This is a genomic window from Rhizobium metallidurans (assembly GCF_014196505.1).
Lineage (GTDB): Bacteria > Pseudomonadota > Alphaproteobacteria > Rhizobiales > Rhizobiaceae > Rhizobium > Rhizobium metallidurans.
The window spans coordinates 1-53854 of the sequence record NZ_JACIDW010000010.1; the positions used below are offsets into that span (position 1 = coordinate 1).

Genomic DNA, 53854 nt, shown 5'->3' on the forward strand with positions numbered 1-53854 from the left:
GCTGAGAAGGTGACGATCCGACAACCAGCTGCCGGGCGGGTGGCCACCCGCCCGGCAGAAACAACTATCTCATATTTTGATCATCCAAGAAGGTGCCCGAAGGGCGGATGAGGGGGCTCCGGCTGCTGAGGCTGGCCGCATTTGCGGATCACCTGCGTACGATGTCGGCTTCCGGCCGCTTAGCGGCCGACTCTTGAGGTCGGCCACCGGCCCTTTGCGGCCATTGAGGTCTGCTGATACAAAAGCAATTGCGACCACGATAACGAGACTTTCATGGACCTAGTCATCGAACTTAAGGCTGTCCTGGAGCTGCCGCCCGACATCGAGGTTCTTCGGATCGAGGCCTCCAGGGCGGGTTTCCGTTTTATGGACAAACTTGTCAACGAGTGGGAGTCGCAGGCAAACCGGTTTGACAAACACGGAGAGAGGCTGATGTGTGCCTTTCACAATGCACAGCTCGTAGCTGTCGGCGGCTTGAACATCGATCCTTACGTAGATGACCCAAGTATTGCTCGCCTGCGCCATCTCTACGTACTACAACGCATCCGCCGACAAGGGGTCGCCTCTCGCGTTGCTCGCCATTTACTGGACACAGCGCGAACCTCATTCTCCGGCGTTCGGCTGTTTACTGATACGGCGGAAGCCGCGGCTCTCTATGAGAAGCTTGGTTTTGCGCCCGCGAACTCCGTAAATGCCACTCACATCATTAGATTCAGATGACTGTTTTTGGCCGAAGCCGCCGTCGCATCACGAAAAGCCTCCGGCAATGCGCGATACCCCCGATAACCGAGGCAGCAGGGGTATCGCTGAACTCCGTCAAAACGTGACGCAAAGGCGTGGCCGTGTTCGTCTCTCGTTACGCGACGTCTCTACCGCGCCTCCGCGATCCGCTCGAACGCCGACGGTCGGGGTATCCCGAGGTCCAGCGTCTGCCGGATGATCTCGGCGCATTCAAGCGGCGTCAGAAGCGATGTATCCACTTCCAGATCGTAGATCCCCGGCTGATGCACGTGGTCCTGCCAGCGCTGCACGGAATCGGGGATCGGGTCTTGCGCGCTTGCCTGCTCGTACAATCCCTCGCGGCCCGGCATGCGGATGTCGCGGCGGCGCATGATCGTGTCGAGCGGACAATGCACGCCGACGAAGAGAACCGGAAAACCTTCCAGTCTGCGGGCGCAGTCCGTCAGGATGCCGAGCGGCTGCGAATAGAAGTCGTGGTGCCCGAGATCGGCGACGACGTTGAGGCCGAGGCCGACATGGATGGCGATGGTCTCGTAGAGTGCGGCGTAGAAGAACGGCACCATCTCCTCGAGATCGGGCCGCTCGCCACCGGGACGCAGCCCGATGCCCGGCAGATAGCGTTCCGGCGTCATGCCGTTATAGGCATCGACGCCGAGGTTCATCCACGGGCCGTCGAACTCGTCCTGGATCGCCTTGGCGATCGATGATTTTCCGCTGCGTGGTGCACCGTTCAGAATGACGATCTGAGCGGCGGGGTTTTCCTCGGACATGTGTTTTCTTCTTTTGTTTGGCGCGAATCAGTGAGGCGAAATCGCGCAGGCATTTCACTTCGCATTTCGATTACATTATGGGTGACTTTATGGCGGTGACTCACCGCATCGGGAGGATAGCATGAACGAGGACGGCGCGCATTTTCCGCCTGTGGACCCCTTGAAGACCGGTCTGCGCGGCTGCTGCCCGCGCTGTGGCAATGGCAAGCTTTTCAATGGCTTGCTGACGCTGAAGCCGCGCTGCGCCGCCTGTGGTCTCGATTATGCCTTTGCCGACGCCGGCGATGGTCCGGCCGTCTTCGTCATATTGATCGTAGGCTTCGTCGTCATCGGCTCGGTGCTGTGGCTGGAAGTGAACTATTCACCGCCGATCTGGCTGCATATCCTTCTCTTCGCGCCGCTGACGATCATCCTCTCGCTTCTGGCATTGCGCTGGTGCAAGGGCATCCTGATCGCCATGCAGTGTCGCCACAATGCCCGTGAAGGACGTCTCTCCCGTGACTGATGCCAAAGCCGCACCCCGCCGCGCGCCATCCGTTTTCACCGCCGCGGCGGTGCTCGTCGCGCTCGCCATCCTCGTCTCGCTCGGCACCTGGCAGGTCGAGCGCCTGCGCTGGAAGGAAGGCCTGCTCGCCGATATCGCCGCCCGTCTCGCCGCCCCCGCCGTGCCCCTGGCCGAGATCGAAGCGATGGCCGCGAAGGGCGAGGATATCGAGTATCGCCGCGTCGCCGCGTCGGGCGTCTACGACAACAGCCGCGAACGCCATTTCTTCGCCACCTGGCGCGGCCTGACCGGCTACTACGTCTACACGCCGCTCAGGCTTGCCGACGGCCGTGATCTCTTCGTCAACCGCGGCTTCGTTCCCTACGACAACAAGGAGCCGGAGACGCGCATGCAGGGCCAGCTGACGGGCGAACGGACCGTCAACGGTCTCGCCCGCGCCCGGTTGCCGGGCAAGCCCTCCTGGGCCGTGCCCGACAACGACGTCGCCAAGAACATCTTCTACTGGAAGGATCTCGACGTCATGGCCTCGAGCGCCGGGCTCGACAAGGCTGCTGTCGTGCCGCTCTTCGTCGATGCCGACGACACGCCCAATCCCAAGGGCCTGCCGGTCGGCGGCGTCACCGACGTCAACCTGCCAAACAGCCACCTGCAATATGCCGTCACCTGGTACGGCCTGGCCGCCACCCTCGTCGCCATCGTCGCGGTCGCATGGTTTCGCAGGCGCGGCGATCCGCCCGCGCAATAGTATCGCTTCAATTCGTGCCTATATTGGGCTAGAGGTCGTTCAGTTCGCAGCGAACGCGATAGCCGTTGGCGGGGAGTTCTTCTCCCTCATTCCTGTGCTCGTCACAGGAATCCAGCCACGGCGCGTCGGCGCCGTGAACAGAGTCTTTTGCGCTCAATGACTTGAGCGCGCTGGATTCCTGTGCCAAGCACAGGAATGAGGGAATATAACTCGGAAAAGACATGAATATTGCCGTTTCAAAACCTCCACTGACGATCAGGCTCTGCGGGCCGCGCGGCTTCTGCGCCGGCGTCGACCGGGCGATCCAGATCGTCGTTCTGGCGCTGAAATCCTATGGCGCGCCCGTCTATGTCAGGCACGAGATCGTTCATAACCGCTATGTCGTCGAAGGACTGGAAGCCAAGGGCGCCGTCTTCGTCGAGGAGCTGAACGAGATCCCCGAAGAGCATCGCGCCCAGCCGGTCGTCTTCTCGGCCCACGGCGTGCCGAAATCGGTGCCGGAGGATGCGACCACACGCAACCTCTTCTATCTCGACGCCACATGCCCGCTGGTCTCCAAGGTCCACAAGCAGGCCATGCGCCACAACAAGCTCGGCCGCCACGTCGTCTTGATCGGCCATGCCGGCCATCCCGAGGTGATCGGCACCATGGGGCAGCTTCCCGAAGGCGCCGTCTCGCTGGTCGAAACCATCGCCGATGTCGACGTCTACGAGCCCGCCGATCCCGATAATCTCGGCTATGTCACGCAGACCACGCTGTCGGTGGACGACACCGCCGGTGTCATCGCCCGCCTGCGGGAGCGTTTCCCGAATTTGACCGCGCCGGCGGCCGATTCGATCTGCTACGCCACGACCAATCGCCAGGAAGTCGTCAAGCAAGCCGCCCCCGGCTGCGATCTCTTCATCATCGTCGGCGCGCCCAATTCGTCCAACTCCAAGCGCCTCGTCGAAGTGGCGCTGAGGGCAGGGGCGAAGAAGTCGATCCTGGTGCAGCGCGCCTCCGAGCTCGACTGGGACGATATCGGCCATGTCGGCACGCTCGGCCTGTCGGCCGGCGCCTCGGCGCCAGAGGTCATCGTCAACGAGATCATCGAGGCCTTCCGCGCCCGGTTCGATGCCCGCGTCGAGCTCGCCGAGACCGTCCAGGAAAACGAGCACTTCCTCGTCAACCGCGAACTGCGCGACATCGAGCTGACGACGGCGGACATGGCGTTCGTGAACGGGTAGTTGGTGGTCGGAGGGTGGGCCACCCCCTCTGTCCTGCCGGACATCTCCCCCACAAGGGGGGAGAGGACAAGTGGCTTGCTACCCGGTCTGCCGCAACGATAATTGGTTGGGGAAGAGCGTGCGTCCAGCTGTTCTCCCCCCTTGTGGGGGAGATGCCCGGCAGGGCAGAGGGGGTATTATCTTTCCACGCAGCGTGATTTTCCAACTTAGAACGAGAGCCCGCCTTGGCAGTCTACACCGATATCTCCGAAGACGATCTGAAGTGGTTCCTGACGGAATATGACGCCGGCACGCTGTTGTCCTACAAGGGCATCGCCGAGGGCGTCGAAAACAGCAACTTCCTGCTGCACACCTCGAAGGACCCGCTGATCCTGACGCTCTATGAAAAGCGCGTCGAGAAAAACGACCTGCCGTTCTTCCTCGGTCTCATGCAGCATCTTTCCGCCCGTGGCCTGTCCTGCCCGCTGCCGCTGCCGCGCAAGGATGGCGCGCTGCTCGGCCAGTTGTCGGACCGGCCCGCCGCCCTCATCTCCTTCCTCGAAGGCATGTGGCTGCGCAAGCCCGAGGCCAAACATTGCCGCGAAGTCGGAAGAGCGCTGGCCCGCATGCACATCGCCGGCGAAGGTTTCGACCTCAAGCGCCCGAACGCGCTCTCCGTCGATGGCTGGCAGGTGCTGTGGGACAAGTCTGAAGCCCGCGCCGACGAGGTCGAGAAGGGCCTGCAGGCGGAAATCCGCAGCGAACTTGATTATCTCGCCGCGCACTGGCCGAAGGATCTCCCCTCCGGCGTCATCCACGCCGATCTCTTCCCCGACAACGTCTTCTTCCTCGGCGACGACCTCTCGGGCCTGATCGATTTCTACTTCGCCTGCAACGACCTGCTCGCCTACGATGTCTCGATCATCCTCAATGCCTGGTGCTTCGAAAAGGACGGCGCCTATAACATCACCAAGGGCATGGCGATGCTCGAGGGCTATACCAGCGTTCGGCCGCTCAGCGCCGCCGAACTGGCAGCACTTCCAACCCTCGCGCGCGGCTCGGCGCTGCGCTTCTTCCTGACCCGCCTCTACGACTGGCTGATGACGCCCGAGGGCGCGCTGGTGACGAAGAAGGACCCGCTCGAATACCTGCGCAAGCTGCGCTTCCACCGCCAGATCAAATCCGCCGCCGAATACGGGCTGACCGCATGAAGCACGTCGATATCTATACCGACGGCGCCTGCTCCGGAAACCCCGGCCCCGGCGGCTGGGGCGCGGTGCTGCGCTATGGCGAGGTCGAGAAGGAGCTCTGCGGCGGCGAGGCGGAAACCACCAACAACCGCATGGAACTCTTGGCCGCCATCTCGGCGCTGACGGCGCTGAAGACCCCCTGCGAGGTCGATCTCCACACCGACAGCAAATACGTCATGGACGGCATCTCCAAGTGGATCTTCGGCTGGAAGAAGAACGGCTGGAAGACCGCAGACAAGAAGCCGGTGAAGAACGGCGAACTCTGGCAGGCGCTCGACGCCGCCAACCAGCGCCACAAGGTCAAGTGGCACTGGGTCAAGGGCCACGCCGGCCACCCGGAAAACGAACGCGCCGACGAGTTGGCGCGCAAGGGCATGGAGCCGTTCAAGAAGCGGTAGGCTTGCTTTTCGGTCTGCGAGAGAGCGAGCGCCCGCCACGAGTCCCTTCTCCCCGCGGGGGAGAAGAGACACGTGGCGTGCCTCTTGCTACCCTAGTCGGCATCGTCGCTTCGCTTTCCAAATCGGTTGCGCCGAGGGCGATTGGCCTCTGATTTGGTTGGTCCATATTTAGGCTCATCCAATGGACCAACCGACAGCTTTCGTTTTCCGCCAATGAACCAGTAGATGTAGCCAAAAGCGTAAACTGAGATGATCCAGACGGATGTCGGGAGTACAAAAACGCCGATGATGCTCAGGTAAAAAATGAGCGCGTAAAGCGAGCCTGAAAGGAAATTCAAACCTTCGGGCTTAACGAACATCATAACGGCAAAACAAAATCCAAACAGAATGGTTGCCCATATCGATTTTTCGAGGAGCCATGTCTTCAGCGTTTGGTGCTCTATGGCGTCGCGAACAGGAATGCCCAAAAACATCGCGAGGGCTCCGAGCAAGAAAATGACAACAACCATCGTCTTCGCTTTCTCCTTTTCGGATTTAACAATGGCACGCTTCTGCTGAGAATAGCGTTAAGTGTTTCGCTGAATTTGGAAATCTGAAAATCATTTCCGCTTAGGCCGGCGGTCATCAACAGGCGATCACGTCATTGGCGACGCTTGCCGGCCGCATATATACTCGCGCGCGGACCATCGCTGCTCATCTCACCCCACACCTCACAATATCAACCACTTACACGACGCATTTTCCCCACACCCACCGCCTGCGCCAAACTCACCCCGTCCCGTCTTCGGATACACCGGTTGCGTTACCGGCGAGGCGGAACCGGCGCTTTCGGGAAACCCCTGACGCAGGGTGAAACGAGGGGCGTCGCGGAATGGTCCCGCCAGCGAAGAGCTGGTGTGCGGGTGCATAGGTCGGTTCGCCGATACCACGCGCCTATGCACATGAGGGACGGCGACTGGCCGACCGTTATGCCTCAAAAGGGTTTTGCGGAACGGCGCCGGGGTGCCGCGGGCGACAGGTCCGTGGAGGCCCTCTCGGCGTCGATCAAGACGGCCCTTCGGGATGCCCGGGGAGCGAAAGCCTCAAGAACAAGAACAATCCCGCGAGCATATCTCTGAAAAGATGCCGATCACCCGGTAAAGGAACCAGGACACGATAGCAGACCGCCGAACGGGGCGCCGGAAGGTGTCAACAAAACTAAACTATTTACGAGGCAGCTTTTGGCGCCCCGTCCGATCAGGTGCCGTATCAACCGGGGGTAAAGCCTGCCGGGGTAGAAGCATGTGTCGGGGGTAAAAATTGGCTAACGTCAGCGCCAGCGGCCCCTCATCCGCCCTTCGGGCACCTTCTCCCCGTGGGGGAGAAGGGAAGATGGAGCAAGCGGCCCGCCACGAGTCCCTTCTCCCCAGCGGGGAGAAGATGCCGGCAGGCAGATGAGGGGGCCACCGGCACAACACCAGCCCACCCCTCCATCCACTCAGTCTAAGCCCTCAAGCCGCCTTCGCCACATCCCCATGCGGGTCGAGCACGAATTTCGTCGCCGCCCCGTGGTCGAAGCTCTCGTAGCCCTGAACGGCCTCTTCGAGCGGGATCACCTTGGCGTTGACGATATCGGCGATCGGCAGGCGGTCGTGGAGGATCGCCTGCATCAGCTGCCGGTTATACTTCAGCACCGGAGTCTGGCCGGTGTGGAAGGATTGCGCCTTGGCCCAGCCGAGCCCGAAGCGCAGCGACAGGTTGCCGGTCTTGGCCGCGCTGTCGACGGCGCCGGGGTCCTCGGTCACGTAGAGGCCGGGAATGCCGATCGAGCCGGCGGCGCGGGTGATGTCCATCATCTGGTTGAGCACGATCGCCGGCTGCTCGCCGCCCGAATGGCCGCGCGCCTCGAAGCCGACGGCGTCGATGGCGCTGTCGACCTCGTTGCTTCCGGTCACCTGCGCGATCATGTCGCCCAGGCGGTCGCTCTTCGACAGGTCGATCGGCTCGAAGCCCACCTTGGCGGCATGCGCCAGGCGATCCTTGTTGAAGTCGCCGATCATCACCACGGCGGCACCGAGGATGCGGGCGGAAGCGGCCGCCGCGAGGCCGACCGGGCCGGCGCCCGCGACATAAACCGTCGAGCCGACGCCGACGCCGGCGCGCACCGCGCCATGGAAGCCTGTTGGCAGGATGTCGGAGAGCATGGTGAGGTCGCGGATCTTCTCCATCGCCCGGTCGCGATCCGGAATCTTCAGGAGGTTGAAGTCGGCATAGGGTATGGTCACGTAGCGCGCCTGTCCGCCGATCCAGCCGCCCATGTCGACATAGCCATAGGCGCCGCCGGCGCGCGACGGGTTGACGGTGAGGCAGACGCCGGTGTCCTGCGACTTGCAGCAGCGGCAGCGTCCGCAGGCGACGTTGAACGGCACGGAGACGATGTCGCCGACCTCGAGCATCTCGACGTCGATGCCCTTTTCGATGATCTGGCCGGTGATCTCGTGGCCGAGAACCAGCCCCGGCATCGCCGTGGTGCGGCCGCGCACCATATGCTGGTCCGATCCGCAGATATTGGTCGAGATCACTTTCAGGATCACGCCATGCTCGATGCGGCGTCCATCGGGTGCCTCGAGCTTGGGATCGTCGATGTCATGGATTTCGACAACGCCGGGCCGCATGTAGACGACGCCACGGTTCTTGCTCATTTTCATCTCCTCCGTTGAAAATGCTGCGGTCCGCGCGGGCTCCTCTCCCGTGCGGTCATCATCGCAGCTTAGAGGAGAATGCCGGCCACGTCGTCCCGTTTACGACGGTTTCTTCGTCCGAAACGGTCGTAAACGGAGAAGTGAGGAGAGGGGCTCGAAGACCGGGGAGGGCCAATCTTTGCATCTTGCCCACGGGCGCATTCCCACTATGCTCTGCTGATAACAATAGTTTGGGAGGCGACATATGATCCTGCACTCGGTGCTGATGCGGCTGAAATCGGCCATCACGGGCGAAGAAAAGCAGTCCCTGTTCGAACAGATCGTCGCGCTGAAGCAGGTCATTCCGGGCATTCTGGATATCAAATACGGCCCCAACGTCTCGCCCGAGGGCCTGCATGCCGGTTTCGTCGATGGCTTTGCCGTCACCTTCGAAAGCCCCGAGGCGCGCGACGCCTATCTCGTCCATCCCGAACATGTCGCCGTCGGCGAGCGCATCGTCTCGTCGCTGGATGGCGGCCTTGGCGGCCTGATCGTCTTCGACCTGCAGGTCTGATCCCGCAGGTCGGAGATAGCGTTCGCGACCGTCAGCTCGCGTTCGCCGAGGTCGTGGGGATCGGTCCGATCCCCACCGAGGTCAAGGGCTCGCTCAGAGCTGCTCGATCATCGTCGCGGCGCTGGAAACCGTCGCCTGGCCCGGATTCTCCTCGACGTTGAGCGACTTGACGACGCCGTCCTCGACCAGCATCGAGTAGCGCTTCGAGCGCACGCCGAGACCACCGCCCGAAAGGTCGGCGTCGAGGCCGAGCGCCTTGGTGAAGGAAGCGTCCCAGTCGGCGAGGAAGTGGATTTTGCCCATGCCGCCCGAGGATTGCGCCCAGGCGCCCATCACGTGCCAGTCGTTGACCGCGACGACTGCGATGTCGTCGACGCCCTTGTTGAGAATGGTGTCGCGGTTTTCGAGATAGCCCGGCAGGTGGTTGAGCGAGCAGGTCGGGGTAAACGCGCCGGGCACGGCAAACAGCACGACGCGCCTGCCCTTGAACAGCGCCTCGGTCGTGGTCTCGACCGGGCCGTCGGCCGTCTTTTCCTTGAATGTCGCCGAAGGCAGGGTATCGCCGATCGCAATGGTCATGAATGTCTCCTCATGGTGGGTTGGCGGGCGGCGCGTGGGCCGCGGGATTTCAATCGAAGGCAAGCGGGCTTTCGATGGCGCGCGCCCCGTCGATGACGAGCGCGCTCCAGCTCTTGCCCGATATGTCGTAGTTCCTGGGCAGCTTGCCGATCGCGACCGTGGTCGTCAGCGCCGTGCCGTCGCGCTTGCTCATCAGCTGCTTGGTGAACACATAGCCGCTGGGGCCGGCAACGATGACGTCGGGTGTCGTGTCGCCGATGTCGGGCAGGGTGATGTCGAGCTTCAGCTCCGTCCGGTCGGGCGAAAGCGTATGCTCCGTCACCTTGAACTCGGAGGAAGACGCTTCCGGCAGCCGCGCCTCGGCGGCATCAAGAATGGCCTCTTCCTGCGGCTGCGATTGTCCCGCCGCCGGAAGCGCGACCGTAAGGTCGGCCTGGAAGGGCACGCAGATATCCTTGCAGATGCCGATGAAAGCCTGCGCCTTGATCTCGGTAACACCGCTCTTGGCCGACAGGGTGAGCGGCAGCGTCACCGGCGCGTCGTAACCGACATCGTCGATCTCGTCGCTCTTGATATGCTTGGGAATGGGGTAGCTGATCTTGTCGAGCGTCACCCCCGTCCCGGGCGCGATGACGATCTGTGGCGGGATGCCCGTGTTGCCGGGTTCGCGCCAGTAGGTGATCCATCCGGCATTCGGTTCGATCTGCAGCCCGGCGCGGATCTTGCCGTTGTCGTCCGGCGAAAGCGCCACCAGCCGCATCCGTCCGCCGGCGTTCTCGGCCCAGGCGCTGGTCGCGGCCTGCGCCGGGGAAAGCGCCGGCAGGGAGAAGCCAAGGCCAAGAGGCATGGCGACTGCGAGGGTAAGGGCGAGGCGTTGTGTGTGCGATGCGAAGGTCATGCGACAATGGTTATTCAAATCCGGCGTCCTTCGCCAGCGGCCTTGGTCGATTAAATTTTCATTTTCAGTTGATTGAAACAGGACATTGGCCCATGTTTCTCTTGTCGGGGCCTCGGGCGGTCTGGCATCAGGAGGTATCATGTCCCTGTCGACCCTGAAAAACAGACGAGAACGCGGCTTCTTCGACGGTCAGTTCCTGATCGCCATGCCCGGCGTATCGGATAGCAACTTCGCCCGCACGGTCATTTACGTCTGCGCCCATTCCGATGCCGGCGCCATGGGTTTCATCATCAACCGGTCGCAGGAACTCTCGTTTACCGACGTGCTCATGCATCTCGACATGATCAAGACCGACGAGGCGATCCTCATGCCGACCGCCACGCGCGATCTGTCGATCCAGACGGGCGGACCGGTCGAAAGTGGCCGCGGCTTCGTCCTGCATTCCGACGATTATCTCTGCGATTCCAGCATTCCCGTCAGCGACGATATCTGCATGACGGCGACGCTCGACATCATCCGCGCCATCGCCAAGGGCGAGGGCCCGAAGCGCGCCACCATGCTGCTCGGCTATGCCGGTTGGGGCGCCGGCCAGCTCGAAGCCGAGATCGCCGCGAACGGCTGGCTTAACTGCGCGGCCAACGACGCCCTCATCTTCGATCCCAATCTCGATGACAAGTACGAGCGCGCATTGGCTGGCATGGGCATCTCTGCGGCCATGCTTTCCACCGAAGCCGGCCACGCCTGAAGACCAGAAAATTCGCGGAACGAATAGCTGCAAGCGACGTTCTCTTTTCGCACCGGGCACGAGGCCCGTTCCAAAAGGAGACATCAGATGGGTAGCACCACCGACAAGATTTCCGGCAAGGCAAACGAGATCGCCGGCAAGACCAAGCAGGCGGTCGGCAAGGCGACCGGCGACAATGCGACCCGCGCCAAGGGCGCCGTTCAGGAAGCCAAGGGCAAGTCGCAGACCGCCAAGGGTAACGCCAAGGACAAGCTGAAGGATGCCGTCGATCGCATGTGATCGACAGCATTCCGGCAATGACCCGTCGCGCATCCGCGCTGCGGGTCGTTTTGTATCAATACCGCTTGATGGGGCGTTCCATGCGGCTTTTTGCCTGCGACAGTTGCGATCAGGTCGTGCATTTCGACAATCGCCAATGCGTTCGCTGCAACCATCGCCTCGGCTTTTTGCCCGACGATCTCTCGATGCGCGCTCTCGAGCCGCTTGACGAAACGCTGTGGCGGATGGCGTCGGAGCCCGCGCGCGCCGTGCGCTTCTGCGCCAATGCCGGCCTCGATATCTGCAACTGGCTGGTCAATGCGGATGACGAACACCCCTTCTGCATCGCCTGCCGCTACAACCGCCTGGTGCCCAACACCCATACGCAGCAGGGCATCGATCGCTGGCGCCGCATCAGCCAGGCGCAGCGCCATCTCTTCTATTCGCTGCTGCGCTGGCGCCTGCCACCGCCCGATCGCATCGAGGATCCGCAAGGCGGCCTGGTCTTCGACTTTCTCGAGGACGAGGTGCAGGTCGATGGAAACGTCATCCCGGCCATGACAGGTCACGACGAAGGCGTCATCGCCATCCGCGCCGCCGAAGCCGACGATGTCACCCGCGAACTTGCCCGCGCCTCGATGAACGAACCCTATCGCACGCTTCTCGGCCATTTCCGCCACGAGATCGGGCACTTCGTCTGGAACCGTCTGGTCCGCGACCGGAACGCCTTCGATGGCTTTCGCGCCGTCTTCGGCGACGAGCGGCAGGATTATGGTCAGGCGCTGCGGAACCATTATCAGAACGGCGCGCCACTGGATTGGCAGCAGGGCTACATCAGCGCCTACGCGACGTCTCATCCCTGGGAGGACTTCGCCGAATGCTTCGCGCACTATCTCCACATCGTCGATACGCTGGAGACAGCCCGCGGCTTCGGCATCGCGATCGATCCGCGCGGCCATGAGGAAATGGCGTCCGAGGTGGATTTCAACCCCTACCGCGCCGCCAGCGCCGAGCAGCTGGTTAGCGCCTGGGTGCCGCTATCGGTGGCGATCAACGCCATCCAGCGCAGCATGGGGCAGCCGGATTCCTACCCCTTCGTGCTCTCGAACGCCGTCGTCGCAAAGCTCGAATACCTTCACCGGCTGATCCAGGATCGCGTCGCCGAGCCCCGCCAGCACGCCGCCTGACCTTTCGCGGCCCGGGAGACCTCAGGCCCGTTTGGTCAGCGGAAACCGCTCCTTCAGCAGCCGCAGAACCGATTCCGTCGCCATCGGCGGACCGAAGAGATAGCTCTGGCCGTAGGTGCAGCCCATCTTCGCCAGCTCGATCGCATCCTCGTTGGACTCGATCCCCTCGGCCACGACCTTCATATCGAGTTCCCGCGCCATCGAGATCACCGAGCGCAGCACCGTCGACTTCCGGTCGCTGGCGCCGCAGACCAGCGTCTTGTCGAGCTTGATCGTGTCGAACGGGAAGCGCGTGAGGTAGGAGAGGGAGGAATAGCCGGTGCCGAAATCGTCGAGCGCCAGGCCAAGCCCGACCTCGCGCAGTTTCTCCAGCACCAGCCGCGCCTGCTCCGGGTTCTCCATCACCATCGTCTCGGTCAGTTCCAGCTTCAGCCGGGTCGGATCGCAATGGGTCTTGGCGAGCACCGAGCGCACATCGTCGTAGAGATCGTTGTTCAGCAACTGCGCGCTGGAGAGATTGATCGACACGAAGATCGGCAGCTCGCCGGTCTGGCTCTCCCAGGCCATCAGGTCGTTGGTCGCCTGTTCGAGGGCGAAGACGCCGAGCATGTTGATGATGTCGGAAGCCTCGGCGATCGGAATGAATTCCGACGGCGGGATGTTGCCGCGCTTCGGATGCTCCCAGCGCATCAGCGCCTCGAAACCGGCGATCTCCACGTCTTCAAGGCCGGCGATCGGCTGGTAGACCATCGACAGTTCCTTGCGCTCAAGCGCACGGCGGAGATCCGATTCGAGCTGCAGCCGGTCGGCGCCGAAATCGCGGAAGGCGGGCTGGAACGGCTCGACGCGATTGCCGCCGGCGCGCTTGGCCCGGTACATGGCAAGCTCGGAATCGCTGAGCATCCCCGTGGCGTTCTCCTGCTGGTCGACGAAGGAAGCAAGCCCGATCGACGCCGTCAGGATGATCTCGCGGTTGGCGAAGTTGATCGGCACCATGATCGCCTTGCTGATCGCGTCCGCGAAGTCGGCGATCTTGGCCGGATCGCGCTCGGAAACCAGGATGAGGCCGAACTGGTCGCCGGAGAGGCGCGCCAGCGTGTCCTGCGGCTTCAGCAGTCGGCGGAGACGGCGCGTCAGCGCGATCAGGATATTGTCGCCGGCCGCAACGCCAAGCGCGTCGTTGACCAGCTTGTAGCGGTCGATATCGATCACCATCACCGTCGGGCGCAGCGTATCGCTGCCCGGCGCCAGCGCCAGCACGCCCTGCAGGCGGTCGAGGAACAGCTGGCGGTTGGGAAGACCGGTCAGGTTGTCGTGCAGCGCGTCCTGCAGCAAACGGTCGACCGAGTTCTTCTGCTCGGTGACGTCGATCACCGTGCCGACGCAGCGGATCACCTCGCCGTTGGAATCGAGCACCGGCCGGGCGCGGATCAGAAGCCAGTGGAAATGCCCGTCCTCGGCGCGAATGCGGAATTCGTGGTTCAGCCGGCCGCGGCGATGTTCGAGCAGAACGTCCAGCGTGGCGCGGAAGCGGTCGCGATCGTCTGGGTGCAGGCGCGGCAGCCAGTTGCGGGCGGCGCCATGCATCGTGCCGGGCGAAAGGCCGAGCTTGACGGAGACGTCGGGGATGGTGACGACACGGTCGCGCGCCACGTCCCAGTCCCACACCATGTCGCCGGAGCCGGTCAGCGCCAGCGATTGCCGCTCGAGATCCGAGAACAGGCCCTGCTGGAACGTTCCCCCCGCGAAGGCGTGCTGCATGACCGTGAAGCCGATCAGCAGCACGATCAGCACCAGGCCGCCGCCGAGCGCCGGCTGGATGATGTCGTTGTCGAGCTGGCCGGTGATCGTCAGCCAGGCGCCGAAGATCCACACCAGGATCAGCGCCCAGGCCGGCACCAGCAGGATGGCGCGGTCGTAGCGGTTGATGCCGAGATAGACGATGAGCAGCAACCCCATCGTCGCCGTCAGCGCGAAGGAGAGGCGGGCGATGCCGGCGGCGATCGCCGGGTCGTAGATGGCGACGCCGAAGAGCAGGGCCAGGCCCAGCACCCAGGCGAGCGTCACATAGCCCAGATGCGTGTGCCACCGGTTGAGGTTGAGATAGGTGAACAGGAAGATGACGAAACTCGATGCCAGCGCCACTTCCGCGCAGGCCCGCCATATTCGCTGGTCCGCCGAGGCGATGCTGACGAGCTTTCCGAGAAAGCCGAAATCCACGCAGATATAGCCGAGCACCGCCCAGGCGAGCGCGGCCGTCGCCGGCAGCATCGAGGTGCCCTTGACGACGAACAGGATGGTGAGGAACACCGCCAGCAGGCCGGCGATGCCGAGCACGATGCCGCGATAGAGCGTGAACGCGTTGATCGTATCCTTGTAGGCGTTGGGCTCCCACAGATAGATCTGCGGCAATTCGGGCGTCGAAAGCTCGGCGACGAAGGTGATGACGGCGCCCGGATTGAGCGTGATGCGGAAGACGTCGGCCTCGTCGCTCGGCTGCCGGTCGAGCGCGAAGCCTTCGCTCGGCGTGATCGCGGTGATGCGCTGCGAGCCGAGATCCGGCCAGAACAGCTTGGAGTTCGCCAGCCGGAAATGCGGAGCGACGATGACGCGCTCCAGCTGTTCGTCGGACACGTTGGCGAGCGCGAAGACCGCCCAGTCGCCCTGGTAGTTGCCGGAACTCGAGCGCACCTCGATGCGGCGACGGATGCCGTCGGCGCCGGCCGCGGTCGAAACCTGGAAGGCTTCGCCCTGATTGGTGTAGATTTCGGTGGTCTTGGTCAGATCGAGCGCGGTGTCGTCCCGGGAAATCTTGACCGGCTCGGCGGCCTGCGCGGCCCCTGACATCAGCGCGAAGGCGGACAGGAAAAGCGCTGCGATCACCGCGACGAAACGTCCTGATGGTGACGAGTGCAGCATGCGTTTTTTGGTCATCGGCTGTCGGTTATCCTGCCTTTATCCGTATCGGTGGCAAGCAGTGAAAACATCACGTGATCATGCCACTGACCGTTGATCTTCAAGTATCCGCGCAGATAGCCTTCCCGCTGAAACCCGGCTTTTTCAAGCAGGCGGATGCTCCGAGCGTTGTCTGGAATACAGGCTGCTTCGATACGGTGCAACTCAAGGCCTGCGAAGATGTAGGGTATAACCAATTGAAGTGCGGCGAACATATGGCCTTGGCCGGCATGCGCCTCGCCCATCCAGTAGCCGATCATGCAGCTTTGCGCGGCCCCGCGCCTGATGTAGCCGATGGTGATGCCGCCAAGCAGCGTCATGTTGTCCCGGTGGAAAAGCAGCAGCGGAACCGCCTGTCCGGAGGCGTATTCCTGCTTGCCGCGAATGACGCGGGCCCGGTAGGAGCCCTCCGTCAGTTCGTCGCGGCGCCATGTCGGCTCCCAGCGCTCGAGAAAGCCGCGGCTTGCCGAGCGCAGCTTGTGCCACTGGTTGAAATCCTGGTAGCGCGGCAGCCGCAGCACATAATTGGCGTCTTCGATTTCAACTGCTTCCGGCTGCCGAGACAGGAACCGAAACACCGATTTTGGCATCGATCACTCCCGGAGCCGCGAATGCAGGTTCAAACGACGGCTTGCTTGCCCTGCGGGGCAGGCGAGATGAGCGACGCGGCGATGTCTTCCATCGGCGCAAGATGCTCGAGCGGGCCGATCGCCGACAGTGTCGGCACCGTGTCGAAGAACAGCCGGCCGGCAAGGTCGGTCAGCCTTTCGATGGTGATGCCTTCCAGTCGCTCCATCATTTCAGAATTGGAGATCGGTCGCCCGTAGAGCATCATCTGCCGCGCCACCTGGCCGGCGCGCGCCGCCGGGCTTTCCTGGCCCATCAGAAGCTGGGCGCGGATCTGGGCGCGGGCGCGCTCGATTTCCTTTTGGTCGATCGAGGTGGCCGACTTATGCAGTTCGTCGATGATGACGGGAACCAGCTCCGGCAGGTTCTCGCCGCCGGTCGCGGCATGGATGCCGAAGATGCCGGTATCGGAAAAGCCCCAGTGGAAGGCGTAGATCGAATAGCAGAGCCCGCGGATTTCGCGCACTTCCTGGAACAGCCGCGAAGACATGCCGCCGCCGAGGATGTTGGCGAGGATCTGCGAACAGTAGAAGTCGCGGGCGTGATAGGCCTTGCCCTCGAAGCCGAGCAGGATCTGGGCGTCCATCAGGTCGCGGGTTTCGCGGATATTGCCGCCGATATATTTGGCGGGGTCCATGACCGGCGTGGCGCTCGGCGCCGTCGGCAGCGAGGAAAACCGGTCCTCGACCATGCGCACGAACTCGTCGTGCTGCACGGCACCGGCCGCGACCACGAACATGCGGTCGGTCGTGTAGTTGCGGCTGAGATAGCCGCGAATCTGCTGCGGGGTGAAAGAGACCACCGTCTGCGGGGTGCCGAGAATGGCGCGGCCGAGCGTCTGGTCGCGATAGGCGACTTCCGAAAACCGGTCGAACACCACGTCGTCGGGCGTATCGTTGGCGGCGTTGATCTCCTGCAGGATGACCTGCTTCTCACGCTCCAGCTCTTCCTCTTCGAAGGCGGATTCGGTGAGGATATCGGCCAGGATATCGACGGCGAGCGGCACGTGGTCTTTCAGGACGCGCGCATAGTAGGAGGTCGTTTCGGTCGAGGTGGCGGCGTTTACCTCGCCGCCGACATCCTCGATCTGCTCGGCGATCTCGCGGGCGCTGCGGCGCGCGGTTCCCTTGAAGGCCATGTGTTCGAGCAGGTGCGCGATGCCGTGCTCGTCTGTCGTTTCATTGCGCGAACCTGATTTGATCCAGACTCCGAGTGCTGCACTTTCGAGATGCGGCATGTTCTGTGTGACTACTGTCAGCCCGGATTTGAGCCGGGTGCACTCAACTGTCATTGGCTATCTTTCTGCGCCTTCCGCTGATTAGGCCCGGGAATGCTGGTCGATAAACGTCTCTACCTCTTTGAGCTCGGGCTTAACGATCTGAAAGCGCTCCTCCTTGTCCATCAAATCAGCAAGCCACGTCGGAAGCGCGGGGTCAATACCGGATGCGGATTTTACGGCGGCGGGGAACTTGGCCGGATGCGCGGTGGCAAGCGTCACCATAGGCGAATTGGCCTTTTCGTGCTTCTCGGCCACGAAAACGCCGATCGCCGAATGCGGATCGAGCAGGTAGCCGGTCTTTTCGAGCGTGGTCCTGATCGTCTCGGCCACCTGCTTTTCGCTGGCGCGGCCGGCACGGAAATCCTTCTTGATGAAGGACATGGCATCGGCCGAAATGTCGAAGCCGTTCGACTGCTTCAGGCTGTCCATGGCGGCGCGGACCTTCGAGGCGTCGCGTCCATAGGCCTCGAACAGCAGCCGTTCGAAGTTCGACGAGATCTGGATGTCCATCGACGGCGAGGTCGTCGCCTTGACGTCCTTCATCTCGTAGCGGCCGGTCTTGATCGTGCGCGCCATGATGTCGTTTTCGTTGGTGGCGACGACCAGCTTGCCGATCGGCAGGCCCATGCGCTTGGCGCAGTAACCGGCGAAAATATCGCCGAAATTGCCCGTCGGCACGGTGAACGAAACCTTCCGGTCCGGCGCGCCGAGCGTGATCGCCGTCGTGAAATAATAGACGATCTGCGCCATGATGCGCGCCCAGTTGATCGAGTTGACGCCCGAGAGCTTCACCTTGTCGCGGAACGCGCCGTCGTTGAACATCGCCTTCACCAGATTCTGGCAATCGTCGAAATTGCCCTCGACGGCGAGCGCATGCACGTTGGACGCCGTCGATGTCGTCATCTGCCGCTGCTGCACCGGCGAAACCTTGCCGTGCGGGAAGAGGATGAAGATGTCGGTGCGCTCGCGTCCGGCGAATGCGTCGATCGCGGCCCCGCCCGTGTCGCCCGAGGTGGCGCCGACGATGGTGGCGCGCTCGCCGCGCTTCTCCAGCGCATAGTCCATCAGCCGCGCCAGCAGCTGCATCGCCACATCCTTGAACGCCAGTGTCGTGCCGTGGAAGAGCTCCATCACGAAGCTGTTCGGGCCGGTCTGCACCAAAGGCGCGATCGCCGGATGGCGGAAGGTGCCGTAGGCTTCGTCGATCATCGCCCGAAACGTGTCGGCGGGGATTTCGCCGTTGGTGAACGGCGACAGGATGGTGAAGGCGATGTCCTGGTAGCTCTTGCCGCGCAGCGCCCGGATTTCCTTCTTGGAGAATTGCGGCCATTCGCGCGGCACATAGAGGCCGCCGTCACGCGCCAGGCCGGCCAGCAATGCATCGCAGAAACCGAGGGCAGGGGCTTTGCCGCGGGTCGAGATATAGTCCACTGTCGTCATCCTTGATGTGCCGGGCCTGAAGAAAATCCGGATTGAAGAGAAAACCTGTGTCCCGCCGTCTCTAAGCCGCAGCTTTGGCCTTCGCCGGCTGCAATCCCGAAATGTGCATCAAAACAGTGCTTACCCAATCGATTTTTGTTTGCGCCGCTGATATAGACCATCGCAAACTGTCACGAAAGGCCCTGTTTTCACTGAACGGGCCCGGCAAAAAACTTTGTGAAGAGGGTGCAATAATCGTGTTCGGCAAGGTCTCTCGTCTTATCGCTTCCGCATCCGTCGCGGCTGTTCTGGTCGGTTGCAACTCGCTCGGGATGGGCGGTGGAGACAGCAAGACATCGGCGTCGGCGCCCTCCGGCGGCAGCGCGCAGGTGATGCCGATGGCCCCGGCCAATCCGTCGTCCAACGATCCGTCGATCGGCACGGCGACCACCGCGTCCGGCAACACGGCGCCTGTCGTTCAGGGCGCTTGCCCAACCATCTACATGAAGGACGCCGAGGCGATCTATTACCGCTACGCCGGCGGCGCCAAGACCGGCGCGCCCGACAAGCTCGCCTTCCAGGCCTCGATCGGCAACTACACCCGCCAGTGCACGCTGAACGAACAGAATCTCGTGATGACCGTCGTGGCGCAGCTGCGCATCGTCGCCGGACCGGTCGGCGCCTCGGGCAACGTCACGCTGCCGATCCGCATCTCCGTCTATGACGGCGAGGACGCGCTCTATTCGGAAGTCACCAACTTCGCTACCCAGATCGACCCGAACGGCGCCACCCAGGTCCTGTTCCGCAAGGACGGCATCAGGCTGCCCGTCGGCTCCGGCTCGCTCGTCCGCGTCAACGTCGGCTTCGACCAGGGCGCGCCCGCCAAGGGCAAGGGCAAGAAGAAGTCCAGCTAAGGTTTTTGGGGTAGGGCGGCTATAGCCGCGTTGTGGGATTAAAGGGTGAGGGGGCCTTACGGCACAGCGCCTAAGCCCATTCCCTCAAACCCTCAAAAACTCAGGCCACGCCTTCCCATTCCGCCAGCGCCGCGACCACGCCCGGCAGATCCACCATCCGCGAGATCACCGTCTCGGCGCCCGCATCCGTCAGCCGGTCGGCATGCGAGGGATAGGTGTGCGAGGCGCCGGTGAAGCCGATCACCCGCATGCCGGCGGCGCGCGCCGCGTGGACGCCGTGCACGGAATCCTCGACCACCACGCAGCGCGATGGCGAAGCGCCCATCTGCGTGGCGCCGTGCAGGAAGATATCTGGCTTCGGCTTGACGCGGTCGGCGCCGAGATCCTTGGCCGAGAAGATGTTGGGCGCGAAGAACTGGCTGAGCCCGACCTTGGACAGCATCATGGCGAGCCGCGCGCTCGACGAGTTCGAGCAGATGCAGCGCTTGAGGTCGATGCGCTTGAGCACCGCCTCGACACCCGCGATCGCCTGCACCTCGGACGCCAGCCGCATGTCGAGGAGCTTCTCGGACTTGTCGAGCAGGGAGGCCGAGAGCGGAATGCTCGCTTCGCGCTCGATCTGCAGCAGGATATTCTGCCAGGTCATGCCGGCGAACCGCTCGCCCATTTCCTCGATGCTAATAGGGTAGCCCGCTTCCGTCAGAAGCCTGGACTCGACGTCCGCCGCGATGATTTCGGAATCGACCAGAACACCGTCGCAGTCGAAAAGAATGAGGTCGAAGCCGTTCATGTAAGTCTCAAGCCTTCGTTGGGGATGAGCGGGCTTTACACGATGCCTCGGCCGATCTCAACCGGCCGTGCGTCATGGCTGGCCTGCGGTCGTCGGATGGCTAGGGTTACGCGCTATCGAATTGCCTGCGGATGCGGGGCCTTGTCGCCTCGACAAGCCATGGTTCGCCCTCTAATGGAAGGGTATGGCCAAGGAACCGGAAGACACAATCGCAAGCCGCATCAGCCGCGTGCTCGCCGACCGCATCGTTCGCGGCGAATTGCCGGCCGGCTTGCGTCTGCGCCAGGATCATATCGCCGAGGAGTTCGGCGCCAGCCACGTGCCCGTGCGCGAAGCCTTCCGTCGCCTGGAGGCGCAGGGGCTGGCGATCAGCGAGCCGCGTCGCGGGGTGCGCGTCGCCTCCTTCGACATCAAGGAGGTGCGCGAGGTGGCCGAGATGCGCGCCGCGCTCGAGGTTCTGGCGCTGCGCCACGCCGCCAAGCACCTGACGCCTGCGATCCTCGACGCCGCCGAGGAGGCGACCCGCGAGGGTGATGCGGCGGCCGACGTTCACGCCTGGGAGGAAGCCAACCGCCGCTTCCATCGCCTCATCCTGACGCCCTGCAACATGAGCCGTCTGCTCGCCTCGATCGACGATCTCCACGCCGCCAGCGCCCGCTTCCTGTTCTCCGCCTGGCGTTCGGGATGGGAAAAGCGCACCGACCACGACCACCGCGCCATCCTCTTGGCCCTGCGCCAGGGCAGGGCGGAAGAGGCGGCCGGCATCCTCGAGCGCCACGTCCAGTGGATCGGCCGCGCGCCGAAATCCACCAGCAAGGGTGGCGAAAACGGCGAAGCCTTCGCCATCGTCGGCTGAATTCTCAAAATTATAGATAATTTATTCTCGGCGTGAATTCCCTGGAATTTCGCGCTTTTCGGCCGCTTTCGCTGTCGGTACGGCGCGCGATCGCGTTTGTTCGCTGCGCAATCGCATCTCGGCCGCTTGCCATCGCGAAAAATCTCTCTCATAAAATAGATGGGAATCAAAAATTATCTATAATTTGAGAAGGAGAGTTTATGTCCCTGTTCGATCAATCCCAGGAGTTCCGTTTCGACCCGTTGCGTCTCGCCGCCCGGCCGACCGCCATCAAGGCCGTCTTCGTGCTGGCGGGCACGCTTATTTTGGCGCTCGCCTCGCAGATCTCGGTGCCGATGGTGCCGGTGCCGATCACCATGCAGACTTTCGCGGTGACGATGATCGGCGCGCTCTATGGCTGGCGTCTCGGCGCGGCGACGGTGCTGGCCTGGCTTGCGGAAGCGGCCATCGGCTTCCCGGTTCTGGCTGGCGGCGCCGGTGGTCTGGCACCGTTCGCGGGCCCGACGGCGGGCTATCTCGCCTCCTTCCCCGTTGTCGCGGCCCTTGCCGGCTGGCTCGCCGCGCGCGGCTGGACCGGCGACGCCGTGATCCGCAGCTTCGCCGCCCACTTCGTCGCCAACATCCTGTGCCTGGCGATCGGCGGCCTGTGGCTCGCAAACCTGCTCGGCATCGAGAAGGCCTGGCTGCTCGGTGTGGCACCCTTCATCCTCGGCGCGGTGCTGAAGTCGGCGCTGGCGGCAGCCGTGCTGAAGGGCGTCAGGATCTACACCGGCCGCTGAGGTGACCGTTCATCTGCGCGCCCACCACCTGCTCTGCATGCTGACCTTCGTCGGTGAAGGCTACACGCCCGCCTTCACCGAGAATTACATCCGCGTCGCCCGGCGCCTGTCGTCGGGCGAGGAGATCGAGGTGGTCGATGGCCCCGACGATATCTGCGCGCCGCTGCTCTCGGGAGCGGCGGCGCATTGCCGCAACGAAAGCGTCGTGGCGCGGGACAGGGCGGCGGCGCAAGCCGTCGGCCGTCTGTTGGGGATCGCGGTCGGGAAGGGCACCCGCATCTATCCCGACGCGGCGCTGCTGAAGCGTCTGCGCCGCAACTTCGCCCTCGGCACGATCCGCAAAGCCTGCGACGAGTGTGAGTGGAGCGAGCTCTGCGGCCATGTCGCCGAGCGCGGCTTCGCCGATGTGCTGGTCGCGCCGGACTGACGCATGTCTGCCGAAAGCGGTTCGCGGTTTCGGGATAACCACATGCGCGAAAACAAGCGCCTGAAGCGTGCCGCGCTTCAGGCCGCGACCGGCGTCTCCACCGGAAACAGCGCCACGAACTGCCGCTCTCCCTCGGGCGAAAAGATCACCGAGCGGCTTCCCGCCGTGCGCCGCGCCCAGCCCTTGTCGAAGAAACTCGTGAGCAACGCCTTGCCGAGGCTGCCGGCCAGATGCGCGCGCCGCTCGCTCCAATCGAGGCACGAGCGGCAGAGAGGCCGCCGCGATGCCTTGAGGTCGGCGACATCGATGCCGATGCACTGAAACGTCTCCTCGCCCTTGGCGGTCAGCGCCAGCCCGTCGCCGACGGCGTCGATCGCGCCTTTGGCGACGAGGCTATCCAGCATCCGCACCCCGTAATCGCCGGCCAGGTGGTCGTAGCAGATCCGCGCCTTGCGCAGCGCCGGCTCCTTCGGCCCCGGCTGGTGGCGCAGATGCCCGCGACTGGCCGCGAAACCCATCATGCTTTCGATCAGCCGCGCGACCGCCTCGTCGGCAAGGCTGAAATAGCGATGCCGCCCCTGCTTTCGGGGGAGGAGCAATCCGCCGGCCTCGAGCTTGGCAAGATGCGCGCTTGCCGTCTGCAGCGTGATGCCGCCGACCGCGGCGAGTTCGGTCGCGGTCAGCGCCTTGCCACCCGTCAGCGCGGCCAGCATGTTCGCGCGAGCGGGGTCGCCGATCAGCGCGCCGATCTGCGCGATATCAGGTCCTTCCTTCACGGCTCACCTCCTGCGGCTGTCATCTTCCATACTTCGACCGTAGCCGAAGCATCTCCGTCCCGCAACATGGCAAAACCATCCTGCAACCAAGGAGAAAGAGTGATGATCACCTGCTTCATCCGCTACGAAATCGACCCGTTGAAGAAGGATGCCTTCGCCGAATATGCGCGCAACTGGGGCCAGGCCATCCCGCGCAACGGCGCCGATCTCATCGGTTATTTCGCCCCGCACGAGGGCTCGGCGACCACGGCCTACGGCGTCTACAACATCGAAAGCCTCGCCGCCTACGAAGCCTACCGCTCCCGCCTTGCCGCCGATCCGCTCGGCCGCGAGAACTATGAATTCGCTCGCCGCGAGCGCTTCATCCTCAAGGAAGACCGCATCTTCCTGAAGAACGTCTCACTTCCCCACGCCGCAAGGGTGCTGCCATGATCGCTGTCATCTTCGAAGTCCTGCCCTATATGGGCGAGCGCCATCGATATCTCGATCTCGCCGGCGAACTGCGCGCCGAATTGGAGAAGATGGACGGCTTCATCTCCATCGAGCGCTTCGAAAGCCTGACCCTGCGCGGCAAGCTGCTGTCGCTCTCCTTCTGGCGCGACGAGGAAGCAGTCAAACGCTGGCGCAACCTCGAACACCACCGCGCCGCCCAGGCCGCCGGCCGAGGTGGCATCTTCGCGGATTATCGTTTGCGCATCGGCCATGTGGTGCGCGACTACGGGATGAACGAGCGGGCGGAGGCGCCGGCCGATAGCCGGGCTGTGCATGATGTGGTGGGTTAGCTTTCAGAAAACCCGCATCGCCGAGGATTCGATCCGCGCTCTCAAGCGCGGGTGCAGGCCGTCGCGGGTGGTAATGTCGACAGGGCTTCCGAGCTTATCTTCGAGCATCAGCTTGATGCCGATAAGGTCGAAAGCGTTGAAGCGGCTATTGGGGTCGTAATCCACGAAAAGATCGATGTCGCTTGCCTGTTTCGCCTCGTCGCGGGCAACCGAGCCGAACAGGTAAAGCGAGGTCGCGCCCAGCGCGCGCACCGCCTCGGCATTGCTCTTCAGACGTTCGAGCGCTTCGCTTTTCCTCATGCCGCAAGCCTACCGTATACGGATGCACTTTGCCATCGGCCTGAATTTTTTCCCGAAATCGTACCCCGGTTCAGGCTTTGGTAACCAAGATGAGTAACCATAACAGACAGTAAAGAGCGTAATGTGTATGAGCGAGTTAAAAGATGGCGTCTGTATTTCCGCTTGCCGATCTCAAGGCCTCCGCAAAGCCGGGCTCCTGGATCGACACGATCATCAAGGGCGATTGTGTTGCCGCTCTTGAAGCCCTCCCGACCCATTCCGTAGACGTCATTTTCGCCGATCCGCCCTACAACCTGCAGCTCGGCGGCAACCTGCATCGTCCCGATCAGTCGCTCGTCGATGCGGTCGACGACGAGTGGGACCAGTTCGCCTCCTTCGAAGCCTATGATGCCTTCACCCGCGCCTGGCTGCTCGCCTGCCGCCGCGTACTGAAGCCGACGGGCACGCTCTGGGTCATCGGCTCCTATCACAATATCTTCCGCGTTGGGGCCACGCTGCAGGATCTGAACTTCTGGATCTTGAACGACATCGTCTGGCGCAAGACCAACCCGATGCCGAACTTCAAGGGCCGCCGCTTCCAGAACGCCCATGAGACGATGATCTGGGCGAGCCCGAACGCCAAGGCCAAGGGCTACACCTTCAATTACGATGCCATGAAGGCGTCCAATGACGACGTGCAGATGCGCTCCGACTGGCTGTTTCCGATCTGCAATGGCCATGAGCGCCTGAAGGGCGAGGACGGCAAGAAGGTGCATCCGACGCAGAAGCCGGAAGCGCTGCTCGCCCGCGTCATCATGGCCTCTTCGAAGCCCGGCGACGTCATCCTCGATCCGTTCTTCGGTTCGGGCACGACCGGCGCCGTCGCCAAGCGCCTCGGCCGCCACTTCGTCGGCATCGAGCGCGAACAGGATTATATCGACGCGGCGTCCGCCCGCATCGAGGCGGTCGAGCCGCTCGGCAAGGCGGAATTGACCGTCATGACCGGCAAGAAACAGGAGGTCCGCGTGGCCTTCAACACGCTGGTCGAAAGCGGCCTCATCAAGCCCGGCCAGGTGCTGACCGACGCCAAGCGCCGCTATAGCGCGATCGTGCGCGCCGACGGCACGGTTACGGCTGGCGGCGAGGCGGGTTCGATCCACAGGATGGGCGCCAAGGTCCAGGGTTTCGACGCATGCAACGGATGGACATTCTGGCACTTCGACGATGGGCAATCCCTGCGCCCGATCGACGATCTCAGGGCCGTCATCCGCAGTGATCTGGCAAACGCGGGCTGATCCGCGAAAGGCCCGATCGAGACTGCCGTCGACCGGTTTTTGTACCTCCAGTTGCGGAAGACGGCAAAAGGCGCCCGGGATCATACCCCGGGCGTCTTCATTTCGGGCGCCGCCGTCAAGACGCGCGGGCCCGACGAGGCGCGAGATAAAAAGCGCCCCGGCTTTTGACCGGAGCGCTCTATGTCGATCGATGTCGTGGTTTCGGGCTCAGCGCTGCAGCAGCGCCATCCGTTCCTCGTCCTCGTCGCGCTGGCGCCCGCCGATCGCGGCGGCGACGCTGGCGATGAAGGCACCGACGAACAGCGACAGCGCGCCGAACAGGGCAATGGCGGAAGCCGTCTTGCGGGCGTCATCCGCCGCTTTCTGCGCGGCCGTCTTCGCCTCGTTGATCCGCGTCAGCACGGCATCGATCCGGGCCTTGGCATCGGCTTCGGACAGCCCGGTGCGCGAGGCGACCACCTGTTGGAGATAGGTCTGGTCGTCGGCGGAAAGCTTGCCGTCGACGATACCGTTCACCAGCACCCGCGACACCTCGGCGCTCACGGCTTCGTTGCTCTGGTTGGCGGGTGCGGCGGCCGGATTGGAGGGCCGCAGCAGCGCATCGGTGAAATAGACGGGCGAAAAGTCGCTCCTGTTGTCAGCCGCGCTTGCCGTCGCCGCCGCTCCGGCGGTTCCAGCGGCGCCCACCGCGCTTGCCGCTGCCTGCGTGCCCGCGCCCAGCACCGACGACAGCGTCGAGCCCAGCAAACCGGCGACGACGACGGTTGCCAACGCCCATGCGAGGAAGCCGTGCGCGGTGTCGCGGAAGAACACCTCATAGGTATGGACGCCCACCCACTTCGCGCGGAGCCGTCCGGTGAGATAGCCGCCGAGAGCCGCGGAAACCCACTGCACGACGATCAGCGAGACGGCGGCGGTGGCGCCCAGCGTCGTCAGCGACGCGCTTTCACCGGACCATGGAGAGACCATCGTCAGCCCGAGGCCGGAGCCGACCAGAATGAATATGAGCGAGATGGCGGTCGCCGCCAGCGTGCCGGCGATGATCGGTCCCCAGCTTACGGCGGACGCCGACGATTCCAGCGGCGCGTCGGTCACGACGGTGGACGAGGCATAGGACATCGCCACCTCCTAGCGCCAGAAGAGCAGGATAAGGATGATCAGCGGAATCGGAACGCCGAGAAACCAAAGCAAGATACCTCTACCCATCGTAGCCTCCTGTCAGCACGGCTGATTCATTGTTCTGATTGAGCCCGCGATGCGCGGGTGCTCTCAAAACCTTCAGCGGGGCTGATTGTTCCTGAGGCGCTGGAAAATTGCGGTTTCCGTCGCGTCGGGACAGAGGCGCAGGATTTAAAACGCCTGATAGTCCTTCACATCCACCCGCGTCACGCGTCCCTCTTCGTTGAAGGTAATCGTTTCCTCGCCCTCGCGCACCAGCGGCTTGCCGGTCTTGCTGTGGGTGGCGCGCACCGACCACACGGCGCGCCCGGCAAGGGGGCTGACGCGTTCGACCAGCGTGTTGAAGGCCGTCTGGTCGGGGTAGTCGTCGAAATACTTGCGGAACGCCGTCATGATCTCGTCGCGGCCCGAAAGACTGCCGACGCCGTTGGACACATAGGTCGCATCCTCGGCGAAATAGTCCTCGATCATCTTATAATCGAGCCTGTTGATCGCGTCGTGAAAGAGCGTGATTTCCTTGACTGGATCGAATGCCATGGTCAGACCCTCACGCCACGTTCCAAGAGATCGGCGCGCAGCTGCTCGGCGCCGGTGAAGAGCACCGCGTCCCATCCCGCTTTCTTGGCGCCTTCGATGTTCGGCGCCGAATCGTCGATGAAGATCGTCGCCGCCGGGTTGAGGCCGAAGCTCTTGGTGTGCGCTTCGTAGATCGCGATGTCGGGCTTGATCAGGCCGATGTCGCCGGAAACAGTGACCCCGCGCGGCTTGGTGAGGAAGGGAAAGCGCGCTTGCGCCTCGCGGAACGTGTCGGAGGCGAAGTTGGTCAGCATCGTCACGTCGCGGCCCTCGACAATCAGCCCTTCCATGATCGCGACGCTGTCGTCGTAGGAATGCGACACCATCTCGTGCCAGTGCTTGCGGAAGGCGCGGATATGCGCCTCGCGGTCGGGATGCGTTTCGATCAAAAGCGCCTCGGCATCCGCCCATGTGCGGCCGCGGTCCTGCTCGATGTTCCAGTCGTGGGTGCAGACATTGTCGAAGAACCATTTGCGTTCTGCGGCATCCGGAATGATCCGGCTGAAGGGAATATCAGGGTCGTAATGGATAAGAACTTTTCCGATATCGAAAACGATATGATCAATAGGCATTTATCCGTCCTTGGACTGTTGAAACGCGCGTGGGATAGCGGCTGTGATCGCTTTTTTCATGACCGTCGGCAATGCCTGCGCGTCAAGATTTGTAACCGGCTCCCACCATCCGTCATCCCCGTTGATCCTGCCGGGGATCGCCACGCGCCAGATCGACAGCCTGAGCTCGAAATGGGTGAAGACATGGGTGACGGTGCCAGATGGCTGCCAGTCGGCCGCGAACGGGGCGGCGTCGGCCGAGGTCTCGCCGTCGATGCGCGCCGTCCAGCCCGTCGTCGGCACCTCGGTCATGCCGCCAAGCAAACCGCTCTCGATCCTGCGCCGCAACAGCACTTCGCCATCTGATGTCACCGCCACGAAGGCGGCGCCGACGCGAACGGGCTTGGCCTTCTTGGCGGCCTTGACCGGGAAATGCTCGGGATCGTGCAGCGCCAGCGCCTCGCACGATCCGTTGAAGGGACAGAGCGCGCAGGCGGGCCGCTTCGGCGTACAGATCGTGGCGCCGAGATCCATCATCGCCTGGGCGAAATCGCCCGGCCGGTCGGATGGCGTCAGCAGCGCCACCTTCTGCTTCATTAGCGGCTTGGCTGCGGGCAACGGCGTCGAGATCGCATAAAGCCGCGAGATCACTCGCTCGATATTGCCGTCCATCACGGCAGCCTGCCGGTTGAACGCGATCGCGGCCACGGCAGCCGCCGTATAATCACCGATCCCGGGCAGCGCCCTCAGCCCGTCCTCGGTGTCGGGAAACACGCCTGAATGATCGTTCGCCACGGCCTCGGCGCATTTCTTCAGGTTGCGGGCACGGGCGTAATAGCCGAGCCCCGCCCAGGCGGCCATCACGTCCTCGCTAGGTGCTGCGGCAAGATCGCCAACCGTCGGCCAGCGCGCGAGGAATTTCAGGAAATAGGCTTTGACTGCTGGCACCGTCGTCTGCTGCAGCATCACTTCCGACAGCCACACATGATAGGGGTCGGCCTTGATCCCGCGCTTTGCCATCGGCGGCGAAACGCGCCAGGGCAGGTCGCGGTGATGGCGATCGTACCAGTCGAGGAGGGGCTTTGCTAAGGGCGCGGTGGTGGTCTTTAAGGTCATCATTTGCCGTGCGGAGGGGAAGTGCCCTATACTTGGCGAAGCAACGCCCTCCGATCAAGGCGACGGCGCCCGATAGCGGCGGCATCCGAAGGTTTCCATGAGTTATCCACGCAAAGGTGAAAAACAGATCTCCGAACTGGCCAACGGCCTGATCGATCCCGTGCTCGCCAAGCGCGCCGGCATCAATACGGCGCTGCTCGGCTCCTGGGACGAGATCGCCGGCGAGGATTTCGCCGATTGCACCCGCCCGGAAAAGATCGCCTGGGCGAGGGGCGGTGATGACGGCAGCTTCCGCCCCGGCGTTTTGACCATCGCCTGCGAGGGCGCTCGCGCCCTGTTTCTGACGCATGCGCAGGGCGAACTGATCCAGCGCATCAACAGCTTCTTCGGCTTCTCCGCCGTCCACCAGATCCGCATCGTCCAGAAGCCGGTCTCCCAAGCTTTCAAGCGCTCCCGCACGCCGCCGCCATTGAAAGGCGAGGCGGCCCGCCGCCTGGAGGGGATGATGGAGGGCATCGACAACGAGAAGCTGCGCGATGCGGTGAAGCGGCTGGGCACGGCGGTGTTGGGGAAGAAGGGGCGATAGCGTGCCGTTGGCCATGGCTTCGCAATGTGCTATACATGTATAGCAAGGAGAACGACGATGCTTGCCATACGATTGCCGGCTGAAATCGAAGAGCGTCTTGATGAACTTGCCAAGCGCACGGGCCGCAGCAAGAGCTTCTACGCACGCGAAGCCATCCTTGAACACCTTGATGATCTGGAAGACTACTATCTGGCCGAGAAACGTCTTGAAGACTTTCGGCAAGGCAAAGCCGGCACGGTGTCATTGGCTGAGTTGATGGAACGCTATGGCGTGGAGGATTGATTTCGACGAACGCGCTGAGCGCGAACTCGATAAGATCGGCCATGTTGCAGCCCAGCGAATTATACGTTTCCTCAATCAGCGCGTTGCAAAGCTGGACGACCCGCGGTCGATCGGCGAAGCCCTCAAGGGACCGGAGCTTGGCGCGTTCTGGAAATATCGCGTGGGAGATTACCGGATTATCGCCAGTATCGAGGACAACGTGCTTCGAATTTTAGTTGTTCGTGTGGGCAACCGGCGTGACGTCTATCGGTGATTACGACGTTGCAACCCGCAATAACGCCCCTTGGTCCCACCAAGGTCACAATTGTTTGAAGAAACTCCCCCATGCGTGCCTTGTTTGCGGCCGCGCGCCGTTATATCGCACTCACAGCCGCTACTCTCATTTATGAGGAAATTATGCAGATGTCCGAAATGCAACTGACCAAGCGCCAGCTTCTGGGCGGCGTCGCTGTCGCGACCGCCAGCCTGGCGGTCTTCAGCAGCGCCAATGCGGCTGTGGAAATTCCGAAGCCGGACGGCGATGTCGACATGGCCGCCGTGCTGAAGCCGGGCTCGCTGCCGGAAATGGTGATCGGCAAGGACGATGCCAAGGTCACTATCGTCGAATACATGTCGATGACCTGCCCGCACTGCGCCAACTTCCACAACAAGACCTTCGACGAGATCAAGAAGAAGTACGTGGACACCGGCAAGGCCCGTTTCATCATCCGCGAATTCCCCTTCGATCCGCGTTCCGCGGCCGCCTTCATGCTGGCCCGCTGCAATCCGTCCAAGCCGGAAGACATGAGCACGGCCGACCAGTATTTCCCGATGGTCTCGATGCTCTTCAAGCAGCAGCAGACCTGGGTCGCCGCCCAAGATGGTCGCGCCGCTCTGCTCCAGATGTCGAAACTCGCTGGATTTAGTGAGGATAGCTTCACGAAGTGCTTGACGAACCAGAAGCTGCTGGATGAAGTGAACGCGACGCGGGAACGGGGTTCCAAGGAATTCGGCGTCAACGCCACGCCGACTTTCCTCATCAACGGGAAGCGCTACTCTGGAGACATGTCGGTTGACATCATGTCGGCCCTTATCGACAGCATGCTTTAAGCTGAGCCGTTTCCACCGGACGGGCGACGGCGGAAGCCGTGCGCCCGTTTTTTCGTTGCTTTTCCCTTCTCCCCATCGGGGAGAAGGTGGCCCGAAGGGTCGGATGAGGGGGCTTCGCGCTCCGAGGCCCACCGCATGAAATTCAACAAACTTCGCCTCGTCGGCTTCAAATCCTTCGTCGAGCCCGCTGAATTCGTCATCGAGCGTGGCCTGACCGGTGTCGTCGGGCCGAATGGCTGCGGCAAGTCCAATCTTGTCGAGGCGCTGCGCTGGGTGATGGGCGAGAACTCGTACAAGAACATGCGCGCCTCGGGCATGGACGACGTGATCTTTTCCGGCTCCGGCAATCGTCCCGCCCGCAACACCGCCGAGGTGGCGCTTTATCTCGACAATGCCGACCGCACGGCACCTGCCGGCTTCAACGATAGCGACGAGATCCAGGTCACGCGCCGCATCGAACGCGAGCAGGGCTCGGTCTACCGCATCAACGGCAAGGAAAGCCGCGCCAAGGACGTGCAGCTGCTCTTCGCCGACGCCTCCACCGGCGCCCGTTCGCCGTCGATGGTCGGGCAGGGGCGTATCGGCGAGCTGATCTCGGCCAAGCCGCAGGCCCGCCGCCAGTTGCTCGAAGAGGCCGCCGGCATTTCCGGCCTGCATTCGCGCCGTCATGAGGCGGAACTGCGCCTGCGCGCCGCCGAAAGCAATCTCGAGCGTCTCGACGACGTGACGTCGCAGCTCGAAAGCCAGATCGAGAGCCTGAAGCGTCAGGCCCGTCAGGCCAATCGCTTCAAGTCGCTCTCCGCCGATATCCGCGCCCGCGAGGCCATGCTCCTGCATATCCGCTGGGTGCAGGCCAAGGAGGCTGAAGCCGAGGCGGACAGCGCGCTCAACCAGGCGACATCCATCGTCGCCGAAAAGGCGCAGATGCAGATGGAAGCCGCCAAGTCGCAAGGCATATCGAGCCTCAAGCTGCCTGAACTGCGCGAGGGCGAAGCCCGCGCGGCGGCCGCCTTGCAGCGCCTGCAGATCGCCAAGACGCAGCTGGAAGAAGATGCCAACCGCATCCTGCGCCGTCGCGACGAGCTCACCCGCCGCCTGGCGCAGCTCTCGGAAGACATCCGGCGCGAGGAACGGCTGGTCGCCGACAACGCCGAGATTCTCCAGCGTCTCGACGCCGAGGAAGCCGAGATCAGCGAGATCCTCGCCGATTCCGGCCGTTACGCGGAAGAGACCCGCGAGGCCTTCGAGGAAGCCGCCGCCAGGCTTGCCGACAGCGAGCGCATCTTCGCTGGCCTGACATTGGAACGCGCCGAGGCCGCCGCCGGCCGCAACCAGCTCGAACGCGCCATCCGCGATCTCGCAGACCGCAAGATGCGCCTCGAACGCCAGATGGACGAGGCCAATCGCGAGCTGTCAGGTATCGGCGAGCGTATCGCGACGCTGCCCGATCCCGACGAGAAGCGCATGGTCGTCGAAGCCGGCGAAAGCGCCGTCGCCGAGGCCGAGGCTGCTATCCAGGCGGTCGAGCAGGCGCTCGCCGCTGCCCGCCAGACGGAAGCGATGTCGCGCGCGCCGGTCGATCAGGCCCGCGCCCAGCTGAATGCCATCGAGACCGAAGCGCGCACCATTTCCCGCATGCTGGCATCCGGCGCCACCGCCGGCGAATTCGCGCCTGTCGCCGATGATCTGAAGGTCGACCGCGGTTTCGAGACCGCCGTGGGCGCTGCCCTTGGCGACGATCTCGAATCCCCGCTCGACCCGAAGGCGCCCGCCCACTGGTCGGAAAACGGCGATGGCGCCGCCGATCCGGCGCTGCCACCGGGCGTCACCCCGCTGATCACGCATGTCCGCGCCCCCGCGGCACTTGCCCGCCGCCTCAGGCAGATCGGTCTCGTCTCCGACGCGGATGCCGAAGGCCTGATGGCGAGCCTCAGGCCTGGCCAGCGCCTCGTCACCCGCGATGGCGCCGTCTACCGCTGGGATGGCCACGTCACCGGCGCCGACGCCCCAAGTGCCGCGGCACTCCGTCTCGCCCAGAAGAACCGTCTCTCCGAGCTCGAAGGCGAAGCATCCATCGCCCGCGACGTGCTCACTGAAGCCGAGGAGCAGCTGGCGATCGCGGCCGAAGCCATCTCGGGCGAGGAACATCGCCTGGCCGATGCCCGCGATACCGCGCGCATGTCCGCACGCCAGCTGGCGGAAGCGCGCGAGGCCTTGGCCGCTGCCGAGCGTGCCTCGGGCGATCTCATCCGCCGCCGCGATGTCATCGCCGAAGCCGTGAGCCAGCTGCGGAGCCAGCTTGAAGACATCGCCATCCAGGAAGAAAACGCCCGCATCGAGCTCGACGACGCGCCGGATCTCTCCGCGCTCGACGAACGCCTGCGGCTGCAGCAGGCCGACGTGGCGACCGATCGCGGCGCCCTTGCCGAAGCCCGTGCGCGACACGAGAGCCTGAACCGCGAAAACGACGCCCGCCAGCGCCGCATCGTCGCCATCGGCCAGGAGCGCGAGACCTGGCGCCAGCGCGCGGCGAGCGCGCAGGACCACATCGCGACGCTGCGCGACCGCGAGGAGGAAGCGCGCGAGGAAGCGGCCGATCTCGAAATGGCGCCCGACGAATTCGACGACAAGCGCCGTGGGCTGTTGAACGAACTGCAGAAGGCCGACGACAGCAGACGCGCCGCCGCCGATCTGTTGGCTGAGGCCGAGCTGGCGCAGCGCGATGTCGATCACAAGGCGGCGATTGCGCTCTCCGAGCTTGCCGAAAGCCGCGAGCGTCGCGGCCGCGCCGAGGAGCGCCTGGTCTCGGCCCGCGAAAAGCGCGTGGAGACAGAGGCGCGCATCCGCGAGGCGTTGAACGTCGCGCCCCACGAAGCCTTCCTGCTGGCCGGTCTCGACGCCATGCAGGCGATGCCTGATTTGCGCGAGGTCGAGCGCGAGCTGGAGCGGCTGAAGATGGAGCGCGAACGGCTCGGCGCCGTCAACCTGCGCGCCGAGGAAGAGCAGAAGGAACTGAGCGACCGGCTGGCGGCGCTGATCAAGGAGCGCGACGACGTCATCGACGCCATCCGCAAGCTGCGCGGCGCCATCCAGAGCCTGAACCGCGAGGGTCGCGAGCGCCTGATCGCCGCCTTCGATGTGGTCAACACCCAGTTCCAGCGCCTCTTTACCCACCTGTTCGGTGGCGGCACGGCCGAGCTGCAGCTGATCGAATCCGACGATCCGTTGGAAGCCGGCCTCGAAATCCTCGCCCGCCCGCCGGGCAAGAAGCCGCAGACCATGACGCTTCTGTCGGGCGGCGAGCAGGCGCTGACGGCGATGGCGCTGATCTTCGCGGTGTTTCTCACCAACCCGGCGCCGATCTGCGTGCTCGACGAAGTGGACGCGCCGCTCGACGATCACAACGTCGAGCGCTACTGCAACCTGATGGACGAGATGGCGGCTTCGACGGAGACGCGCTTCGTCATCATCACCCACAATCCGATCACCATGGCCCGCATGAACCGCCTTTTCGGCGTGACGATGGCGGAGCAGGGCGTGTCGCAGCTGGTTTCGGTCGACCTGCAAACCGCTGAACAATTGCGCGAGATCGCCTGAGGTCAAGGCGAAACACCCAAAAAAAGTCGCCTCTGAGTAGGCTTCTCACCCAATAAGGTGATGCGTTTTTACTCATCCTGCATTAGAAGAAACTGTATGTGCGGTCCGAGAGGATCGCGCCACCGGTTTTGCGTACAGATTGCCGTGCGCATGTGGTGAGGCTTCCTCCTCGTCGTGTCGGCATGCTGAACCCCCCGTCCGGTTTTCCTGGCTGGACGGAAATAAGGCTTTGCGGGACTTTGTTGCGGTCCCGCAAAGCTTTATTACTCTTCCCTAGAGTTCAAACGGTTAGAATGCGTGGATGTTGTGCACTGCAACATTTTGGCCGCATTTGTCCGATTTTCATTTTAACACCAAGGGATTAAGCTGATCCCGATTTTGGTGTTGGGGAGAGCATGACCAAGTGGGTCTACACATTCGGTAATGGCGCCGCGGAGGGGCGGGCGCTAGACCATGAAATGCTGGGCGGCAAGGGGGCCAATCTCGCCGAGATGTGCAGCCTCGGCCTGCCCGTTCCCCCCGGCCTGACCATCACCGCCGACGCCTGTTCCGCCTATTATCGCGATGGCCGTCGCATAGCGGATGAGGTGCGCGCGCAGGTGCTGTCAGGCATCGCAAGCATCGAGGCCGTCACCGGCCGGCGCTTCGGCGCGGGCAACAGCCCGCTGCTCCTGTCGGTTCGCTCCGGCGCCCGCGTATCGATGCCGGGCATGATGGATACGGTACTGAACCTCGGTCTCAACGACGAAACCGTTCAGGCGCTCGGCCACGATGCCGGCGACGCGCGCTTCGCCTGGGATAGCTACCGCCGCTTCATCCAGATGTATGCCGATGTCGTCATGGGTCTCGACAACGAGGTCTTCGAGGAAATCCTGGAGGACGAAAAGGCGCGCCACGGCTACGAATACGATACCGAGATGACCGCGAGCGAATGGCAGCACGTCGTGCATCTCTACAAGGCGGTGCTTGAGGAGGAGCTCGGCGAGGAGTTCCCGCAGGACCCGCAGGTGCAGCTCTGGGGCGCTGTCGGCGCTGTGTTTTCGAGCTGGATGAGCGCCCGCGCCGTCACCTATCGCCATCTCCACAATATCCCCGAAAGCTGGGGCACCGCCATCAACATCCAGGCCATGGTCTTCGGCAACCTCGGCAATTCGTCTGCCACCGGCGTTGCCTTCACCCGCAACCCGTCGACCGGCGAAAAGTCGCTCTACGGCGAGTTTCTGGTCAACGCACAGGGCGAGGACGTGGTCGCCGGCATCCGCACGCCGCAGAGCATCACCGAGGAAGCCCGCATCTCCTCCGGCTCCGACCGGCCGTCGATGGAAAAGCTGATGCCGGAGGCCTTCAAGGAATTCGTGGCGATCTGCGATCGTCTCGAGGCCCACTATCTCGACATGCAGGATATCGAGTTCACCATCGAGCGCGGCACGCTGTGGATGCTGCAGACGCGGTCAGGCAAGCGCTCGACCCGCGCGGCGATGAAGATCGCCGTCGATATGGTGGACGAGAAGATGATCACCGAGGAACAGGCGGTGCTGCGCATCGAGCCGTCCTCGCTCGATCAGCTGCTGCATCCGACAATCGACCCGCGCGTCGCGCGCGAGGTGATCGGCACCGGCCTTCCGGCGTCGCCCGGTGCTGCATCCGGCGAGATCGTCTTTACCGCCGAAGAGGCGGTCATGGCGGAAGAGGAGGGGCGCAAGGTCATCCTGCTCCGCGTCGAGACCAGCCCCGAGGACATCCACGGCATGCATGCCGCCGAAGGCATCCTGACGACGCGCGGCGGCATGACCAGCCACGCGGCCGTCGTTGCCCGCGGCATGGGCATCCCCTGCGTCGTCGGCGCCGGCACCATGCGCATCGATCTGCGCAACGAGCGGCTGATCGGCATGGGCGTGACGCTGAAGAAGGGCGACATCATCACCATCGACGGATCGGCGGGGCAGGTGCTGAAGGGCGAGGTGCCGATGGTGCAGCCGGCACTCTCGGGCGATTTCGGCCGTATCATGGAATGGGCCGATCGCGTCCGCCGCATGACGGTGCGCACCAATGCCGACACGCCGGCCGACGCGCGCGCCGCGCGCTCCTTCGGCGCCGAAGGGATCGGCCTTTGCCGCACCGAGCACATGTTCTTCGAGGGCGAGCGCATCCATGTGATGCGCGAGATGATCCTGGCCGAGGACGAGGCGGGCCGGCGCACCGCGCTCGACAGGTTGCTGCCGATGCAGCGGGAGGACTTCGAGAGCCTGTTCAACGTCATGCACGGCCTGCCGGTGACGATCCGCCTGCTCGATCCGCCATTGCACGAATTCCTGCCGAAGACGGACGAGGAAATCGCCGACGTCGCGGCCGCCATGAACATGGACGCGACCGCGTTGCGCCAGCGCGTCGATGCGCTGCACGAGTTCAATCCCATGCTCGGCCATCGCGGCTGCCGGCTGGCGATCTCCTATCCCGAGATCGTCGAGATGCAGGCGCGCGCCATCTTCGAGGCAGCCGTTCAAGCGGCCCGCGAGACGGGTGCCGCCGTCGTCCCCGAGATCATGGTGCCGCTCGTCGGCCTGCGCTCCGAGCTCGATTACGTCAAGGAGCGCATCGACGCCATCGCCCGCGACGTCATGACGGAGGCCGACATGCGGATCGATTATCTCGTCGGCACGATGATCGAGCTGCCGCGCGCGGCACTGCGCGCCCACATCATCGCGGAAGCCGCCGAATTCTTCTCCTTCGGCACCAACGACCTGACGCAGACCACCTTCGGCATCTCGCGCGACGACGCCTCGGCCTTCATTCCGACATACCAGCGCAAGGGCATCATCGAGCATGATCCCTTCATCTCGCTGGATTTCGATGGGGTCGGCGAGCTGATCCGCATCGCCACCGAGCGCGGCAGGCGCACCCGCGCCGACATGAAGCTCGGCATCTGCGGCGAACATGGCGGCGATCCGGCCTCGATTCATTTCTGCGAGGGCATCGGTCTCGACTACGTCTCCTGCTCGCCATTTCGCGTGCCTATAGCCCGGCTGGCGGCGGCACAGGCGGCGATCAAGGCAAGATAGGGGTTGTCAGGAGCAGCTACCGATGCCGGTAGTAGGGGCCGCCATAATACGGGCCGCCCATGCGCCACGCCATGTCCGCCATCACGTAATCGCTGTCGGCCCGCGCCTGCGCCTGGCGGTTGAGGTCGATGCGTTGCAGGCAGATGGCGAACCCTTCGGTACCGCGCTTGAAGCCATAGCTCAGGCACTGCCGGTCGTCCGCCGCCCGCCGTTCTTCCGGCGTCATCGTCTGGCAGGCCGAAAGGCCGATCGCAATGGCGGCCATGGTGAGAGTCAGCGGGAGAATGCGCATCGTTCTGTCTTCAACGGATTGATCTTGCTGACGTAGCAGACGCCAACGCCGCCCACCCGTCAACAAAAAACTCCGTCCGCCGAAAAACTTGTCAGGCGGCGCCGGCCGGATCGCCGATCGGCAGAAGCGCCGGATCGAGCGTCGGGTCGTTCGGGTTCTTGCTGTCGCCGGGATCCTGGGCGGGTGTCAGCGGCGGCTTTTCCTGGACGCGGTCGGGAATACCGGGTGTCGGCGTCGGGCCGCGTGGCGTCTCGGGCGTCGGTACGGGGATCGGATCGCGATTGGGCATGATTGTCTCCTTCTGGTCCAAGGAAAACGATGCCCCTTCGCTTTGGTTCCCGCTTTCGCCCGGCCGAGAACCGCTATATGAAGACGCCTCACGGAAATGGAAGCGACTGATGGCACTGCGTGATCGATTCTCGAAAAAGCTGACCTGCCCGCAATGCGGCAATAGCGGCTTCGCCGAAGCCTCCGAGACGGACGATCCGAAGCGCAAGCATCCGGGCTTCAACATCGACCAGTTGCCGCGCGGGCTTTTCGTCCAGCGGCAGACCAATTTCCAGGAAACCAGCGTGATCAAGTGCGAATGCGGCCGCAAGTTCGCGTTCCGCACGCTGGCCGAAGCCGCATCCGGCCGCGATTGAACTAGGCTAGACTAGAACCGCTCCAGCACCTCGATGAAGGCATCGGCGAACTGCGCGATATGGGCGGTCTCGGGCGCCGGGCTTTCCATGCGGATATCGGTGCCGTTCTGGTCGAGCACCGCGAGCACGATCCGCATGTCGGTGGCGGCGGAAGGAATGCGCAGCACCGCGATCCGCTTGCAATCGTCCATCAGTCCTTCGGCAGGGAGATCGAACAGGAATTCGCCGCCGCTCTTTCCCGCCGCCGTGCGAACCGCATCGCAAAAGTCGGTGTCGCCGTCATAGCCTTCGAGCGAAAGCTCGAGCTCGAGAAGCTCCATCGGCAGAAGCGGATCGCTCGCATCGGCCCCGGCAAGCGTCGGCATGGGGCTTTCCATTGCAAGCTCGGATGCGATCATTGCTCTTCTCCTGTTCGTCCGTGACCGATGAGGATGCTGCAATTGCGGGAAATCAAGTCAATATCAGAAAATGCTCACGTAAGCCATGCCCGTATTGGCCGCGGAAATTGGTCTTCATCGTGGATTGGACACGCTCGCGTAAGACAACAGTTTCAATTTAGGCGAATCTTGCACTAAACAAGTGCTTGGGCGATTTGCGCGTTCATGCGGGACGCGCCGCTTGCGACTAACCGGTAAGTTTGATGGCAATCCGTTTCGACCGCCCCGTTTCCAATGCCGCCCGCTTCTCCAGGCGGTTCGCGGCCTTTGCGCTGGTCCTGTGCCTGGCGGCGCTGATCGGCCACCGCTTCGCCGGCCTCGCCACGCCCTATCTCGTGCTCGTCCTGATCGTCTCCACCGGGTTCGGCATCCTGGCCGCCGTTCTGGCCGCCGCCGGCCTGCGCAGCCTGTGGCTGATGGGCGCCGAGGGCGGGCATGACGCGCTGAAGGCGCTGATCTTCGCCGCCCTGCCGCTCGTCATCGGTGGACTGGCGGTTGAACGCTATCTCAGCATGCCCGTCATCTATGACGTCTCCACCGATCCCGTCTCCGCTCCGGACTGGCTGAAGACGCCCAGCGCCGACCAGATCTGGCTGAAGCGGGTGCCGGTGACGCCTGGTGATCGCGAAAAGCAGCTGGAAGCCTATCCCGAACTGACAGGCCGCCGCTACGACGGCGCCATCGACCGCGTGCTGGAGGCCGTCAAGAAGGTCGCCAGGATGAACGGCATCCGCATCACCCGGGCCGAGGGCGACAGCATGCCGACGCGCGATCCGGAGGACAAGCCGGCGGCCAAGTCGCAGGCGGACAATGGCGCCATTCCCGACGCCGCCCCCGATATCGTTCCCGTTCCGACGCCGCGCCCCTATGACGACGACGTTGCCCAGCTGATCCGCCGCGCCAATGGCGTGACGCTGCAGGGCGAAAAGCGCACGCTGGTTCTCGGCCTGCGCTTCGACGTCATCATCCGCCTGCGCGAGGAGGCGGAGACCACATTCGTCGACGTCCGCGTCGCCTCGCGCTACGGCCCCTCCGACCTCGGCTTCAGCGCCGACATCGCGGATGATTACCTGAAGGCGCTGGACGCGGAGCTGCTCGGCATCGCCGCCGGCAGCTGACGCAGTGGTCGGCCCCGTGTGGCCAGCCCCTGCGGCTGTCGATCATCCGAGAAAGCGATCGCGTTGGGCCGGCGTCGGCACGAAGCAGGTTGCCCGCCGCCCTGAGATCCGCAGCCGGTTGCGCGCCACGAATGCGTAGAGCCGATCGGCGATCGCGCGCGGCAGAAGCCGCGATATCGTCACCGCCGACCAGGGGGCGCCCAGCCCCGCCACCATGCGGATCGTCCCATCCGACTTGAAATACGCGCGGCCGCCTTCGATCAGGATGTTGGTCTCGTAGTCGCGCTCGTCGAGCCCGTAGTGGCGGTAGAGCGCCGCGCCAAGCGGCGTCTGCGCGGCGACAAAACGGTAGCGCTCGCGCTTGTCGTGTTTCAGCACGAACCGAACCCAGGCCGAGCAGAACACGCACTCGCCGTCGAACACGATCAGCGGCTTGTCGTCGGGGAAATCTGGAACGGCCGCATCCTGGCGATAGCTGTAATCCGGCCGCATCGTCTCATTTTCTCCCGGCCATCCGGTACGACCCCAGAAGCGCCGGCGGGCCGTCGGTCTCGATCTCGCCTCGCTCGATCAGGTCCTCGATATGGGCGAGCACGGAAAGGGCGGCGGCGCCGTGCAGGCGCGGATCGGTGTCACGGTAGATGACTTTCACCATGTCGGGGATATTGGTGTCGCCGGCGCTGATCCGCCCAAGCACCGCGCGCTCGCGCATCCGCCTGTGCGTCTTCAAAGCCCGTATGAAGGAGATCGGCTTGCGCACCGGGCCGCCATGGCCGGGCAGGAGCAGCCGGTCGCGCCTTGCGATCAGCTTGTCGAGCGAGGCCATGTAATCGGCCATCGATCCATCCGGCGGCGCGACGACCGAGGTCGCCCAGGCCATGACGTGATCGGCCGAAAACAGGATGCCGGTGTCCTCGAGCGCGAAGGCCATGTGATTGGCGGCGTGTCCGGGCGTGTGGATACCCGTCAGCCGCCAGCCGTCGCCCTCGATCGCCTCCCCATCGGCAAGCGCGATATCGGGGCGGAACGCCATGTCGGAGCTTTCGGTAAAGGGATTGGTCTCCCCCGCATGCAGCGGCCGCGCCGCCCGGTGCGGCCCCTCGGCGACGACGATCGCCCCCGTCGCCTGCTTGAGCCGGCGCGAGAGCGGCGAGTGGTCGCGATGTGTGTGGGAAACGAGAATATGCGTGACCTCGCGACCCTTGAGCGCCGCCATCAGCGCCGCGAGATGCGCCTCGTCATCAGGGCCGGGATCGATCACCGCGACGGAGCGGTCGCCGACGATATAGCTGTTGGTGCCGTGAAAGGTGAAAGCGCTCGGATTGTTGACCGTGAGCCGCTGCACGCCTGGTGCCACCGGCACGGCTTGGCCATAAGAAGGCTCGAAGGCGAGATTGAAGTCTGGATTGGCCATGTCGTTCCTGCGGTCGTGCGCCCCGGCAAGGGGCCGACCAATTACTTGTACTCGATCTCGATGAAGGACATCGGCTTGTCGCCGGCATTGACGACATTGTGCTCGATGCCGGCATCGCGCCGGTAGGCGGCGCCCGCCGAGATATCCACCCGCCGGCTGCCGTCCTTCTCCTCGAGCAGGAACCGGCAGTCCGTCATCGGCACGACGACATAGCCCATGCCATGCGTATGCACGCCGGTATCGGCGCCGGGCTCGAAGTCCCAGCGCGTGATCCGGACCACGGCGTCGTCGACGAGAAGCGTGGCAAGGGCAGGCGGACGGGCGCGATACTGGCTCATTGTCACTCCGAAGCGGTCTTGTCTTAGAACAGACCTAGCATGCCGCCCGTAGCAGCGCACAAAAAAGGCGCGCAGAAATATGCTCGCCCCGAAACTTAATGATTGTGACGTCAACGGACCTTTGCTAATCAGGCGACGCAATTGGCAAGCGTTTCTCGCTGCCAATCTCTGGTGGGGCGTCGCCAAGCGGTAAGGCACCGGTTTTTGGTACCGGCATTCCCAGGTTCGAATCCTGGCGCCCCAGCCACCGCGGTAATTCTCAGCCAGCAACACCCAAGACATCATCACGCCGATCAGCACGCATCGTTGCTGAGCCTCCAGCTCTGTTGTCGCAACATAGCCCAGAAACCAAAAAAGGCGGAACCCGTGTCCCGCCTTCTGATGTCTCTCGCCTCGCTGCGCCTTACTGCGCGGCCGGCTGGGCAGGCGCCAGGAATTCGGCGCAGTAGGAGGGGCCGTTCACGCCGGGGATGTCGCCGGAAACGCGGATGGTGCGGATCGTGTAGTCGGCGTTGGTGGTGATCTCGACCTGGCAGCGCAGGTACTGCTTGCGGGCGGGCGAGATCTGCTTGCCGCGCTTGCCCTCAGTGCCATCGGCATACTTCGCCGGAACGTTGACGGTCTTGTAGCCGCCCTTCCAGGTGTAGACGTTGCCGCTGCCCGTGTCGGCATCGGTGAGCGGCGGGCCGTAGGCGGCGAAGAACTTGCCGGCGGACTGGCCGACCCAGCGGCTGGAGATCGGATCGGCGGCCGTCGGGATGGTCGTGCAGCCGGCCAGGGCAATGGCCAGCCCTGCGGCTGCGAAAGTGCGGAGTTTCATGATGTCGTCCCTGAATTTGTCGCGCATTCGGCGGCGGGAATCACTGCCCCTGCAGCGTTTCAGCCTGTCCTGACGAGCGCTTTAGCGCGGAACCCGGAAAAAGAAAATCGGCTCTTTCCAGCGATCGCGAAATTTGCGGCGGGTGTGGCTTTTTGCTCGCGCGCAGGCCCGGCCGCGCTTCTCGAAGCCGCCGTCATAAAAATGCAACCCGCTTTGGATTTTGGTGCTTGCGCAAGCCGTTGGGCCGGTCTATAGAGGCGCCGCTGGTCACGGAGTGTAGCGCAGTCTGGTAGCGCACCACGTTCGGGACGTGGGGGTCGGAGGTTCGAATCCTCTCACTCCGACCAGCTGAAAATCCCGGCAATACAGGATTTTCCGCCCGATCCCGAATTTTTCCGAATACGTCGCCTTGTCGCAGCGGACCGATTGCGGACCGTTTGGTATCGCCGCATCCATCTCCCGAACATCTCCGCACAAGCACGACACTTCCGCCAATCCGCGTATTGCCTCGCCCGGACCGCGCGCTTAAACCTTGCTGTCACCTGATGTCATGAGAAGCGGATCGATGAGCAGAGATTACTATTCCAGCATGGGCGGCCTGCCGCCGCAGACCGAGCTTTTGTCGAGCAAGGCGGTGTTCACGACCGCCTATGCCGTCATCCCGCGCACGGTGATGACCGATATCGTCACCAGCTATCTCCCCCATTGGCAGGGCACGCGCGCCTGGGTCATCTCGCGCCCGATGACCGGCTTTTCCGAGACCTTTTCGCAATACATCATGGAAGTGCAGCCGGGTGGCGGCAGCGACAGGCCGGAGCCGGAAAAGCGCGCCGAAGGCGTGCTCTTCGTCGTCGATGGCGAGGTCACGGTGGATCACGAGGGCGCCACGCATGTGCTGCGCCCCGGCGCCTTCGCCTTCCTGCCGGCCGGCTCGAAATGGACGCTGTGGAACAAGGGCGCGGTTACAGCCAAGTTCCACTGGATCCGCAAGGCCTTCCAGCCGGTCGAAGGCCTCGAGCCGCCGCCGGCGCTCTTCACCCATGAGGACCAGAACCCGCCGCAGGCCATGCCCGATACCGGCGGCGTCTGGGCGACCACCCGCTTCATCGATCCGGCCGACCTGCGCTACGACATGCACGTGACGATCGTCACGCTCGAGCCCGGCGGAGTCATCCCCTTCATGGAAACCCACGTCATGGAGCACGGCCTCTACGTGCTCGAGGGCAGGGCGGTCTATCGTCTTAACAAGGATTGGGTCGAGGTCGAGGCCGGCGACTACATGTGGCTGCGCGCCTTCTGCCCGCAGGCCTGCTACGCCGGCGGTCCCGGCCGCTTCCGCTACCTGCTCTACAAGGACGTCAACCGGCACATGCCGTTGTTCTAAGCGGTTCGCGACCGCCTCCGCGAAGGAAAACGGGGCCGATCGGCCCCGTCTCAACTCGTTGTATCAGATATCGCCGCCGGCGTTGGACCAGAGGTTGGCGGCCTCCGCCGCCGTCATCCGGCGCACCTCCGCCTCGTCGCGGCGGCTGGAAAACAGCTCGCTTGCCATGATCTGGTCGGCGAGATCGGCCGGCAGCGACAGCAGCACGCGACCGTCGCCACTGCGCAGGCCGCTGAGCTCCGAGCGCTTGCCCGTCACCATGCCGCCGGCCACCGTGTTGTTGGTCTCCGGATCGATCAGGATGAAGGCGCCCGACGAGCGGTTCAGCTCGTAAGGGTCGAAGATCGCCGCTTCGTCGAAGGTCAGATGCACCTTGCCGATGGCGTTCATGTAGAGCGTCTCGGCCGAGGTCCAGGTGCCGGTCTTCAGCTGCAGCTGCGCCACCGGCTGGACCTGAACGCGCTGGCGGCGGCTGCCGCTCTTCAGCCAGTAGCGCTTGCCGGACTCGATGCCCTCGGGCTGCAAGGCCACGATCTGCGCGTCGAAGGACAGGCCCACCTGTGGCTGGCTGTCGATCGAGACGATCATGTCGCCGCGCGCCACGTCCACCTGGCGGTCGAGCACCAGCGTGATCGCGTCGCCGGCAACCGCGGCATTGCGCACGAGGTCGAAGGTGACGATCTTGGTGACGTTGGCGACCATGCCCGACGGCAGGATCATGACGCTGTCTCCAGGCTTCACCGAGCCGCCGGCAACCGTGCCCTGATAACCGCGAAAACTCTCGCCCGGGCGCGACACGCGCTGCACGGAGAGGCGGAAGCCGACCGTCTGCGACGAGCGCACGGTGGCGAGTTCCAGCGTTTCCACCAGCGTCGGGCCGGCATACCACGGCATCGAAGCCTCGCCGGAATAGACGACGTTTTCGCCCTTCAGCGCCGACATCGGGATCGCGGTGATCTGCTTAACGCCGAGCGACAGCGCGAATTCGCGGAATTCGTGGACGATCTTCTCGAAGCCGGCACGGTCGTAGTTGGTGAGGTCGATCTTGTTGACCGCGAGCACGAACTGCTTGATCCCGAGCAGCGAGGCGATCGTCGCGTGACGACGCGTCTGCTCGAGAATGCCGGCGCGGGCATCGACCAAGAGGATGGCGAGATCGGCCGTGGAGGCGCCGGTCGCCATGTTGCGGGTGTACTGCTCGTGGCCGGGCGTGTCGGCAACGATGAAGGAGCGCTTGTCGGTCGCGAAATAGCGATAGGCGACGTCGATGGTGATGCCCTGTTCGCGCTCGGCCTGCAGGCCGTCGAGAAGCAGCGCGAAGTCGGGCAGGCCGAGGTCGTTCTGCTTGCCGGTGGAATCGCGGCGCAGCGTCGCTGCCTGGTCTTCCTTGACGGCCTTGGTGTCCCAGAGCAGGCGGCCGATCAGCGTGGACTTTCCGTCATCGACGCTGCCGCAGGTGATGAGGCGCAACGGTCGCGTGTCGCGCGCGGCCTGCTGAGGCTCGGCGAGGGGAGCGGCGATGGCGCTTGCTGTTGCTGCTGCAGTCATCTCAGAAATATCCTTCACGCTTCTTTTTCTCCATGGAGCCGGACTGGTCGCGGTCGATGGCGCGGCCCTGGCGTTCGGAGACAGTGGCAATTTCAAGTTCGGCGATAATGTCGTCCATCGTCGTGGCGGTGGACTTGATCGCGCCCGTCAGCGGGAAGCAGCCGAGCGTGCGGAAGCGGATGAAGTCTTCCTGCTTGGTCTCGCCGGGCAGCAGCTCCAGGCGCGGATCTGATGCCGAAATCATCATGCCGTCGCGCTCGACATAGGGGCGCTTGGCGGCGAAGTAGAGCGGCACGATCGGAATGTTTTCGGCCTGGATGTAGCGCCAGATATCGACCTCGGTCCAGTTCGACAGCGGGAAGGCGCGCACGCTCTCGCCGCTGCGGATCTGGCCGTTATAGATGTTCCAGAGCTCGGGACGCTGGTTGCGCGGGTCCCAGCGGTGGTCTGGCGTACGGAAGGAATAGATGCGCTCCTTGGCGCGGGATGCTTCCTCGTCGCGCCGCGCGCCGCCGAAGGCCGCGTCGAACTTGCCGGCGTCGAGCGCATTGCGCAGCGCTTCCGTCTTCATGATGTCGGTGTAGCGCGCCGAGCCAAAGGTGAACGGCGTGATGTTTTCGGCGGCACCGCGTGGATTGATGTGCTCGATCAGGTCGAGATCATATTCCTTCACGATCTTGTCGCGGAAGGTGATCATCTCCGCGAACTTCCAGCCGGTGTTGACGTGCAAGAGCGGGAAGGGGACGCGGCCGGGATAGAAGGCCTTGCGCGCCAGATGCAGCAGCACGGAACTGTCCTTGCCGATCGAGTAGAGCATCACGGGACGCTCGAACTCGGCCGCCACTTCGCGGAAGATATGGATGGATTCGTTTTCGAGCGCCTTCAGATGAGGGTCGAGCGGCGGCTTGGTGCTCTGCGGATTGCTGAGTTCCGTATCCGGACGGCTATCGGGCATGTCTTACTCCAGACTTCCAATTCCTTGGCGGGGAGGCGGGCCTCACCCTGTTTTCGTTTCGGTCTTCACTGGCCTTGTACCGTGCGGCCCCCTCATCGCCTCGCTGGCGCTCCGGCACTTCTCCCCGCTGGGGAGAAGGGACGCGTCGCTCGCGTTTTCGTCCCAACAACTGTCGGAAAGGAGCTGCGGTGCTTACCGCTTGTCTCTTCTCCCCACCGGGGAGAAGGTGCCGGCAGGCGGATGAGGGGGCCACAGGTGCTGCCCCGTCACTTTCAAACTTACTGCGCGATCGTCACCGCCGAAGCCTCTTCAGCCACGTGCAGGCCGCATTCGCGCGTCTGGTCCTGTTCCCACCACCAGCGGCCGGCGCGCTCGGGCTCGCCGGGCTTGATGGCGCGGGTACACGGCTCGCAGCCGATCGAAGGGTAGCCGCGCGCATGCAGCGGATTGATCGGCACGCTGTTGTCCGCGACGTAGGCCTTGATAACGTCGATGTCCCAGTCGGCCAGCGGATTGACCTTCAGGAGATGGCGGTCGGCGTCATATTCGGCGAACGGGGTCTCGGAGCGATTGGCCGATTGGCCGCGGCGCAGGCCGGTGATCCAGATGGTTGCCCCATTGAGTGCGCGCGCAAGCGGCTTCAGCTTGCGCACGCCACAACAGGCATGCCGCGCTTCGACGCTCTCGTAGAAGCCGTTCAGGCCGTATTGCGCCGCGTAGGCGTCGATATCGGCCTGCTCGGGCTCGTAGCGGCTGATATGGATGTCGTACTGCTTTTCGGTCTCGTCGATCAGGTTCAGCGTCTCGGCAAACAGACGGCCGGTCTGCAGCGTCACGACGTCGATCGGCAGTCGGTGATTGCCGATCTCGGCGGTGATGACCTGGTCTTCGATACCAAGCGACGTCGTGAACACGACCCGCCCGCCGAGGCCGGCGACGAACGACAGGCGCTCCGCCAGAGATAGGCTTGCAAGTGTCGCGTTCAGCGTTTTCGCTTCTTCGATTGTATGGGCAACAGTCATGGGAATCCTGTCCTAGATGTTGACAGGAGTATCGCAGCTTGGCGATGGACAGGACAGAAACAGGCGTTTCGAAAGCGGGCTGGAAAGGAGCAAATATCTCTCTCCGGCCGCTGCAACGCAGAAAAGCCGCCGCACCAGCATGCGGGTCCGACGTTGCGCTATAATCTCTATTAATTTAGTAGAGTTACACGCCGCCTGTCAATCGGAAATCTGATTTGATGCCGGCGGGGCGGCTTTTTCGGGTAACTTCACGATTGCTGAATTGAGATGGAAAACAAGGCGGAAAAGCCTGTATCTCAACGCTTTCGTGCGTTTGTTCAAACTATGTTCATCCAGCGCGTGAGATAGAAGGAAGATGAAGAGTCCGGCCGGGCGCCGTGAGTGTCCGCCGCTTGTGTGTCGATGGCTGAAAATGATTACGCAGAAGGCGAAATACGCGCTTAGGGCGCTCACCGTTCTGGCCGAGGCCGATGACGGCGAACCGGTGATGATCTCCGATATCGCGGCGCAGCAGAAGATCCCGAAGAAGTTCCTCGAGCAGATCCTTCTCGACCTCAAGCACCAGGGCATCGTCGTCAGCCGTCGTGGCAAGCAGGGCGGATATCTGCTCCTGAAGCCGGCCGACATGATCACCTTCGGCGAAGTGCTGCGCATCATCGACGGCCCGATCGCCCCGCTTCCCTGCCTGTCGATCACCGCCTACCGCAAATGCGACGACTGTGACGGCGAGCAGAACTGCCAGATCCGCCACGTCTTCGCCAAGGTCGCCGACGCCACCCGCAAGGTGCTGTTCTCGACGACAATCGCCGACGCCGTGGCACCGCGCGGTGCCGAAGTCACGCGGATGCTGGCCTAACGCGCAACGCCGGCCTCAGTGGGCCGGCTCTTCCTGATGTGACGCCTTCTCCGCCGCGCGCCGCGCCCGGATCGCGGCTGCGATGAACACGCGCGACAGGCCGTGATAGAGCGGCTCGCGCGACAGGAAGCGTGACGTCACGTAGCCGATCATCGACACCGCCATGATCGGGATCATCGCCTCATGATCGCCGGTCATCTCGAAGATGATCACGAAAGCCGTCATCGGTGCCTGTACGACGCCGGCGAAATAGCCGGTCATGCCGAGGATGGCAGAAAGCGCGATGCTGCTGCCGATCAGCGTGCCGATCGTGCTGCCGAAACCGGCGCCGACGGCAAGCGAAGGCGCGAAGATGCCGCCAGGAATGCCCGACATCATCGACAGGAAGCTGGCGAGCAGCTTTTCCGCGAAGAAGAACAGCGGCAGCGCCTGCCCCTCGACAGCACCTCTCGCCTGCTCGTAGCCCGTGCCGAAGGTGTTGCCGCCAGAGGCGATGCCGATGACGGCGATCGCCAGGCCGCAGCCGCCCGCGAGGCAGAGCATCCGCTTCAAGGGCTGGGGCTGCGCCCAGCGGCGCACACGCTGGCCGATATGGAGCGCAAGGCCACTGAAGCCGGCCCCCAGCGCCCCGCCGCCGACGCCGCAGATGAGAACGAGGCTCCAATCGGCCATGTTCATGGGCGCCACCGAGGTGGAGCCGAAGTAGTTGTAGCTGCCCGACAGCCCCAGCGCTGCGAGACCGGAGAGGATCACCGCCGTCAGCACCAGCCCGTTCGACCGCGACTCGTAGGTGCGGCTCATCTCCTCGATCGCAAACACGATGCCGGCAAGCGGCGTGTTGAAGGCGGCAGCGATACCGGCCGCCGAGCCCGCCAGGATCAGCCCGCGCGCCTGCGCCATGCCGCCGAAACGGGCGACGGCCAGCATGATCGACGCGCCCACCTGCACCGTCGGCCCCTCACGGCCGATCGATGCGCCGGAGAAGAGGCCGAGCACGGTCAGCAGGATCTTTCCGCCGGCGATCCGGAGCGACAGCAGCCGCGTGCGATCGGCTTCGTCATGCAGGTGACGGGCCGCGATCGCCTGCGGAATGCCGCTCCCCTGCGAATTCGGAAACAGCTTCGCCGCCAGGTAGGCTGACAGCACGAAGCCGGCCGGCGTGATCACCAGCGGCAGCAGGAACGACCACCGCCCCGATGTCGTCACCGCCGCGAATGCCTTTTGCGAGATGTCGGCGAGTTCCGCGAAGGCGACGCTGATCAACCCGATCGCCAGCGCACCACACCAGAAGACCAGCCGCGGACGCCAGAGCGAGAACGAACCCCGAAACACGCGCGAACGGCGGAGCAGCTTGGATTTGCGGTAGAGTGGGGGCATGTCGGTCACTTGCGGTGGGGGCAGGATAGGGGGCACCGGTCTTATCTGCCCCGTGGCCGGCGTTTGCAAGTCCTGGCGAATATGCGGGGGAGCTTGCGGATGTCCTATTTTGTCAGACGGTCGGCTGATCGCCCGCCGAGCCGCAACTTGCCAGCTGTCGCCCGGCGCCGTATGATGCATCGCAATTGCAACGCGCGAGGTCCATCATGAAATCCGCAACGCTGCCGTCTCTGCGTGTCGATCCAGAGCTGCGTGCCGCCGCTGAAAGCGTGCTTGAGGAAGGCGAAACGTTATCGGCGTTCGTCGAGAATTCGGTGCGAGCCCAAGTTCATTTTCGACGGACGCAGGACGAGTTCATCGCGCGTGGACTGGCCGCCCGCGATGAGGCTAAGAGAACCGGTGTCTACTATAGCGCGGAGGAAGTGCACGCCGAGCTTCGGCAGATGTTGGCTGATAAGAAAGCCGAGCTTCGCAAGTGAGTTTCGAGCTGCGCTATTCCCCCGCAGCAAGATTGGATATCCGGCGCCTCTATAGATTTCTATTGGATCGCGATCCAGTCGTGGCCGAAAAGGCAATCAATGTGATCGAAAAGGCAATCGGGAACCTCGCGGATTTTCCGTTCTCGTCTCGAAAGACCCGAGGGAACCTCCCACGAATACGAGAACTTGTGATCCCTTTCAGCAATTCAGGCTACGTCGCGCTATATGAAATCGAAGACAGCACAACCGTGACCATCCTCGCCGTCCGCCACCAGCGCGAAGACGACTACCACTAACCCCTACCGGTCACTCACTTCCCATCGCGGATTGATCCACGGCTCCTGGTTGGAACGCGGCAGCGGCTGCTTGCCGAGAATGTGGTCGGCGGCTTTCTCGCCGGTCATGATCGACGGGCCGTTGAGGTTGCCATAGGTCACATGCGGGAAGATGGAACTGTCGGCGACGCGCAGGCCATCGACGCCGATCACCCGCGTTTCCGGATCGACCACCGCCATAGGATCGTCCTTGGCGCCCATCTTGCAGGTGCCGCAGGGGTGATAGGCGCTTTCCAGGTGCTCGCGCAGGAAGGCGTCGATCTGGTCGTCGGTCTGGACGCTCTCGCCCGGCTGGATCTCGGCGCCGCGATACTGGTCGAAGGCCTGCTGGCCGAAGATCTCGCGGGTCAGCCGCACGCAGTGGCGGAACTTCTCCCAGTCCTCGGCATGGCTCATATAGTTGAAGCGGATCAACGGATCGGCCTTCGGGTCGGATGAGGCGAGCGTCACGTTCCCGCGTGATTTCGACAGGTTATAGCCGACATGCACCTGGAAGCCGTGGCTCTTGGCGGCCGCCTTGCCGTCATAGCTGATCGCCACCGGCAGGAAGTGATACTGGATATCCGGCTGCTTGACGCCGGGGCCCGAGCGCAGGAAGGCGCAGGCCTCGAACTGGTTGGAGGTGCCGAGCCCCGACTTGGTGAACATCCACTGCGCGCCTGCAACGCCCTGCCAGAACCAGGGAAGCCACGAGTAAAGCGACACCGGCTTGGTCGAGACCTGCTGGAAATAGAATTCCATATGGTCCTGCAGGTTGGCGCCGACACCGGGCCGGTCCGCCTTCACCTCGATCCCCATCTCCTTCAGATGCGCCGCCGGGCCGATGCCCGAGAGCATCAGCAGCTTCGGCGAGTTGAAGGACGAGGCCGAGACGATCACCTCGCGATTGGCCTTGACGATTTCCACCGTGCCGCCGCGCTCGATCTCCACGCCAACAGCCCGGCCGTTTTCGATCACCACCTTGCGGGCAAGGCCATGGACGAGATCGACGTTCGCGCGCTTCTGCGCCGGCTTCAGATAGGCCGACGCGGCCGACCAGCGGCGCCCCTGAAAGATCGTCTGCTCCATCAGCCCGAAGCCTTCCTGCTTCGAGCCGTTATAGTCGTCCGTCGCCTCGAAGCCCGCCTGTTTGCCGGCCTCGATGAAGGCGTGGAACAGCGGGTTGCGGAAGCCGCCGCGCTGTACATGCAGCGGCCCGTCGGTTCCGCGCCAGCCCTCTTCGCCGCCGTGGCTGTGCTCCATCCGCTTGAAGTAGGGGAGCACGTCGGCATAGGCCCAGCCATTGGCCCCGAGCGCCTCCCAGCGGTTGTAATCCTCCGCATGTCCGCGCACATAGACCATGCCGTTGATCGACGACGACCCGCCGATCACCTTGCCGCGCGGCGCCGTAATGCGCCGGTTGTTGAGGTGAGGCTCGGGCTCCGAGAGATAGCCCCAATTGTAGCGCTTCATGCTCATCGGCCAGGCAAGAGCCGCCGGCATCTGGATAAACGGCCCGAAATCCGACCCGCCGGCCTCGATGACGATAACGCTGTTCCTGCCGTCTTCGGAGAGACGATAGGCAAGCGCCGAGCCCGCCGAGCCGGAACCGATGATGACGAAATCTGCCTGCATGGTCATTCCCATATCTCTGGAACTTTGCTACTAGTGGGTGTATTGCGGAATGCTATTTTTTTGCTGGTCGAATTTATCGCTGAGAGCTATATTGCGATGAAGCAGATTGTCATCACCCGCGAGGCGCAAAAGAGCCTGAGCCTCATGCAACCGAAGCGCCGGGCCGCGATCTATGCGAAGCTCGACGCCTATGCCCTTGGGCAACCGGTCGACATAAAGAAGTTGCAGGGCAGGGACTACTATCGCATCCGCGTTGGTCGGGACCGCGTGATCATCGACGATCAGGGCAGGGTCGTCATGGTCATCGAGGCAGGCCCGCGCGGCAGTATCTACAAGGAATAGGACGCGATGGGCGATATCCAGAAGCTGACGATCGATGGGAAGAACTACGTCCTTCTGACTGAAGAAGACTATGAGGACTTGGTCGATGGCTTGCAGGCCGACGCCATAATGTCGCGCGTCGCCGCCGGCGAGGAAACTTGGCCCTATGAGTTCGTCAAGGAACTCACGGAAAGCGACAGCCGCATCCGCAGCTTTCGCAACTACCGTGGCATGACGATTTCCGAGTTGGCCGCCGCCGCCGGGATTTCGCAGCCCTATCTCTCCGAAATCGAGACCGGCAAGAAGACGGGCTCCGTCGATGTGCTGAAGCGCATCGCGTCGGCCCTGAATGTCGATCTCGACGATCTCGTTGTCGGCTGAGTTCATATCAATAAGGCGCCTGAACCGGCCCCATGCCGACATAGACCGTCTTCAGCTCCGAATAATGCTCCAGCGCGGCAAGCGAATTCTCGCGGCCGAAGCCGGATTGCTTGGAGCCGCCGAAGGGGATTTCGACCGGGCAGAGATTGTAGGTGTTGATCCACAGCGTGCCGGCCTCGAGCAGATCGACCACCCGGTGGGCGCGGCTCATGTCTGAGGTGAAGACGCCGGCCGCCAGGCCGAATTCGGTGGCGTTGCCGCGCGCGATGACTTCCGCCTCGTCCTCGAAATCGAGCACGCACATGACGGGCCCGAAGATCTCCTCGCGGGCGATCGTCATTTCGTCGGTCACGTCCGAAAACACCGTCGGCTGCACATAATAGCCTTCGCCCGACACGTTGTTCGGAATGCCGCCGCCGACCACGAGCGTCGCGCCCTCGGCCTTGCCCTTCTCGATGTAATCGAGGACCTTCTCGCGCTGCGCCCAGGAGACCATCGGGCCGATCTGCGTCGCCTCGTTCATGGGATCGCCGATGACAATCGCCTCGGTGCGCGCCTTCAGCCGCTTCAGGAATTCGCTCTTGATAGCCTTCTGCACGAAGACGCGGGTGCCGTTGGAGCAGACCTGGCCGGTCGAATAGAAATTGCCGAGCATGGCGCCGCCCACCGCGCTGTCGATATCGGCATCGTCGAAGACGATCAGCGGCGATTTCCCGCCAAGCTCCATCGTCACATGCTTGAGATTGCCGGCGGCGGCCGCCGCCACCCTGCGGCCCGTCGGCACCGAACCC

The 53854-nt window shown here is 63.6% G+C and carries 60 protein-coding genes and 2 tRNA genes (1 of these 62 cut by a window edge); 33 read left to right on the plus strand and 29 right to left on the minus strand.

Going from position 1 to position 53854, the window contains the following annotated elements; translation table 11 throughout:
• Positions 1-273 precede the first annotated feature (273 nt).
• Entirely contained in the window at positions 274-720 is a 447-nt protein-coding gene (locus GGQ67_RS15235) for a GNAT family N-acetyltransferase (protein ID WP_183900997.1), read from the plus strand.
• A 149-nt stretch (positions 721-869) separates the two neighbouring features.
• Here GGQ67_RS15235 and GGQ67_RS15240 read toward each other — a convergent pair whose 3' ends face one another.
• Complete coding sequence (locus tag GGQ67_RS15240) at positions 870-1511, minus strand: chloramphenicol phosphotransferase CPT family protein (RefSeq protein ID WP_183900998.1); 642 nt, start codon at positions 1509-1511, stop codon at positions 870-872.
• Positions 1512-1632: 121 nt separating this feature from the next.
• Between GGQ67_RS15240 and GGQ67_RS15245 the strand changes: the two genes are divergently transcribed.
• The 5 genes from GGQ67_RS15245 to rnhA all read left to right on the plus strand — a co-directional run bounded on the left by GGQ67_RS15245 (position 1633) and on the right by rnhA (position 5614).
• Entirely contained in the window at positions 1633-2016 is a 384-nt protein-coding gene (locus tag GGQ67_RS15245; RefSeq protein ID WP_183900999.1) for a DUF983 domain-containing protein, read from the plus strand.
• Positions 1985-2761: an SURF1 family protein gene (locus GGQ67_RS15250; protein WP_210279659.1), complete on the plus strand. Its 777-nt coding sequence runs from the start codon at positions 1985-1987 to the stop codon at positions 2759-2761. The genes GGQ67_RS15245 and GGQ67_RS15250 overlap by 32 nt, the downstream gene beginning before the upstream one ends.
• Positions 2762-2982: 221 nt before the next feature.
• Positions 2983-3987, plus strand: a complete 1005-nt coding sequence (gene ispH, locus GGQ67_RS15255) for a 4-hydroxy-3-methylbut-2-enyl diphosphate reductase (protein ID WP_183901001.1) — start codon at positions 2983-2985, stop codon at positions 3985-3987.
• Between the two features lie 224 nt (positions 3988-4211).
• Positions 4212-5177, plus strand: a complete 966-nt coding sequence (locus tag GGQ67_RS15260) for a homoserine kinase (protein WP_183901002.1) — start codon at positions 4212-4214, stop codon at positions 5175-5177.
• Positions 5174-5614: a ribonuclease HI gene (gene rnhA, locus GGQ67_RS15265; RefSeq protein WP_183901003.1), complete on the plus strand. Its 441-nt coding sequence runs from the start codon at positions 5174-5176 to the stop codon at positions 5612-5614. The genes GGQ67_RS15260 and rnhA overlap by 4 nt, the downstream gene beginning before the upstream one ends.
• Positions 5615-5706: 92 nt before the next feature.
• Here the strand turns inward: rnhA and GGQ67_RS15270 are convergent, their stop codons facing one another.
• Together GGQ67_RS15270 and fdhA are read right to left on the minus strand one after the other, a co-directional pair.
• Positions 5707-6123, minus strand: coding sequence for a hypothetical protein (locus tag GGQ67_RS15270; protein WP_183901004.1), 417 nt, complete (start codon positions 6121-6123; stop codon positions 5707-5709).
• 981 nt (positions 6124-7104) lie between these two features.
• On the minus strand, positions 7105-8295 hold the full coding sequence (gene fdhA / locus GGQ67_RS15275) for a formaldehyde dehydrogenase, glutathione-independent (protein WP_183901005.1): 1191 nt from the start codon (positions 8293-8295) through the stop codon (positions 7105-7107).
• A 244-nt stretch (positions 8296-8539) separates the two neighbouring features.
• Between fdhA and GGQ67_RS15280 the strand changes: the two genes are divergently transcribed.
• On the plus strand, positions 8540-8848 hold the full coding sequence (locus GGQ67_RS15280) for a Dabb family protein (RefSeq protein WP_026283108.1): 309 nt from the start codon (positions 8540-8542) through the stop codon (positions 8846-8848).
• 93 nt (positions 8849-8941) lie between these two features.
• Here the strand turns inward: GGQ67_RS15280 and GGQ67_RS15285 are convergent, their stop codons facing one another.
• On the minus strand, positions 8942-9427 hold the full coding sequence (locus tag GGQ67_RS15285; RefSeq protein ID WP_183901006.1) for a peroxiredoxin: 486 nt from the start codon (positions 9425-9427) through the stop codon (positions 8942-8944).
• Between the two features lie 49 nt (positions 9428-9476).
• On the minus strand, positions 9477-10274 hold the full coding sequence (locus tag GGQ67_RS15290) for a protein-disulfide reductase DsbD domain-containing protein (protein WP_246400199.1): 798 nt from the start codon (positions 10272-10274) through the stop codon (positions 9477-9479).
• Positions 10275-10464: 190 nt separating this feature from the next.
• On the opposite strand from GGQ67_RS15290, the gene GGQ67_RS15295 reads away from it, so the two are divergent.
• From GGQ67_RS15295 to GGQ67_RS15305, 3 genes are all read left to right on the plus strand, one after another.
• A complete protein-coding gene (locus GGQ67_RS15295; RefSeq protein WP_183901008.1) occupies positions 10465-11070 on the plus strand; it encodes a YqgE/AlgH family protein in 606 nt (201 codons plus the stop codon).
• An 87-nt stretch (positions 11071-11157) separates the two neighbouring features.
• Positions 11158-11349: a CsbD family protein gene (locus tag GGQ67_RS15300; protein WP_183901009.1), complete on the plus strand. Its 192-nt coding sequence runs from the start codon at positions 11158-11160 to the stop codon at positions 11347-11349.
• An 80-nt stretch (positions 11350-11429) separates the two neighbouring features.
• A complete protein-coding gene (locus GGQ67_RS15305) occupies positions 11430-12515 on the plus strand; it encodes a zinc-binding metallopeptidase family protein (RefSeq protein ID WP_183901010.1) in 1086 nt (361 codons plus the stop codon).
• A gap of 21 nt (positions 12516-12536) precedes the next feature.
• On the opposite strand, the gene GGQ67_RS15310 is transcribed toward GGQ67_RS15305, so the two are convergent.
• From GGQ67_RS15310 to thrC, 4 genes are read right to left on the minus strand one after another with little or no spacing between them, the layout of a single operon-like run.
• Positions 12537-15449, minus strand: coding sequence for a sensor domain-containing phosphodiesterase (locus GGQ67_RS15310; protein WP_183901011.1), 2913 nt, complete (start codon positions 15447-15449; stop codon positions 12537-12539).
• On the minus strand, positions 15446-16060 hold the full coding sequence (locus tag GGQ67_RS15315) for a GNAT family N-acetyltransferase (protein ID WP_183901012.1): 615 nt from the start codon (positions 16058-16060) through the stop codon (positions 15446-15448). The genes GGQ67_RS15310 and GGQ67_RS15315 overlap by 4 nt, the downstream gene beginning before the upstream one ends.
• A gap of 29 nt (positions 16061-16089) precedes the next feature.
• Complete coding sequence (locus tag GGQ67_RS15320) at positions 16090-17388, minus strand: M16 family metallopeptidase (RefSeq protein WP_183901013.1); 1299 nt, start codon at positions 17386-17388, stop codon at positions 16090-16092.
• 27 nt (positions 17389-17415) lie between these two features.
• Positions 17416-18816 carry a threonine synthase gene (gene thrC / locus GGQ67_RS15325; protein WP_183901014.1) on the minus strand — a complete coding sequence of 467 codons (1401 nt, stop codon included), beginning with the start codon at positions 18814-18816 and terminating at the stop codon, positions 17416-17418.
• A gap of 233 nt (positions 18817-19049) precedes the next feature.
• On the opposite strand from thrC, the gene GGQ67_RS15330 reads away from it, so the two are divergent.
• Entirely contained in the window at positions 19050-19709 is a 660-nt protein-coding gene (locus GGQ67_RS15330) for a hypothetical protein (protein ID WP_183901150.1), read from the plus strand.
• Positions 19710-19809: 100 nt separating this feature from the next.
• Here GGQ67_RS15330 and GGQ67_RS15335 read toward each other — a convergent pair whose 3' ends face one another.
• A complete protein-coding gene (locus GGQ67_RS15335; protein WP_183901015.1) occupies positions 19810-20499 on the minus strand; it encodes an HAD family hydrolase in 690 nt (229 codons plus the stop codon).
• A 184-nt stretch (positions 20500-20683) separates the two neighbouring features.
• Between GGQ67_RS15335 and GGQ67_RS15340 the strand changes: the two genes are divergently transcribed.
• The 3 genes from GGQ67_RS15340 (at position 20684) to GGQ67_RS15350 (ending at position 22561) form a co-directional block, all read left to right on the plus strand.
• Complete coding sequence (locus tag GGQ67_RS15340) at positions 20684-21355, plus strand: GntR family transcriptional regulator (RefSeq protein ID WP_183901016.1); 672 nt, start codon at positions 20684-20686, stop codon at positions 21353-21355.
• A 200-nt stretch (positions 21356-21555) separates the two neighbouring features.
• Positions 21556-22134, plus strand: coding sequence for a biotin transporter BioY (locus tag GGQ67_RS15345; protein WP_183901017.1), 579 nt, complete (start codon positions 21556-21558; stop codon positions 22132-22134).
• Position 22135: 1 nt separating this feature from the next.
• Positions 22136-22561, plus strand: coding sequence for a DUF1284 domain-containing protein (locus GGQ67_RS15350; RefSeq protein WP_183901018.1), 426 nt, complete (start codon positions 22136-22138; stop codon positions 22559-22561).
• 77 nt (positions 22562-22638) lie between these two features.
• Here GGQ67_RS15350 and GGQ67_RS15355 read toward each other — a convergent pair whose 3' ends face one another.
• Positions 22639-23337, minus strand: a complete 699-nt coding sequence (locus tag GGQ67_RS15355) for a metalloregulator ArsR/SmtB family transcription factor (RefSeq protein ID WP_183901019.1) — start codon at positions 23335-23337, stop codon at positions 22639-22641.
• A 102-nt stretch (positions 23338-23439) separates the two neighbouring features.
• Here GGQ67_RS15355 and GGQ67_RS15360 point away from each other — a divergent pair, with 102 nt between their 5' ends.
• Both GGQ67_RS15360 and GGQ67_RS15365 read left to right on the plus strand, forming a co-directional pair.
• A complete protein-coding gene (locus GGQ67_RS15360; protein WP_183901020.1) occupies positions 23440-23769 on the plus strand; it encodes an NIPSNAP family protein in 330 nt (109 codons plus the stop codon).
• The gene (locus GGQ67_RS15365) at positions 23766-24119 is read left to right on the plus strand and encodes an antibiotic biosynthesis monooxygenase family protein (protein ID WP_183901021.1); all 354 of its coding nucleotides are present in this window, start codon (positions 23766-23768) and stop codon (positions 24117-24119) included. The genes GGQ67_RS15360 and GGQ67_RS15365 overlap by 4 nt, the downstream gene beginning before the upstream one ends.
• Before the next feature lie 3 nt (positions 24120-24122).
• On the opposite strand, the gene GGQ67_RS15370 is transcribed toward GGQ67_RS15365, so the two are convergent.
• Positions 24123-24419 carry a nucleotidyltransferase family protein gene (locus GGQ67_RS15370; protein WP_183901022.1) on the minus strand — a complete coding sequence of 99 codons (297 nt, stop codon included), beginning with the start codon at positions 24417-24419 and terminating at the stop codon, positions 24123-24125.
• Positions 24420-24562: 143 nt separating this feature from the next.
• Between GGQ67_RS15370 and GGQ67_RS15375 the strand changes: the two genes are divergently transcribed.
• Positions 24563-25693, plus strand: coding sequence for a site-specific DNA-methyltransferase (locus GGQ67_RS15375; RefSeq protein WP_183901023.1), 1131 nt, complete (start codon positions 24563-24565; stop codon positions 25691-25693).
• Positions 25694-25900: 207 nt separating this feature from the next.
• On the opposite strand, the gene GGQ67_RS15380 is transcribed toward GGQ67_RS15375, so the two are convergent.
• The 4 genes from GGQ67_RS15380 to mutY form a co-directional block, all read right to left on the minus strand.
• On the minus strand, positions 25901-26818 hold the full coding sequence (locus tag GGQ67_RS15380; RefSeq protein ID WP_425503791.1) for a hypothetical protein: 918 nt from the start codon (positions 26816-26818) through the stop codon (positions 25901-25903).
• A gap of 225 nt (positions 26819-27043) precedes the next feature.
• The gene (locus GGQ67_RS15385; protein ID WP_183901025.1) at positions 27044-27409 is read right to left on the minus strand and encodes a nuclear transport factor 2 family protein; all 366 of its coding nucleotides are present in this window, start codon (positions 27407-27409) and stop codon (positions 27044-27046) included.
• A 2-nt stretch (positions 27410-27411) separates the two neighbouring features.
• Positions 27412-28020, minus strand: coding sequence for an HAD family hydrolase (locus GGQ67_RS15390; protein ID WP_183901026.1), 609 nt, complete (start codon positions 28018-28020; stop codon positions 27412-27414).
• Positions 28021-29118 carry an A/G-specific adenine glycosylase gene (gene mutY, locus GGQ67_RS15395; RefSeq protein ID WP_425503792.1) on the minus strand — a complete coding sequence of 366 codons (1098 nt, stop codon included), beginning with the start codon at positions 29116-29118 and terminating at the stop codon, positions 28021-28023.
• Positions 29119-29212: 94 nt separating this feature from the next.
• Here mutY and GGQ67_RS15400 point away from each other — a divergent pair, with 94 nt between their 5' ends.
• The 6 genes from GGQ67_RS15400 (at position 29213) to ppdK (ending at position 37728) form a co-directional block, all read left to right on the plus strand.
• Positions 29213-29701, plus strand: coding sequence for a DUF721 domain-containing protein (locus GGQ67_RS15400; RefSeq protein ID WP_183901027.1), 489 nt, complete (start codon positions 29213-29215; stop codon positions 29699-29701).
• A 57-nt stretch (positions 29702-29758) separates the two neighbouring features.
• Positions 29759-29983, plus strand: a complete 225-nt coding sequence (relB, locus tag GGQ67_RS15405) for a type II toxin-antitoxin system RelB family antitoxin (protein ID WP_183901028.1) — start codon at positions 29759-29761, stop codon at positions 29981-29983.
• Positions 29967-30236: a type II toxin-antitoxin system RelE family toxin gene (locus GGQ67_RS15410; protein WP_183901029.1), complete on the plus strand. Its 270-nt coding sequence runs from the start codon at positions 29967-29969 to the stop codon at positions 30234-30236. Before relB ends, GGQ67_RS15410 begins: the two co-directional genes overlap by 17 nt.
• Positions 30237-30379: 143 nt before the next feature.
• Complete coding sequence (locus tag GGQ67_RS15415) at positions 30380-31072, plus strand: DsbA family protein (protein ID WP_183901030.1); 693 nt, start codon at positions 30380-30382, stop codon at positions 31070-31072.
• Positions 31073-31207: 135 nt separating this feature from the next.
• The gene (locus GGQ67_RS15420) at positions 31208-34669 is read left to right on the plus strand and encodes a chromosome segregation SMC family protein (RefSeq protein ID WP_183901031.1); all 3462 of its coding nucleotides are present in this window, start codon (positions 31208-31210) and stop codon (positions 34667-34669) included.
• 395 nt (positions 34670-35064) lie between these two features.
• Complete coding sequence (gene ppdK / locus GGQ67_RS15425; RefSeq protein WP_183901032.1) at positions 35065-37728, plus strand: pyruvate, phosphate dikinase; 2664 nt, start codon at positions 35065-35067, stop codon at positions 37726-37728.
• A 16-nt stretch (positions 37729-37744) separates the two neighbouring features.
• Here the strand turns inward: ppdK and GGQ67_RS15430 are convergent, their stop codons facing one another.
• Positions 37745-38020, minus strand: coding sequence for a hypothetical protein (locus tag GGQ67_RS15430; RefSeq protein WP_183901033.1), 276 nt, complete (start codon positions 38018-38020; stop codon positions 37745-37747).
• Between the two features lie 91 nt (positions 38021-38111).
• On the minus strand, positions 38112-38309 hold the full coding sequence (locus tag GGQ67_RS15435; RefSeq protein WP_018899035.1) for a hypothetical protein: 198 nt from the start codon (positions 38307-38309) through the stop codon (positions 38112-38114).
• 109 nt (positions 38310-38418) lie between these two features.
• Here GGQ67_RS15435 and GGQ67_RS15440 point away from each other — a divergent pair, with 109 nt between their 5' ends.
• Entirely contained in the window at positions 38419-38664 is a 246-nt protein-coding gene (locus GGQ67_RS15440; protein ID WP_018899034.1) for a hypothetical protein, read from the plus strand.
• 11 nt (positions 38665-38675) lie between these two features.
• Here GGQ67_RS15440 and GGQ67_RS15445 read toward each other — a convergent pair whose 3' ends face one another.
• Positions 38676-39062, minus strand: a complete 387-nt coding sequence (locus tag GGQ67_RS15445; RefSeq protein WP_183901034.1) for a hypothetical protein — start codon at positions 39060-39062, stop codon at positions 38676-38678.
• Positions 39063-39304: 242 nt separating this feature from the next.
• Here GGQ67_RS15445 and GGQ67_RS15450 point away from each other — a divergent pair, with 242 nt between their 5' ends.
• Positions 39305-40219, plus strand: coding sequence for a DUF1499 domain-containing protein (locus GGQ67_RS15450; RefSeq protein WP_183901035.1), 915 nt, complete (start codon positions 39305-39307; stop codon positions 40217-40219).
• Positions 40220-40261: 42 nt separating this feature from the next.
• Here GGQ67_RS15450 and GGQ67_RS15455 read toward each other — a convergent pair whose 3' ends face one another.
• The 3 genes from GGQ67_RS15455 to GGQ67_RS15465 are packed head-to-tail and all read right to left on the minus strand — an operon-like array spanning position 40262 to position 41971.
• Entirely contained in the window at positions 40262-40711 is a 450-nt protein-coding gene (locus GGQ67_RS15455) for a thiol-disulfide oxidoreductase DCC family protein (RefSeq protein WP_183901036.1), read from the minus strand.
• 4 nt (positions 40712-40715) lie between these two features.
• Positions 40716-41633 carry an MBL fold metallo-hydrolase gene (locus GGQ67_RS15460; RefSeq protein WP_183901037.1) on the minus strand — a complete coding sequence of 306 codons (918 nt, stop codon included), beginning with the start codon at positions 41631-41633 and terminating at the stop codon, positions 40716-40718.
• A gap of 41 nt (positions 41634-41674) precedes the next feature.
• Positions 41675-41971, minus strand: a complete 297-nt coding sequence (locus GGQ67_RS15465; RefSeq protein WP_183901038.1) for a cupin domain-containing protein — start codon at positions 41969-41971, stop codon at positions 41675-41677.
• 172 nt (positions 41972-42143) lie between these two features.
• Between GGQ67_RS15465 and GGQ67_RS15470 the strand changes: the two genes are divergently transcribed.
• Positions 42144-42218, plus strand: a tRNA-Gln gene (locus tag GGQ67_RS15470).
• Between the two features lie 156 nt (positions 42219-42374).
• On the opposite strand, the gene GGQ67_RS15475 is transcribed toward GGQ67_RS15470, so the two are convergent.
• On the minus strand, positions 42375-42791 hold the full coding sequence (locus tag GGQ67_RS15475; RefSeq protein ID WP_183901039.1) for a hypothetical protein: 417 nt from the start codon (positions 42789-42791) through the stop codon (positions 42375-42377).
• A 270-nt stretch (positions 42792-43061) separates the two neighbouring features.
• Here GGQ67_RS15475 and GGQ67_RS15480 point away from each other — a divergent pair.
• Positions 43062-43138 (plus strand) — tRNA-Pro (locus tag GGQ67_RS15480).
• 218 nt (positions 43139-43356) lie between these two features.
• Positions 43357-44175, plus strand: a complete 819-nt coding sequence (locus GGQ67_RS15485; protein ID WP_183901040.1) for a bifunctional allantoicase/(S)-ureidoglycine aminohydrolase — start codon at positions 43357-43359, stop codon at positions 44173-44175.
• A 63-nt stretch (positions 44176-44238) separates the two neighbouring features.
• Here the strand turns inward: GGQ67_RS15485 and cysN are convergent, their stop codons facing one another.
• From cysN to GGQ67_RS15500, 3 genes are all read right to left on the minus strand, one after another.
• Positions 44239-45723 carry a sulfate adenylyltransferase subunit CysN gene (gene cysN / locus GGQ67_RS15490; protein ID WP_183901041.1) on the minus strand — a complete coding sequence of 495 codons (1485 nt, stop codon included), beginning with the start codon at positions 45721-45723 and terminating at the stop codon, positions 44239-44241.
• Position 45724: 1 nt separating this feature from the next.
• Positions 45725-46678: a sulfate adenylyltransferase subunit CysD gene (cysD, locus tag GGQ67_RS15495; protein ID WP_183901042.1), complete on the minus strand. Its 954-nt coding sequence runs from the start codon at positions 46676-46678 to the stop codon at positions 45725-45727.
• Between the two features lie 278 nt (positions 46679-46956).
• Positions 46957-47700 carry a phosphoadenylyl-sulfate reductase gene (locus GGQ67_RS15500; RefSeq protein WP_183901043.1) on the minus strand — a complete coding sequence of 248 codons (744 nt, stop codon included), beginning with the start codon at positions 47698-47700 and terminating at the stop codon, positions 46957-46959.
• Between the two features lie 412 nt (positions 47701-48112).
• On the opposite strand from GGQ67_RS15500, the gene GGQ67_RS15505 reads away from it, so the two are divergent.
• The gene (locus tag GGQ67_RS15505; protein WP_183901044.1) at positions 48113-48556 is read left to right on the plus strand and encodes an RrF2 family transcriptional regulator; all 444 of its coding nucleotides are present in this window, start codon (positions 48113-48115) and stop codon (positions 48554-48556) included.
• A 15-nt stretch (positions 48557-48571) separates the two neighbouring features.
• On the opposite strand, the gene GGQ67_RS15510 is transcribed toward GGQ67_RS15505, so the two are convergent.
• On the minus strand, positions 48572-49933 hold the full coding sequence (locus GGQ67_RS15510; RefSeq protein ID WP_183901045.1) for a chloride channel protein: 1362 nt from the start codon (positions 49931-49933) through the stop codon (positions 48572-48574).
• Between the two features lie 206 nt (positions 49934-50139).
• On the opposite strand from GGQ67_RS15510, the gene GGQ67_RS15515 reads away from it, so the two are divergent.
• Positions 50140-50412, plus strand: coding sequence for a YlcI/YnfO family protein (locus GGQ67_RS15515; RefSeq protein WP_112823111.1), 273 nt, complete (start codon positions 50140-50142; stop codon positions 50410-50412).
• Entirely contained in the window at positions 50409-50708 is a 300-nt protein-coding gene (locus GGQ67_RS15520) for a type II toxin-antitoxin system RelE/ParE family toxin (RefSeq protein WP_183901046.1), read from the plus strand. The genes GGQ67_RS15515 and GGQ67_RS15520 overlap by 4 nt, the downstream gene beginning before the upstream one ends.
• A 3-nt stretch (positions 50709-50711) precedes the next feature.
• On the opposite strand, the gene betA is transcribed toward GGQ67_RS15520, so the two are convergent.
• Positions 50712-52361, minus strand: coding sequence for a choline dehydrogenase (gene betA / locus GGQ67_RS15525; protein WP_183901152.1), 1650 nt, complete (start codon positions 52359-52361; stop codon positions 50712-50714).
• A gap of 96 nt (positions 52362-52457) precedes the next feature.
• On the opposite strand from betA, the gene GGQ67_RS15530 reads away from it, so the two are divergent.
• Both GGQ67_RS15530 and GGQ67_RS15535 read left to right on the plus strand, forming a co-directional pair.
• Positions 52458-52703 (plus strand): type II toxin-antitoxin system RelE family toxin, encoded by a 246-nt coding sequence (locus GGQ67_RS15530; protein ID WP_183901047.1) that lies wholly within the window; start codon positions 52458-52460, stop codon positions 52701-52703.
• A 6-nt stretch (positions 52704-52709) separates the two neighbouring features.
• Positions 52710-53063, plus strand: a complete 354-nt coding sequence (locus tag GGQ67_RS15535) for a helix-turn-helix domain-containing protein (protein ID WP_183901048.1) — start codon at positions 52710-52712, stop codon at positions 53061-53063.
• Between the two features lie 7 nt (positions 53064-53070).
• Here the strand turns inward: GGQ67_RS15535 and betB are convergent, their stop codons facing one another.
• Positions 53071-53854: the 3' portion of a betaine-aldehyde dehydrogenase gene (gene betB / locus GGQ67_RS15540; RefSeq protein WP_183901049.1), read on the minus strand. 680 nt of this gene lie beyond the right edge of the window; only the last 784 of its 1464 coding nucleotides appear in the window; its start codon lies off the right edge, out of view — the gene reads right to left on this strand; the stop codon is at positions 53071-53073.

Bases quoted from the DNA above. Each gene is read 5' to 3' on its own strand.
- GGQ67_RS15360 (WP_183901020.1), top strand. From the start codon at position 23,440: ATGATCACCTGCTTCATCCGCTACGAAATCGACCCGTTGAAGAAGGAT.
- GGQ67_RS15240 (WP_183900998.1), bottom strand. From the start codon at position 1,511: ATGTCCGAGGAAAACCCCGCCGCTCAGATCGTCATTCTGAACGGTGCA.
- GGQ67_RS15285 (WP_183901006.1), bottom strand. From the start codon at position 9,427: ATGACCATTGCGATCGGCGATACCCTGCCTTCGGCGACATTCAAGGAA.
- GGQ67_RS15280 (WP_026283108.1), top strand. From the start codon at position 8,540: ATGATCCTGCACTCGGTGCTGATGCGGCTGAAATCGGCCATCACGGGC.
- GGQ67_RS15365 (WP_183901021.1), top strand. From the start codon at position 23,766: ATGATCGCTGTCATCTTCGAAGTCCTGCCCTATATGGGCGAGCGCCAT.
- GGQ67_RS15300 (WP_183901009.1), top strand. From the start codon at position 11,158: ATGGGTAGCACCACCGACAAGATTTCCGGCAAGGCAAACGAGATCGCC.
- relB (WP_183901028.1), top strand. From the start codon at position 29,759: ATGCTTGCCATACGATTGCCGGCTGAAATCGAAGAGCGTCTTGATGAA.
- GGQ67_RS15370 (WP_183901022.1), bottom strand. From the start codon at position 24,419: ATGAGGAAAAGCGAAGCGCTCGAACGTCTGAAGAGCAATGCCGAGGCG.
- GGQ67_RS15485 (WP_183901040.1), top strand. From the start codon at position 43,357: ATGAGCAGAGATTACTATTCCAGCATGGGCGGCCTGCCGCCGCAGACC.
- GGQ67_RS15465 (WP_183901038.1), bottom strand. From the start codon at position 41,971: ATGAGCCAGTATCGCGCCCGTCCGCCTGCCCTTGCCACGCTTCTCGTC.
- GGQ67_RS15305 (WP_183901010.1), top strand. From the start codon at position 11,430: ATGCGGCTTTTTGCCTGCGACAGTTGCGATCAGGTCGTGCATTTCGAC.
- GGQ67_RS15375 (WP_183901023.1), top strand. From the start codon at position 24,563: ATGGCGTCTGTATTTCCGCTTGCCGATCTCAAGGCCTCCGCAAAGCCG.
- GGQ67_RS15445 (WP_183901034.1), bottom strand. From the start codon at position 39,062: ATGATCGCATCCGAGCTTGCAATGGAAAGCCCCATGCCGACGCTTGCC.
- ppdK (WP_183901032.1), top strand. From the start codon at position 35,065: ATGACCAAGTGGGTCTACACATTCGGTAATGGCGCCGCGGAGGGGCGG.
- GGQ67_RS15505 (WP_183901044.1), top strand. From the start codon at position 48,113: ATGATTACGCAGAAGGCGAAATACGCGCTTAGGGCGCTCACCGTTCTG.
- GGQ67_RS15320 (WP_183901013.1), bottom strand. From the start codon at position 17,388: ATGACAGTTGAGTGCACCCGGCTCAAATCCGGGCTGACAGTAGTCACA.
- GGQ67_RS15340 (WP_183901016.1), top strand. From the start codon at position 20,684: ATGGCCAAGGAACCGGAAGACACAATCGCAAGCCGCATCAGCCGCGTG.
- GGQ67_RS15310 (WP_183901011.1), bottom strand. From the start codon at position 15,449: ATGACCAAAAAACGCATGCTGCACTCGTCACCATCAGGACGTTTCGTC.
- GGQ67_RS15390 (WP_183901026.1), bottom strand. From the start codon at position 28,020: ATGCCTATTGATCATATCGTTTTCGATATCGGAAAAGTTCTTATCCAT.
- GGQ67_RS15460 (WP_183901037.1), bottom strand. From the start codon at position 41,633: ATGGCCAATCCAGACTTCAATCTCGCCTTCGAGCCTTCTTATGGCCAA.
- GGQ67_RS15410 (WP_183901029.1), top strand. From the start codon at position 29,967: ATGGCGTGGAGGATTGATTTCGACGAACGCGCTGAGCGCGAACTCGAT.
- GGQ67_RS15530 (WP_183901047.1), top strand. From the start codon at position 52,458: ATGAAGCAGATTGTCATCACCCGCGAGGCGCAAAAGAGCCTGAGCCTC.
- GGQ67_RS15450 (WP_183901035.1), top strand. From the start codon at position 39,305: ATGGCAATCCGTTTCGACCGCCCCGTTTCCAATGCCGCCCGCTTCTCC.
- GGQ67_RS15510 (WP_183901045.1), bottom strand. From the start codon at position 49,933: ATGCCCCCACTCTACCGCAAATCCAAGCTGCTCCGCCGTTCGCGCGTG.
- GGQ67_RS15235 (WP_183900997.1), top strand. From the start codon at position 274: ATGGACCTAGTCATCGAACTTAAGGCTGTCCTGGAGCTGCCGCCCGAC.
- GGQ67_RS15385 (WP_183901025.1), bottom strand. From the start codon at position 27,409: ATGGCATTCGATCCAGTCAAGGAAATCACGCTCTTTCACGACGCGATC.
- GGQ67_RS15430 (WP_183901033.1), bottom strand. From the start codon at position 38,020: ATGCGCATTCTCCCGCTGACTCTCACCATGGCCGCCATTGCGATCGGC.
- GGQ67_RS15415 (WP_183901030.1), top strand. From the start codon at position 30,380: ATGCAGATGTCCGAAATGCAACTGACCAAGCGCCAGCTTCTGGGCGGC.
- GGQ67_RS15290 (WP_246400199.1), bottom strand. From the start codon at position 10,274: ATGCCTCTTGGCCTTGGCTTCTCCCTGCCGGCGCTTTCCCCGGCGCAG.
- ispH (WP_183901001.1), top strand. From the start codon at position 2,983: ATGAATATTGCCGTTTCAAAACCTCCACTGACGATCAGGCTCTGCGGG.
- fdhA (WP_183901005.1), bottom strand. From the start codon at position 8,295: ATGAGCAAGAACCGTGGCGTCGTCTACATGCGGCCCGGCGTTGTCGAA.
- mutY (WP_425503792.1), bottom strand. From the start codon at position 29,118: ATGATGACCTTAAAGACCACCACCGCGCCCTTAGCAAAGCCCCTCCTC.
- betA (WP_183901152.1), bottom strand. From the start codon at position 52,361: ATGCAGGCAGATTTCGTCATCATCGGTTCCGGCTCGGCGGGCTCGGCG.
- cysN (WP_183901041.1), bottom strand. From the start codon at position 45,723: ATGACTGCAGCAGCAACAGCAAGCGCCATCGCCGCTCCCCTCGCCGAG.
- GGQ67_RS15270 (WP_183901004.1), bottom strand. From the start codon at position 6,123: ATGGTTGTTGTCATTTTCTTGCTCGGAGCCCTCGCGATGTTTTTGGGC.
- cysD (WP_183901042.1), bottom strand. From the start codon at position 46,678: ATGCCCGATAGCCGTCCGGATACGGAACTCAGCAATCCGCAGAGCACC.
- GGQ67_RS15245 (WP_183900999.1), top strand. From the start codon at position 1,633: ATGAACGAGGACGGCGCGCATTTTCCGCCTGTGGACCCCTTGAAGACC.
- GGQ67_RS15420 (WP_183901031.1), top strand. From the start codon at position 31,208: ATGAAATTCAACAAACTTCGCCTCGTCGGCTTCAAATCCTTCGTCGAG.
- GGQ67_RS15535 (WP_183901048.1), top strand. From the start codon at position 52,710: ATGGGCGATATCCAGAAGCTGACGATCGATGGGAAGAACTACGTCCTT.
- rnhA (WP_183901003.1), top strand. From the start codon at position 5,174: ATGAAGCACGTCGATATCTATACCGACGGCGCCTGCTCCGGAAACCCC.
- GGQ67_RS15315 (WP_183901012.1), bottom strand. From the start codon at position 16,060: ATGCCAAAATCGGTGTTTCGGTTCCTGTCTCGGCAGCCGGAAGCAGTT.
- GGQ67_RS15345 (WP_183901017.1), top strand. From the start codon at position 21,556: ATGTCCCTGTTCGATCAATCCCAGGAGTTCCGTTTCGACCCGTTGCGT.
- GGQ67_RS15400 (WP_183901027.1), top strand. From the start codon at position 29,213: ATGAGTTATCCACGCAAAGGTGAAAAACAGATCTCCGAACTGGCCAAC.
- GGQ67_RS15500 (WP_183901043.1), bottom strand. From the start codon at position 47,700: ATGACTGTTGCCCATACAATCGAAGAAGCGAAAACGCTGAACGCGACA.
- GGQ67_RS15250 (WP_210279659.1), top strand. From the start codon at position 1,985: ATGCCCGTGAAGGACGTCTCTCCCGTGACTGATGCCAAAGCCGCACCC.
- GGQ67_RS15335 (WP_183901015.1), bottom strand. From the start codon at position 20,499: ATGAACGGCTTCGACCTCATTCTTTTCGACTGCGACGGTGTTCTGGTC.
- GGQ67_RS15440 (WP_018899034.1), top strand. From the start codon at position 38,419: ATGGCACTGCGTGATCGATTCTCGAAAAAGCTGACCTGCCCGCAATGC.
- thrC (WP_183901014.1), bottom strand. From the start codon at position 18,816: ATGACGACAGTGGACTATATCTCGACCCGCGGCAAAGCCCCTGCCCTC.
- GGQ67_RS15435 (WP_018899035.1), bottom strand. From the start codon at position 38,309: ATGCCCAATCGCGATCCGATCCCCGTACCGACGCCCGAGACGCCACGC.
- GGQ67_RS15295 (WP_183901008.1), top strand. From the start codon at position 10,465: ATGTCCCTGTCGACCCTGAAAAACAGACGAGAACGCGGCTTCTTCGAC.
- GGQ67_RS15515 (WP_112823111.1), top strand. From the start codon at position 50,140: ATGAAATCCGCAACGCTGCCGTCTCTGCGTGTCGATCCAGAGCTGCGT.
- GGQ67_RS15455 (WP_183901036.1), bottom strand. From the start codon at position 40,711: ATGCGGCCGGATTACAGCTATCGCCAGGATGCGGCCGTTCCAGATTTC.
- GGQ67_RS15475 (WP_183901039.1), bottom strand. From the start codon at position 42,791: ATGAAACTCCGCACTTTCGCAGCCGCAGGGCTGGCCATTGCCCTGGCC.